The sequence below is a fragment of the Tenacibaculum soleae genome, from assembly GCF_030549005.1.
In the GTDB taxonomy this organism is placed as follows: Bacteria; Bacteroidota; Bacteroidia; order Flavobacteriales; family Flavobacteriaceae; genus Polaribacter; species Polaribacter soleae.
This window is the reverse complement of the sequence record NZ_JAUOSW010000003.1, coordinates 1-57,671: the sequence shown is the minus strand read 5'-3', so window position 1 is coordinate 57,671 and position 57,671 is coordinate 1. Positions and strand designations below refer to the sequence as shown.

Below are 57,671 nucleotides of genomic sequence, written 5' to 3'. Positions count from 1 at the left end.
GATAACCAGGAACTAAACCACCATGTTCATATTCGTAAATAGAAGTGTATATTTCTTGTTCTCCATCCTTAAATACCGAACCATCGTTTAATGCTCGTAAAAAAACACCTACATCTTCTGCGGTAGCAAACATACCGTCATATGCTGTTTTTTGGTCTTCATCATAACCAACATAATAACCACTCATTATATCATTTAAATTTACTTCACTATGAGAACTAAATGTATTTTTAAGATTAAGTGGCTCTAAAATTTCTTCTTTAATATATTGATTATGGCTATAACCTACCACTTTATCAATAAGAACTCTAAGTAGTAAATAATTGGTGTTTGAATATTCGTAATCTTCATCAGGTTTAAAGTTGGCAGGTAAATCTAAAACTAAGTCAAGTGCTTTCTCATATGTTTTTGTTGGGTTTTCCCAATAACCATATTCAGTATAATTAGGAATACCACTTCGATGCTGAACTAATAATCGTATCGTAATATTTTCTACATTTTCAATTCTCCCTACCAATTCTGGAAAATAATCAGCTACAGTTTTATCTAAAGATAATCGTTTGTTTTTTACTAATTTAGTGATAGCAACAGCAACATATAGCTTACTTATACTACCAATATTAAATAACGATTTATGATCCGCTGGTATTTTATTTGCTCTATTTTTCCAACCTCCAGTATAAAACGCGGGTGGTTTTCCTGCTTCATCTACATAAACAATCATTCCGTCTAACCCATAATTAATAGCTTCGTTTACTTGCTCTTGAACTGTATTTGGTAACGGTTTTATCCATGCCTTTACTAAAACCCAAGGCACAAAAGCCAAAGAACAAATACTTGCAATAATGAATACTATTTTAAAAAATTGTTTTATTTGTTTATTTACCATCATTTTTATTTTTTCAATATGCATTTAACGATTCAAAATTCTGATAATAAATTCGTTTATTATATTTTTAATTTCTGAACTGTTACTTTTTAATGATGGATTGTTTGCAATAATAGCTTCGCTACCAACATACTTTTTATAAAAAAAACACTTTTCTATATAATTTAAAATAAGAAGCCTCATATTAAAGAACTTCTTATTTAAGACTATTAAAATTACTTCACTACCTTAATCCATTCGCCTTTTGTTCTAGCTATATAATCATTATCATACATCGCCGCTACTTGAACTCCTGGCAAATAATAGGTTCCTAAATACGAGGCATTTAATAACACTCTAAACGTTTTGCTCTCATACTTTTTAAGTGTAAAATAATTACTAATACTAGCATCCCGAATATCCGTAAAATCTACTTGAGATGATGTTGTATTATTTCCAAAATCAGTAAAACGAGTATTTATAATTTCCCATCCTGAAGGAATAAACTGTGTTAACGCCACGTTTTCTACGTTATCATTTGTTGTATTTTTTACGGTAACTTCTGCCACAAAATTGGTTCCTTGCGATAAATTACTTGGTATTATACGATTGCCATCTTTTGTTTTGTAAATAATTGTTGTTTCTAAATTATTTTGAAATACCTTTTCTTCTCCGACAGGCAAAATTCCTTTGTTAAAAACACGTACATAAAGTACTCCGCTATTTTTATTCGCTATTTTAAAAGTGTTTTCTTTAGTGATATCTTCAATATCTTCGGCATACAATGCTTTTGATATTTCAATATTTTTAGAATTTTTATTTAAAGTATAACTCGCTTTAATTCCTGTACTACCACCGTTTTGCAACGCATATTTGCTCATCGCTAATAAACTATAAGCTGTTGTTTGTGTGCTCATCCATTTATTGCTAGATAAACTTTCAGCAATTTCTTTTGCTAATTTAATAGCTTTTGTTTCCTCTTTTAACAATGTATAAGTAGCTAATGCCATGGCTTTATTACGGGTTTCAGATCCGTAATTAGAATAACGTCGTTTATTGTAATCATTTGCCGTTAAACCATTTAAAATTCCTTTTGCAATTGACTGTTTACCAATCAACGCATAGGCACTTGCCAATCGCATTTTTGCTTCGTTAGAAATCCCTTTTGTTTCTCGTAAACGATTCATCGAAGCAATATCTGCACTGCTTGCCAAACTTAATGTATAGAGTCTGTATGCTTGTGATAAAGCGTTGTTGTAATATGACGAATTATTACGCCAATTACGTGCTTGCTGTTTTTGGTAACCAATCCATTTTGATTTAAATCCTATTGGTAAAGCATATCCTTTTTTAGCTGCTTCAATCATAAAATGACCTGCGTATGAAGTTCCCCAACTATTTGCTTTTCCGTTTCCTTGCCAATACGACAATCCGCCACTTGAAACTTGAAAATCAGATAAACGCTGAATCGTAGCTTTTATATTTCGCTCTATGTCTTGTTTTTTCTCTTCGGATAATTCAAAAATTTCAGCTAAATATAACTGCGGAAAAGCACTAGAGGTTGTTTGCTCTACACAACCGTGTGGATATTGAATTAAATATCCCATACGTTTGGTAAAGTTCATTGGTGGCAATGTAGATAATTCGATACTTGCTGTATTAGTACCTTTTGTACCAAAGGTGGTAAAATTAAGCTCCTTTGCCTCGTTTGATTTTAATACTAAATCTTTTACCTCTGTGGTTACAGGATTCGGATTTAAAACATCTATTTCTACTTCGTAGGATGCTTTTTCGCGACCAGAAAGGGCATCAATTTTTACTTTTCCTATTCCTTTAAAATCATTTACTTTTAAGGTGAAATAAGCCATCTTTTCATCTGGTTGGTTAAATGATAAAGTTTGAGTCTTATCGCCCACAATTGTAAATGATTCATTTGGTTGTACTGTAACTTTCACCTTTTTTACTGAAGGTAACATTGCAAAAACAGTTACTGGTAAAGTTACGGTTTCTTGTGGGGTAATTTTTCGTGGTAATGATGCTAAAATCATCACAGGTTTACGTACAAAAGCAGTTTTTTCGTCACTACCGTAGGCATCATTTTTAGCATCCGTTGCTACCACCATCGCTCGTACAGAACCTACATATTTAGGTATTCTTATTTGATGCTCTTTTGTAGCTCCTTTTGTTAAGTTAAACGGTCCTAAATAAGTTACCATTGGTTTAAAACGATTGGCTTTTTTATTTTTACTTCCTGCTTCGGCTTCATCACCACCAATACTTAATATCTGGTTTACTTTTCCGCCATAGGCGCCAATTACATCATCAAAAACATCCCAAGTTTTTACACCTAATGATTGACGCGCGTAAAAAGTGTTCCAAGGATTAGGAGTTTTAAAACGTGTTAAATCTAACAATCCATCATCAACCAAAGCAATTGTATAGGTCATTGCCTTTCCGTTTTTCTCTTTTACTTTAATTTTAGCTATTGACTCAGGCCTTAACTCCTCTGCTAAGTCGATTTTTGGTGCTAATTTTGTTGCGGGATCATTTACCAACATGGGTATAGAACCATACATACGAATTGGTAAATCGTTGGCTGTTTGACTGTGTTTTTGTAATAACGAGATGTTTACAAATACGTTGGGTGTATAATTTTCCAAAACTGGAAATTTAAATTCTGTTTGTTTTGCTGTGGTAGCTACCCAAAAATGATTTAATACTTCGGTTCCGTTTTCAATTGTAATTAATGCTCTTCCTCCTTGTGAAGATGGAAATTTTACCGTAGCGGTTTCATTTACTTCGTATGATTCTTTATCAGTAGTAAAAACCAACATCGTGGCATTGGTTTTGTCTTGACTTCCTTTTTTCTTTCCATACCAAGATGGCCAATCGAAATAAGCAATATTCGAAGTAACATGCTTACTTTTTTTATCAATAACTTTTATAAGGTAACGTCCCCAGTCGTTTTCACTAATTTTCAAATCAAACGAACCTTTACCATTGGTATTTGTTTTTACTTGTAATGTTTTATAACTTTGATGATAACGAGTACCATCATAACTAGAAAGTCCATTATCAGTAGTACTCCACCACCAACGCCATGATAATTTATAAACCTTTACTTCTAAATCATTCGTAACTCCTACTCCATTTTCAGTAACTGTTGCTACATTAAACGTATATTTTTCATCCGTAAATAAATAATTTTTAGATTGTTGTTCAGTTGCATTTAATAACCCAACATAAGTTTTATATGGAGATACTTTTTTAGAAAAAACATCGGTACTAAAATCGCCACCATTTTCATAAACTTTGGTAATAAAACTAGCTTTTAACATTCCCGGAGCTTTTTTATCTAACCTTGGTTTTGTCGAAAAATTTGTTTTTCCTTCGTTGTCTAAATTTCCTTTTAATACTTTAAATTCTTCTGTACCAAACCTACGCGTAACATCATCAAAATTATAATTTTTAAAATTTTCGAATACTGTTTTCGATTGTGTAAACTTACCGTTAATGTCTAATTTTAAATTTCTAGCAATTGCTCCGTGTAACCATTTTACATCAACATTTCCTTCAATTTGTGTATCAGCTTTTATAAAATCAGCTTTGGTTTTAAGTTTTATTTTTAAACGGTTTGGTTTTATTGTTTCTATTTTAAGTGTTTTATTAAAAACAGCGCCACCAACACTTACTCTTAATTTCCAATTTCCGGTAACGGCATCTTGTTTTGTTTTTGGCGCATACGCATACACATTATTTGTATTCTTAAAAAGTACCTTTCTTTCTATTATTTTTCCCTGCGGATTAAGTAGTTCAAATTTAATAGGATGATTATCTGGTATCGGATTCGCATTATCATTTAACACAAAAGTTAAAAATAAGTTATCACCTGGACGCCAAACACCACGTTCGCCATAAACATATCCTTTAATTCCTTTTTGTAATTTTGATCCTGAAACATCAAACTTACTCATAGAAAGTGCGTTTCCGTCATTTAATTTAATGTAAGTTGTGTTTTTATTTTTGGTAATTACAGCAAAAAAAGCATTTTTAATTCCATCAAAATTAGCAATTCCGTCTTTATTTGTTGTTGCATTTACAATAGGCTGTTGTTGGAAATTATATAGCGTTACCGTAGCACCTGCAACAGCTTCGGTTGTTAATAAATTAGTTACCGCTATAAAAATAGCGTTGTTATTACCTCTTTTTACGATTGCGCCTAAATTTGTAGCTAAAATATTAGTACTTTTATTTTTATTATAATAGTAAGAAGTTGAGCATGGATTATCTCTTTCATTCCATCGATAGCTATAATAGTAGTCATTATTATAATAATTAGGATTGTCGTACTGTTTGGTATCTATTTCTTTTTTACCATAAATAATTGTACTATTATTAATCTTTTCATCACAAGAATAATTAGAATATTGTTGATTGAAAGAAAAATCAACTCGGTACATTGCACCATCTTCAATTGTTAAAATTTCAGCCAAATCAATTGCAAAGGCATTTTCTTTGGTTAAATCAACCCCTTGATTGGTAAGATTTACTGTATATTTAGCTTCAGGGCGCCCAACATAACGCAAATTACCTTGATTACTTAGGTTATTACTCTGTAAAAACTGTAATACATTATCCTTATAAATTTTAAAAACCGTTACATCAACAGCTTTTAAATTAACTGCATTAAAATTAATCTTAAGGTTTTTTGAGTTTGGTAAAATAGTTCCACTTTTTATAAAGCTTACCGAAGGTTTTAATTGTTGAAAATGTAGAGTTTTACTAAATGATTCTTTTAATTTATAATTTTCGGTATTTTTTATTCCTTTAAATATTTCAATATTCACCTTGTTTTTAAAAGATGATTTCGGGTAAACTGTTACTATATTATTAGCAATATTGTAGGTGAAATTTCTTTTTTGTGTATTTTTAAACTGAATTAAGCCTTTTAAATCTTGTGATTTTTTTATTGGATCAGAAAAACTAATCTCTATCCGTTGTTTATCCGTATTAGCAACCTCTACATTTAAAACTTTAAAATTATTTTTTCCTGTAATGGTTAATTCTCGTGTACCTTTTGAGGCTGATTTTATTGCATCACCACTCCATGATACTTTTAAATTTTCATCATCAACAAATCGTTGTAAACTATCTATTTTAAAATATACTTTAGAAGCCAGGTTTTCAAAAGTTTGAAATTTAATGGCAGCTTTTTTTCCTTTATAAGCTAGCCTTACTATTTCTGCTAACTTTTCCTTCTCAATAACATCACTCGCTGTTAAAACACCTTCAACAAAATACCAATCTTTAGTATATACTTTTGGAGCTTGTAAAGCTATATTAAACAACAACTCTTTTGTTTTTACATTAATTGTAAAATCTTTTAAAGCAGGATCAATATTAGCATACAATTTAGCTAAATGAAGTGTAATTTTATATTCTTGATTACTCTCCAATTTTTCACTAGGCACAAAAGAAATAACATTATTATCTAATGTTACATTTCCTTTTACACTTGGTTTAATTGTTATCACATCATTAGTTACAGTCGCATTAATTTTTTTCTTTAAAAAAAAATCAAGTTTTGAAGTAACAGAAACCATTTTTTCTGGAAAAACAGCAATATATTCGTTATATGCATTTATATCTTTCTCTAATTCTGTATTTTTTTTACAAGCATTAGCAACAAATACCAGTATCAATAAAACAATTAATTTTATATTTTTTTTCATAGCAAAATATTTTTTGAAGTACTTCAAAGTTACCATTTTTATATTTTTTTCTTACTATTTTAAGAATCAATTCTATAAAAAATAAAATAGCAGCTATTTAAACTAAAAAATAAGGTTACTATTAGTTTCTTAAATGTAATAATCCTTAGTTTTGCAAACGATAAATGAATTTAGAATATGTTAGGATTACAATTTGAAACTAAAACCTCTTGGGCAGATATAGCCAAAGATAATTTGCAACAGATATTAACCGATCATGCTTTTTTAGAGCAAAAAGCGGCTTCAAATGCAGTATCTATAATTATAAATTACTCCGAAGAAACCGAGCTTGTACAAAGTATGAGCGAAATTGCCATTGAAGAAATGGAACATTTTAAAATGGTACATGACTTTATGGTAAAACGCGGAATGGTTTTAGGAAGAGAGCAAAAAAATGACTATGCTATTCAATTACAAAAATTTTTCACAAAAACTAAAGATAGAACCAATGCTTTGGTGCAACGTTTATTAATTGCTGCTTTAATTGAAGCGAGAAGTTGTGAACGTTTTAAAGTTTTTTCTGAAAATATGGAAGATGAAGAATTGTCAAAATTCTATAAAGATTTAATGATATCAGAAGCTAATCATTATACCGTTTTTTTGGGTTTTGCTCGTAAATATCAAGATAGAGAAATTGTAGATAAAAAATGGGATGATTTGGTTGCTTTTGAAGCAGAAATGATGAGAAATAGAGGAACGGCTGCTAAAGTACACGGATAATGTTTAGTAAACAAGAATCAGCACAATTACGTAAAGAGTTTTGGACTAGTTTTGGTAAATCATTTCCACGAAAATGGTTGTTATACAATACTAAAATAAAAGGATTTGCTTTTAAATTTCAGGCAGATCGTAAAAAAGCATCTGTTTGCTTAGATTTTGAGCATATTGATGAAGATGCTAACATATTATTATACGACCAGTTACTTTCTTTAAAAAAAATATTAGAAACCGAATATTTACCTGAAGTTATTTACCATGATAACTTTGAGCTTGATAATCGTAAAATTATCCGTCGTATATATGTTCCTTTTGATAAAAAATTTAGCATCCATAATAAAAATACATGGCGTGATTGCTACGAATTTTATGTAGCAACGATGACCCAATTTGAATTGTTTTTTTTCGAATACGAAGACTTTATAAAACAAGCTATCTAACTCAAAACAAAAGCGTTAAAATTAAAAACACTATCAATTATTTAAGCTATTTTAAAAAAAATTAGCACGTCTATCTTTACAAATCACAACACTATTAATCTAGATAAAAACTGATTTACAACAACAGTTGTTAACACTTAATTAAAAGTAAAGAAAAAAAATATTGAAGGAGATTTACGCATTTTAAAATCGCTGCTGAAAAAGACACTAATAACAAATAGTATTTCACCTGTAAATAAAAAAATCAGTAACTAGGTAGCTACTGATTTTTAATAGTTTCGTTTCAAATCTCCTAGTATTGAATTTAATATATAGGAGGTTTAATATTTATTAAATAATTGTTTTATTCTTCTTCTGGCGGTGGATGCCCATGAATTTGCTCATAAACTTCATCAAAATTAGCGCGTAAATATGAATTCAATTTTTTACGATAATCATCTTGTAACCAATCAATAAAATTATGAGTGCTTTTACAAATACATTTAGAATATCTATGTATTCTGTCATCTATTTCACCACCTAATTTTTTAGCTAAAATAAGCGCATCAAAAACATCTTCACTATTTTCAATACAAATTTTTGCATGGTGCACTATTGACTTTTCTAATACTTTTTTTGACGATTGTCCTGCTTGAATTGTATCAATATATACTTTTTTAACATCAAAATATAAATCTTCTGATTTTGAAAACTCTTCTTTTACATCTGCTGGCAATTCATATCTAAAGTCGTTTTCTATTTCTTCATCAGACAATAAATTATCTAAATAAAAATTAGGTGCTCTAAACATTTTATGCCAATCTAAATCAGCTCCCCAAGGGCCAAAACGATGAAAATTATTTCCTAAATCAATTACATTAAATTCAGATTTCCCTGGTAAAACACGCGACCCTCTACCAATCATTTGATAGTATAAGGTTAATGATTTTGTTGCTCTATTTAATATGATTGATTTCACTGAAGGTTCATCAAAACCAGTTGTTAAAATACTAACCGAAGTAATAATAGCATTGGGAGTTTTATGAAACCACTTTAAGATAAAATCACGTTCTTTTTTAGTGTTTGTATTATCTAAATGTGCTATTGGATAACCTGCTCTTTTAAAGGTATCATATACATGCAATGACGTATTAATTCCGTTATTAAAAATTAAAGTTTTAGTTCCTTTTGCTCGTTCTTCATAAGCTTGTAAAAGCTTAGATAACATATCGGTATTTGTATATAAGTCTTCAGAAGATTTTACGGTATAATCTCCATTTGCTCCAATTTCTAAAGACGTTAAACCAACATTATATGAAAAAACATTTGCTCTTGCTAAATATTCATTCTGAATTAAAGTTCCAATACTTTCACCTGCAATTAAATCGTCATAATTGTCTTTCATTGGTAATTTAATATTCGAACTCAACGGAGTTGCTGTAACCCCAAGTACAAACGATTTATCAAAAAACTTAAATAATTTTGTAAATGAATTGTAATGTGCCTCATCTATGATAACTAAACCAACATCAGAAATATCTAACATATCGTCATTTAAACGATTGTTAAGTGTTTCAACCATGGCTACAAAACAGTCGTATTGCCCTTGATCATCTAAACTAGCTTTGCTATCAATAATTTTATTTTCTACACCAAACTCGCCTAACATTTTAGCAGTTTGTTTACATAACTCAATTCGGTGTGTCATTATTAACACCTTTTTTTGGTAATGTTTGATGTATTGACGGGTAATTTCAGAAAAAATTACTGTTTTACCTCCTCCCGTTGGTAATTGATATAATAAATGATAATTCTCAGGAGCATTTTCAAAACTTTTAAAAATTTTAAAAAGTGCTTCTTTCTGATAATCGTATAAATTTTTCCCTTTCGTTTCTTGTGTTGTTGTGATTTCGTCGCTCAATTTTATACTTTTTTGTAGTAAGCAAAAATACGACGTATTTAAGTAAAATTGGCTAAAATCCGTGACTTTTTTAGAATTCTCTTAAATCGATTCGAGCAATCTCATAATGAGAAGCATGTGCCACAACAGTACTATTTTTAATTACTAATAATTGTGGTGATTGATGCAAAACCTGAAACTCATACCCTATTTCATCAGAGATATCTCGATAAGAAAGTAAATCAAGATAGTATACTTTAAAGTCTTTTAAACTTTCATCAAAACTACTTACAAAACGTTTAATTACCATGCTACTAATTCCACATCGGGTAGAATGTTTAAAAATTGCTACAGCCTCATTTTTAGATTGCTCTTTTATCTTTTTTAATTGTTCTAAAGAAGTTAATGGAATCCAATTAATAAAAGATTCTTCTTTTTTTTCTTCCTGTTCTTTATTTCCAAATATTGAATTAAATATACCCATTAAATCTATTTTTAATATATGTCGATGTATGATAGCGAAACCTTACATCGAGTCAAAAAGTCAGTAAAAACATTAACTTTAAAGACACTTTGTCATTAATAAGTTGAATTTATTTAATGGTATTACTTTTGACTTTGATTGTTTGGAAAAGATAAACACTAAAAACAATGAATTTTAACAATTATACAATAAAATCACAAGAAACCATTCAACAAGCGCAACAATTAGCGCAAAGCAATGGAAATCAACAAATAGAAAATGAGCATATTTTTAAAGCTTTATTTATTGTTGATGAAAATGTACTTCCTTTTATTTTAAAGAAACTTAACCTTAATGTTGAAGTGATTCAACAAATTTTAGAAAAACAACTAGAAAGTTTTTCTAAAGTTACGGGGGGCGAATTAATGCTTTCTAGAGAAACCAACAAAACATTAAACGAAGCAAGTATTATTGCTAAAAAAATGGATGATGAGTACGTTTCTATTGAACATTTAATTTTAGCAATTTTCAAATCAAAAAGTCAAATAGCACAAGTTTTAAAAGATCAAGGTGTTAGCGAAAAAAATTTAAAATTAGCTATTGATGAGTTACGAAAAGGCGAAAGAGTTACCTCTCAAAGTGCCGAAGAAACCTATAACTCTTTAAATAAATATGCTAATAATTTAAATAAATTAGCACAAGACGGAAAATTAGACCCCGTAATTGGTCGTGATGAAGAAATTCGTCGATTACTCCAAATTTTATCTCGTAGAACAAAAAACAACCCCATTTTAGTTGGTGAACCCGGAACAGGTAAAACCGCCATTGCTGAAGGTTTAGCGCATAGAATTATTCGTGGTGATGTTCCTGAAAATTTAAAAGATAAAATTATTTACTCGTTAGATATGGGAGCCTTAATTGCTGGGGCTAAATTTAAGGGTGAATTTGAAGAACGCTTAAAAGCAGTTGTTAAAGAAGTAACTACATCTGAAGGAGATATTGTGTTATTTATTGATGAAATTCACACTTTAGTTGGTGCTGGTGGCGGACAAGGAGCTATGGATGCTGCCAATATATTAAAACCCGCTTTGGCGCGAGGTGAATTACGTGCTATTGGTGCTACAACCTTAGATGAGTATCAAAAATATTTTGAAAAAGATAAGGCTTTAGAACGTCGTTTTCAAAAAGTTATCGTTGATGAACCTGATACTGAAAGTGCTATTTCTATTCTTCGAGGAATTAAAGACAAATATGAAACACACCATAAAGTACGTATTAAAGATGAAGCTATTATTGGTGCGGTAGAATTATCACAACGTTATATTACCAATCGGTTTTTACCAGATAAAGCTATCGATTTAATGGATGAAGCTGCTGCAAAATTACGAATGGAAATTAATTCGAAACCAGAAGAATTAGATGTTTTAGATCGTAAAATAATGCAATTAGAGATTGAAATTGAAGCTATAAAACGTGAAAATGACGAAACTAAATTAAAATCATTAAATGCCGATTTAGCTAATTTTAAAGAAGAACGTAATGATATTAACGCAAAATGGCAGTCAGAAAAAGCAGTTGTAGATACCATTCAGCAATTAAAAACGGATATTGAAAACTACAAACTAGAAGCTGATAAAGCAGAACGAAATGGTGATTATGGTAAAGTTGCTGAGTTACGCTATGGAAAAATAAAGGAAGCGCAAGAATTACTTGAAAAACAACAAGAAATTTTAGCAAACCAAAGCGAAAATGCCTTGATTAAAGAAGAGGTTACTTATGATAATATAGCTGAAGTTGTTGCTAAATGGACTGGTGTACCAGTAACAAAAATGTTACAATCAGAACGTGAAAAATTATTAAAATTAGAAGACGAATTACACAAAAGGGTCGTAGGACAAGAAGAGGCAATTGAAGCTGTTGCTGATGCTGTACGCCGTTCTAGGTCAGGATTGCAAAACCCTAATAAACCAATCGGAAGTTTCTTGTTTTTAGGAACTACAGGTGTTGGTAAAACAGAATTGGCAAAGGCACTAGCCGATTATTTATTTGATGATGAAAACGCCATGACTCGTATTGATATGAGTGAATATCAAGAGCGTCATTCAGTAAGCAGATTAGTTGGAGCGCCTCCTGGTTATGTTGGTTATGATGAAGGAGGGCAATTAACAGAAGCTGTTCGTAGAAAACCTTATTCTGTTATTTTATTAGATGAAATAGAAAAAGCGCATCCCGATACTTTTAACATCTTATTACAAGTATTAGATGAAGGTAGATTAACTGATAATAAAGGTCGTGTTGCTGATTTTAAAAACGCCATAATTATTATGACATCTAACATGGGGAGCCATATAATTCAAGAAAAATTCGATAATTTAAAAGGTGATATTGACACCACTATGGAACTTGCTAAAACTGAAGTTTTAGGTTTACTAAAACAAACCGTACGTCCTGAATTTATTAACCGAATTGATGACATCACCTTGTTTACCCCATTGTCAGAAAAGAACATTAAACAAATTGTAAAAATTCAATTAAATAATGTTAAAAGAATGATTGCTGAGCAAAACATCACTTTTGATGCTACGGACGAAGCTGTTGCTTATTTAGCCGTAAAAGGCTATCAACCAGAATTTGGTGCACGACCAGTAAAGCGTGTTATTCAAAAGGAAGTGTTAAACCAATTATCTAAAGAAATTTTAGCAGGAACTATATCAACAGATAGTATTATTTTATTAGATGCTTTTGATAATAAACTAGTTTTCAGAAATCAATCTGATTTAATAGAAAATTAGAAGTTAGTTTTATAGTTGATTCAAAGCGATGTTTAAAAGCATCGCTTTTTGTTTTTTAAGTATATTCGCTCTTATAAACATTTATTATGAAAAAATATATTTTCCTTTTGTTTTTAGCACTTTCAGTGTTTGGTTCTTGTAATTTTAAAGAAACAACTACAACTTACTACTTAATTCGTCATGCAGAAAAAGACAGAAGCGATGCAACAAACAGAAATCCAAATTTGAATAAAATAGGATTAAAACGCGCTGAGAACTGGAAGAATTATTTTAAAGATATTGATTTAGACGCTGTGTATTCAACCAATTATAACCGAACTCAGCAAACTGCTACTCCGACAGCAAAAAGTAAAAATTTAAAGATTTTAAGTTACGATCCTAGTAGTATGTTTAATGATGATTTTCAAAAAAACACCTTAGGTAAAACTGTTTTAATTGTTGGACATAGTAACACCACACCAGCTTTTGCTAATAAAATATTAAAATCAGAAATATACAAACAAATGGATGACAACGATAATGCTAGTTTATTTATGATTTCTTTTAAAACTTCACTTGATAAAAATAACACCCAAGTAAAAAGGCTAAAAATTGATTAACTTTTAGCCTGATTTTTGTTTTTTTTTTAAAATTTAATCTTGATGTTTTCTAACACAATTTCTGATAACTTTTTTAACTTACCTTCTTCATATAATTTATCTATAGTATTAAAATCTATATTTTTATCCATAGGCTTATAGTTATTATAATCTACAAAACGAATTCCGTTCACTAAGTTTTCTTTTTTAACATCTCTAAAACGAACACCGCCGCCGTTAGTATGATATTTATAGGCTAAATACTCTAAATAAAAAGTTTCTTTATTAAACCAATAAATAAAAACATCATCAAAATCATCCCCTCCACCATCTTCAGAAAAAGTTACTTGTATTTTATAATATTCTTTTCCTTTTATAATTACCGATTCTAATAGTTTTTTATGAACAGCATTATCGTTTAAACCTAAAGGTAAAATTGAAAAATAGTGTACTGAGTTTACAGAATTACGATAAATATTTTCTTTTTTTTCAGATAACGAGACCAAACTATCATTTACAAATCGTTGAAAATTACTGTTTGATAAAAGATCTTTTGTAACCACCGAGTCTTTTACCGTAGTTTTTGTAAATTCAAATTCCCCTTTTTTTCTTTTTGCTGTATAATTATTATTTCGAAAATTAAAAGAGAGTGTTGCATCTTTAATTTTATCTAAATTAGAATATTGAATAGATTTGTCAACAATTTGTTGAACAGTAAGTTTTTCTTTTTCAGGTTTACAGGAAACTACAAAAAGTAACATTAATATTAGATATCGCATATTATTTTATTTCAAATTTGAAATTCAAAATTACAAGAATATTAACATCAATCCTCATAATATTATGTTAATAAAAATAAAGTGTTTTTAGTTTAATTATTACCAATGTTACATTATTTTATACCAAAAAATAATTTTTTAAAACATAGTATACTATTTCTTTTTAGCTGAAAAATTATATGAGTATATTTGTTTATTACATATGCAAAAAAACATAAACATACAAAATAAGAAAGCTCGTTACGAATACGAGATTTTAGATAAATATACGGCTGGTATACAACTTACTGGTACAGAAATAAAATCAATAAGACTTAGCAAAGCTCGAATAACCGAAAGTTTTTGTGAATTTAATGATCAAGGAGAACTTTTTATCATCAATATGTATATTGAAGAGTATGCCTTTGGAAACCATTTTAACCATAAAACTACAAGTGAACGTCGTTTATTATTAAATAAGCGTGAGTTAAAAAAACTAGAAAGAGAAGTTGAAGCTAAAGGGAGTACTATTGTGCCACTTAAACTTTTTATTAATAAAGATGGTTGGGCTAAATTAGATATTGCTTTAGCTAAAGGAAAGAAAACGCATGACAAGCGTGAAACTATGAAAGATAGAGATAACAAAAGGGATTTAGCTAGAATTAAAAAAGATTTCAATTAGTAATGAAAATTTTAGAAATCTTTTTTAACGTTATTGAATGGAAAAGGCTTTTATATTTTTCTTTTATTATTTTTTTAGTAAAATATTGTTTTTTATATGGTTTTGGTTTTGAAACAACATTGTCTTTTGTTGACATAACAATATTTACATTTTCATGTATGCTTTTTTACATAAGCATCTATATTCTAAAACATTATTATCATAATAAAATTAGCATAAATTCACAAAACTTAAAAATAATTTCTTCTTTATGTCTTGTTTTAGGTTTTTTATCTGGTGTATGTTTATCTTTTAAAATTCAAAAACCATACTTTTCTTTTCTTTTTCTTTTTTGTGCTATTACAGCTATAGTTTTTTCAAAATATACTGAAAAAAACTCTTTTTTAAGTCATCTAATTAAATCTTTCCTTCTTCCTTTTACAATACTATGTGTTTGGGCTATTGATACTCCTATTAATTTGACAACAAATCAATGGAATATTTTTTTTAAACTTCAGTTTATTACAATGGTTTATCTATTATTATCATTTATAAGCACCTTAATTGAAGAAACTATTAAAGGTATTACAACTATAAATGAAGATAACTTAAACAAACGAAAGACAATGTCTATTCTTTTGGGTAGAAAAAGAGCTAAATCAGTTATATTAAGTATGATGTTTTTTTCAGCTATTTTAATTTTATTTCTAGCTTTTAGTCTTAAAAAATCAAAATACCTTTTTATTACAATAATACTTTCAAATTTGTTACCTCAAGTATATACAATGTATTTATTAACAAAAGCAACCACTAATAAAAGTTATAGATCGTTACTTAAAAGAATGAAAGCACTTCATGCTTTCGGTATCATGGGTGTTATTGCTATAGCTTACTACTTTAAATATGTTATCTGAAAAATTGATTAATTACAACGTAATTCTAGCCTCAAATTCACCAAGGAGACAAGAACTTATAAAAGACTTAAACATTCCTTTTATTATAAAAACAAAGGAAGTTGAAGAAATTTACCCAAACAATTTAAAAAAATCAGAAATAACCGATTTTCTTGCTATTTTAAAATCCAAACCATTCAAAGATGAGTTAACTGTTAAAGACTTATTAATTACATCAGACACGATTGTTTGGTCTAATAATAAAGCACTTGGTAAACCTAAAAATTATGATGAGGCTTTTAAAATGTTAGATGAATTATCTGAAAACACACATAAAGTAATTACATCTGTTTGCATATCAAGTAAAAATTTTCAAAAAGTTTTTAATGATACTACAACAGTTACCTTTAAAAAACTAACCAATTCTGAAATTGATTATTACGTAAACAACTACAAACCTTTTGACAAGGCAGGAGCTTATGGAATTCAAGAATGGATTGGAAAGATAGGAATAACCGAAATAGAAGGTAGTTATTTTAACGTTATGGGCTTCCCTGTTCATAAACTTTATAAAGAATTACTAAAATTGTAACGTTGTTTTTTTATAAAAGATTATTTTTGACACTTACAACACACAACAAATACTAATGAAAAAATACACGTATACCGAAAAAAAAGACACTAGATCTGGATTTGGTGATGGTTTAACTGAATTAGGAAAAACCAACCCTAATGTAGTAGCATTATGTGCAGATTTAACAGGTTCTTTAAAAATGGGAGATTTTAAAAACAATCATCCCGAACGTTTCTTTCAAATAGGAATTGCTGAAGCAAATATGATTGGTATTGCTGCAGGTTTAACTATTGGAGGTAAAATTCCATTTACAGGAACTTTTGCAAACTTCTCTACAGGTCGTGTATACGATCAAATTCGTCAATCAGTAGCCTATTCAGATAAAAATGTTAAAATTTGTGCATCTCATGCAGGGTTAACTCTTGGTGAAGACGGGGCTACTCATCAAATTTTAGAAGATATTGGATTGATGAAAATGTTGCCGGGCATGACAGTAATAAACACTTGTGACTACAGCCAAACCAAAGCAGCAACATTAGCTATCGCTGATTATGATGGACCTGTATATTTACGTTTTGGTAGACCTAAAGTACCAGTTTTCATGACTGATGAACCTTTTGAGATAGGTAAAGGAATAAAACTTACAGAAGGAAATGATGTGACAATTGTGGCAACAGGGCATTTAGTTTGGGAAGCTTTACAGGCTGCTGAACAATTAGAAACTAAAGGAATAACTGCTGAAGTAATAAACATTCATACCATTAAACCTTTAGATGAAGATATCATCTTAAAATCTATAGCAAAAACAGGCTGTATAGTAACTGCTGAAGAGCATAATAAATTTGGAGGTTTAGGTGAAAGCGTTGCTCGTTGTTTAGCAACAAACACTCCTACTCCTCAAGAATTTGTAGCTGTTAATGACAGTTTTGGAGAGTCTGCAACACCAGCTCAACTTATGGAAAAATATGAATTAAATGATAAGGCGATTATTAAAGCCGTAGAAAAAGTTATTTCAAGAAAATAATTTTACTTAAAAATAAAAAAAAGCATCATTTTGACTTAAAAATGATGCTTTTTTTTTGCTAAACACTCAATAAATTAACAAAAAGTAAGTTTTTAATAGTAGTCTAAAATAAGATATAATGAAAAAAATAATTTTATTAACACTTCTTTTTATAGGAGGAGTTCAATTGAGTCAAAGTCAAATACAATTTGGTATTAAAGGAGGGGTAAATTATAATTCGAAATCTATTACAAACGTAAGTAGTGACATTTTTAGTGGAGCAAAAAGTAAAACAGGTTTTCACGCTGGTATATGGACTAGAATAAAAATACCTGTTATTGGTTTGTACATTCAACCTGAACTCGTGTACACTCAATTAAATAATGATGTTACATATAAAACACAAACTTCTGGAATTGGTGGAATTGTTGTAAAAAATGTAGTTACAAGCTATGAATTTAGAAAAATAGACGTGCCTGTACTATTAGGTAAAAAGGTATTCGGTATGGGGCGCATTTTTGCTGGACCAACTTTTCAGTATGTCATAGATGGAGACTTTAGCATTAGTGATCTTAAAGATGTAAAATCGGATGGCTTTACCCTAGGAATGCAATTAGGTTTTGGTATTGATATAGGTAAAATAGGAATAGATGCTCGTTGGGAAAGAGCCTTTTCTGATACAGAATCTAACTTTACAAGAGATGTTCTTGGCGTATCAAACAAAACAACTTTTGATACGAGAGTAAATCAAATTATTATTGGTTTATCATATAGATTTTAATCCTACTAAAAATTAAGCATAAAAAAATCCGAAGCCAAAACTTCGGATTTTTTTATGCTTAAAATATTTTATTTTCTAATATCTCTATTCAAATAATCAGGAATAGTAGGTTTATTTGGGTCGCTAAAATCATTTCTAGGATCACCATCACCGTTTGCATCTTCATCTTTAGTTAAAACTCCATCTCCATCATCATCTGTATCTAAATAGTTAGGTATTCTATTTCCATTGGTATCATCATTTCTCGGATCTCCGTCACCATCAATATCTTCAGAGTAAGAAGGTACATTATCTTGATCATCATCAGTGTCTTTAACAAAATCCCATAACTCAAACGTAAACATTAAGTTTGAATTACCAGCAATACTTAACGTACCGCTATTTTTATATGCTAAACCCGATGGTATAAATAAGATTCCTTTACCTCCTTTGTCATATGTTATCGGCCCATTAGATGTTATATTATTACCTCCTTTAAAATGAGGAAAACCATATGTCCATCCCTTAATCACTTGAATTAAAGAAAACCATGCGGTATTTTTTTCAAAATCAACACTTAAACTATCCTTTTTTATTATAATTTGCCCTTTATATTTTACATATACAGAATCCATCATTTTTGGATAGCCTTTATCAACATCAGGAATACCTTGTTTTTTTAAATAATAATATAATTTATAATCTACATCATTATCTTTAACATCTTTTATATAAAGTTTAACATCAACACCTCCTTCATTTCCTTCTCTTTCTTCCCATAGTGATGGTGTTTGACCAGCATCAATTACTTTAACAGAATCTTTATCGGTATCATAGTAATTGTTTTTCAAAAAATTCACTATTGAATCATTATCAATAGGAGCTTGAGCAGCATGATCAAAGTTATCTACAGTATTGTTGTTATTATCGCTTCCGCAAGAATATAAAATAGTAGCTATTGCTATAGTATAAAATAAATGTTTAAATTTTATCATTTAATATCGAAATTTTAACGCGCAATTTACCATTTTTATACCTTTGTAAAAAACTAAAAGATAAATTTTAACTTTTTATATGAGAATCGATAAATATTTATGGTGTATTCGTTTATTTAAAACACGTAGCATAGCTACTGAAGCTTGTAAAAAAGGGCATGTTAAAATTGATGGCTCAAACTTAAAACCCTCAAAGGATATTTTTGGGAATGAAGAAATAACGATTAGAAAGAATCAAATTAACTATAAAATAAAAGTTTTAGACATACCACCTAACCGGGTAGGTGCAAAATTAGTTGATTTATATAGAAAAGATCTAACTCCAAAAGAAGAATTTGAAAGGACTGAACTATTGAAATACTCAAAAGATTATTACCGAAAAAAAGGAGCAGGAAGACCTACCAAAAAAGATCGTCGAGATATTGATGATTATAGTGGTGATTTTGAAGAAAATAATCTTAATTTGTAATACCTTTATCAAAAAAAAATAAAAATAATGACTGTTTCAGATACTATTATATTAAATAATTTACAAGTTGAACAAAAAATTCGTCGTATTGCTTTTCAAATTTACGAAAGTAATAGTGATGAAAAAGAAATTATAATTGCGGGAATTGCTGATAATGGATACATTTTTGCTGAAAAAGTAATTGAAATTTTATCAGAAATTTCTTCCTTAAAAATCAAAATATGTAAAATTTTAATTGACAAAAAAAATCCTATAAAATCAATCACAACATCTTTAAATGTTAATGAATATGAAAATAAATCGTTAGTTTTGGTTGATGATGTTTTAAATTCGGGAACTACATTAATTTATGCTATCAAACATTTTTTAGACGTTCCTTTAAAACGATTTAAAACTGCTGTATTGGTTAATAGAAATCATAAAAAATATCCTGTAAAAGCAGATTTTAAAGGAATTTCACTTTCTACATCTATTAAAGAACATGTAACTGTAGAATTTAAAAATAACGAAACAGTTGTTTATTTAACCTAATATTTTTATTAATTCATTAACGATTTCATTAATATTTTTATTATCAACGGTTAATTTATGTGTTGATTTGTTATAAAAGTAACTTCTTTCAAATAAGTGTTTGGCAACAAATTCAACTAATTCATCTTCTTTTAATCGAGCTACTAAAGGTCTTTGGTTTTTTTCATTTTTCAATCTTTCAACTATCGTAGCAATACTTGTTTTTAAATATATAGCATTCGTGTTATTCGATTCTGTAATTATATCCATATTACCAGCATAGCAAGGAGTTCCTCCTCCTAATGATAAAATAATATCCATATCTAACACCATTAGTTCTTTTAAATATAAATGTTCTTTTTTTCTAAAATAAATTTCACCTTTCTTTTCAAAGATTTCAGATACCGTCATTTTTTCCTTTTTTTCAATGTAATCATCTAAATCAATAAAAGAAAAGTTCACTTTTTGTGATAATAATCTACCAATTGTAGATTTTCCACTAGCCATATACCCTACCAATACTATTTTCATAAACTAATAATTAAACGATTACAAATATCAATAAAAAATATTACAAAAAAGTTTTTTAGATTTAAAGAACTGTTGTATATTTGCAACCGCTTTCAGAAAGAAGCAATGACCTGGTAGCTCAGTTGGTAGAGCATCTCCCTTTTAAGGAGAGGGTCCTGGGTTCGAGCCCCAGCCCGGTCACGAAAAGCTAAGCAATCTGCTTAGCTTTTTTTTATTTATGCACGTATGGCGGAATTGGTAGACGCGCAGGCTTGAGGGGCTTGTGTTCGTAAGAACGTGCAGGTTCAACTCCTGTTACGTGCACTATTTAAAAAATAATCTTGTTAAAAACTAGATTTCTTTATTGTTCATTATTGCTATTCTAAACATCTTTTTACATTTTTATTAACTAATAGCAGTTTAATAATTACTACTTTTACATTATGAAAAAAAAACATTTATCTCTCATTATATTTCTATTCATAACTGTTTTAGGGTATGCTCAAAATCAAAAACTAAAAGGACAAGTTATTAGAGCTGACAACAAAAAACCTTTAAGTGCTGCACATATTTTAAACTTAAACTCTGTTACAGGTACAATTACCAATGAAGATGGAGTTTTTGAATTAACATCAAAAGTCAACGATACTGTTCTAGTTTCATTTATAGGGTTTTCATCTATAAAATTAAAAGTAACTAACGATCTTTTAAAAGGAAATGAGGTTATTATATCTTTAGAAGAAAAACCTGAAGATGTTAAAGAAATTGTTATTAAGTCAACAAAATTAATAGGTGTTTTAGAGGTTGATGTTAAACAGGTGCCTAAAGATCGTTTTACAAGAATTCATATTAACGGATTACCACAAACTTATGAAGTTGGTAAACCCCAAAAAAGAACCTCAATTGTTGATAAAATTTTTAATCCTGTAGATGTAGTTTATAACTTATTTGGCAAAAAACCTAAGCAACTTAAAAAGCTTAAAAAGTTAAAAAAGGAAGATGATTTACGTAAAATGCTAGCGGGTAAATTTGACAGAGAAGTAATGATGGAATACTTAGAAATGGATAGACAAGAATTAACTAAGTTACTATCTGACTGTAATTATTCTGAATATTTTATAAAAAAGGCAAGTGACCTCCAAATTATTGAAGCCGTTTTAAACTGTTATGAAAATTACAAAGCCCAGAAAAAAGGAAAAATAGAAATAAATAAAATTCCTGAAGATAATAATTAAAAAAAAGCAGCAAAATTGCTGCTTTTTTTATGCCGATATTTCATTCAAAATAAGTAAATTTACCCCCTATAAAACAACACTAACACAACAACATAATGATTCATTTCTTTGGAAACGTAAACAGTAAAGTATTTGCTGTTCAGACAACAAAAGAATTATCTACCGAAACTATTTCAAAACTTACCTGGTTATTTGGCAACCAACCTAAAATAAATGCGACGTCTTTAGACGTCTTTTTTATTGGCCCAAGAGCAGCAATGATTACTCCTTGGAGTACAAATGCTGTAGAAATAACACAAAACATGGGTATTTCTGATATTATCAGAATAGAAGAGTTTGAAACTGTTTCTGAAGATTTTTCTTCTTTCGACCCAATGATTTCTCAAAAATACAACAGTCTAAATCAAGAGATTTTTACTATTGATATTCAGCCTGAACCTATTTTAAATATTGAAGATATCGCAGCATATAATAAACAAGAAGGTTTGGCTTTAAGCGATGAAGAAGTTGAATATTTAGAAAGTGTTGCTACTAAAATAGGTAGAAAACTAACCGATTCTGAAGTATTTGGATTTAGCCAAGTAAATTCTGAACACTGCCGCCATAAAATATTTAATGGAACTTTTGTTATCGATGGTGAAGAAATGCCTACTTCCCTATTTAAGCTGATTAAAGAAACATCAAAACAACATCCAAACGATATTGTTTCTGCCTATAAAGATAATGTAGCTTTTGTTAAAGGTCCAAAAGTAGAACAATTTGCCCCTAAAAGTGCTGATAAACCTGATTTTTACCAAACAAAAGAATACGAATCTGTAATATCATTAAAGGCTGAAACTCATAACTTCCCTACAACTGTTGAGCCTTTTAATGGTGCGGCAACAGGATCCGGAGGAGAAATTCGTGATAGGTTAGCTGGTGGTAAAGGATCTTTACCCTTAGCAGGAACAGCCGTATATATGACTTCTTATTCTAGATTAGAAAAAGATAGACTTTGGGAACAAAAATTTGAAGCTAGAGATTGGTTATACCAGACTCCGATGGATATTTTAATAAAAGCATCAAACGGAGCTTCTGACTTTGGTAATAAATTCGGGCAACCTTTAATTACAGGTTCTGTTTTAACTTTTGAACACGAAGAAAATGCAGCTTCTAGTGATGCAAAACCTAGAAAATTAGGTTTTGACAAAGTAATCATGCAAGCTGGTGGTATTGGTTATGGTAAAGCAGACCAAGCATTAAAAGACACGCCACAAGAAGGCGATAAAATCGTTATTCTTGGTGGTGAAAATTATAGAATAGGTATGGGTGGGGCTGCAGTTTCATCAGCAGACACTGGTGAATTTGCTTCAGGTATCGAATTAAACGCAGTACAGCGTTCTAATCCAGAAATGCAAAAACGTGCAGCAAACGCTGTTCGTGGAATGGTTGAAAGTGATGAAAACTTTATTGTTTCTATTCATGACCATGGTGCTGGTGGGCATTTAAATTGTTTGTCAGAATTAGTTGAAGATACTGGTGGTAAAATCAATCTAGATAAATTACCTGTTGGTGATCCTACTTTATCTGCTAAAGAGGTTATCGGAAATGAATCTCAAGAAAGAATGGGATTAGTAATTGCTGATAAACACATTGATACTTTACAAAAAATTGCTGAGCGTGAGCGTTCTCCAATGTATACGGTTGGTGATGTTACAGGAAACGACCGCTTTACTTTTGAATCTGAAAATAAAGGTGATAAACCAATGGATTTAGCTTTAGAAGACATGTTTGGTTCTTCTCCTAAAACTGTTTTAACCGATAAAACTGTTGTAAGAAATTACAAAAATTCAAGATATAAAACCAAAAACTTACAAATCTATTTAGAACAAGTTTTACAGTTAGAAGCTGTTGCTTGTAAAGATTGGTTAACCAACAAAGTAGACCGTTGTGTTGGTGGTAAAGTTGCTAAACAACAATGTGTTGGACCATTACAAATTCCGTTAAATAATGTTGGAGTTATGGCATTAGATTATAACGGAAAAGAAGGTATTGCTACTTCAATTGGGCACTCGCCTATTTCGGGTTTAATTCACCCAGAAGCAGGAAGTAGAAATTCAATTACCGAATCGTTAACAAATATTATTTGGGCACCTTTAAAAGATAATTTAGCATCAGTTTCTTTATCAGCAAACTGGATGTGGCCTTGTAAAAATGAAGGTGAAGATGCTCGTTTATATAAAGCAGTTAAAGCAATTTCTGAGTTTTCTATTGATTTAGGAATCAATGTTCCTACCGGGAAAGATTCGCTTTCAATGAAACAAAAATATAAAGATGACGAAGTAATTTCACCAGGAACTGTTATCATTTCTGCTGCAGCTAACTGTAATGAAATTACTAAAGTTGTTGAGCCTGTTTTACAACAAAAAGGAGAAAACATCTATTATATTAATATTTCTCAAGACGAATTTAAATTAGGAGGAAGTTCTTTTAATCAAGTTTTAAATACTATTGGTAGCGATGCTCCTGATGTAAAAAATTCTAAATTTGTAAAAGATACCTTTAACACAATTCAAAATTTAATTAAAGCTGATAAAATTTCTGCTGGGCATGATGTTGCTTCTGGTGGATTAATTACTACTTTATTAGAAATGTGTTTTGCTGATATTAATTTAGGAGCTGATTTTGATATTTCTACCTTGAACGAAGAAGATTCTTTAAAAGTTTTATTTGCTGAAAATTCAGGAATTGTTTTTCAAGCTGATGCTTCTGTTGAAACAATTTTATCAGAAAACAAGATTGAGTTCTTTACTATTGGTACTGCAAATAATTCAGGTAAAATAACCATTAAAAACAACGAAGATAACTTCTCTTTTGATGTTGCTCAAATAAGAGATGTTTGGTATAAAACGTCATATTTATTAGATCAAAAACAAACTGCAAATGGTTTAGCTAAAGATAGATTTGATAATTATAAAGCACAACCTTTACAATACACCTTCCCTACTCACTTTACAGGTAAATTAGCTAATACAGTTGGATCGGTTACTAAAAGACCAAAAGCAGCAATTATCCGTGAAAAAGGTTCAAATTCTGAGCGTGAAATGGCAAACGCCATGTATTTAGCTGGTTTTGATGTAAAAGATGTACACATGACCGATTTAATTTCGGGTCGTGAAACTTTAGAGGATATTCAGTTTATTGGTGCCGTTGGTGGTTTTTCAAACTCAGATGTTTTAGGTTCTGCGAAAGGATGGGCAGGTGCTTTTAAATACAACGAAAAAGCCAATACTGCTTTAAATAATTTCTTTAAACGTGAAGATACTTTATCTGTAGGTATCTGTAATGGGGCACAATTATGGATGGAATTAGATTTAATAAATCCTAATCATAAAGTACACGGTAAATTAGTACACAACGATTCTAAAAAACACGAAAGTTCATTTACTTCAGTTAAAATACAAGAAAACAACTCTATTATGTTATCTTCATTAGCTGGAAGTGAATTAGGTGTTTGGATTTCTCATGGTGAAGGAAAGTTTAATTTACCAGAAACTGAAGAAAACTATAACATTGTTGCTAAGTATGGTTATGAAGGATATCCAAATAATCCAAACGGATCTGATTTTAACACCGCAATGATGTGTGATAATTCCGGAAGACATTTAGTAACAATGCCTCATATTGAGCGTTCTACTTTTCAATGGAACTGGGCTAATTATCCATCAAATAGAAAAGATGAAATTTCACCTTGGTTAGAAGCCTTTGTAAATGCTAAAAAATGGATTATTGATTTTAAATAAGAAGAATAATCTTTAAATTAATAAAAAAGCAATCAATTACTAATTGATTGCTTTTTCTTTTTATAAGAAATTTACTTTTTACGATTTTTTACATTATTCATACAAACTATAAAGTATTTTTGTTTAATTACACATATTGGTAACAACCTTTTCAATAACCTTATTATTTTTACATAAAAATAATAGATGGAATATACTTTTTTTAACAAAAAAGACTCTAGAGGTCTTTTAAACAACCTCTTTAGTATTAATATTCAAACAATTCCTTTTCAATCAATAATTATACCAACAGGCTTTCCTGCAATTGCGTATATATATGGAGATAAACAGACCATTATTTATAATAATAAAACAACAAATATAAAAGGGCTTACCCTATTAGGTCAATATGATGCTACCTACAACTTTTCAGTAAATTTTAAAGGTCATAATATTGGCGCTAACTTACATCCCACAGCACTATACAAAATATTTGGCATTGATATAGCTTCATTAACAAATAAACATCCACAATTAGAACTCATAAATAAAAAAATATTTGATCAATTTAATCCTATATTTTTAGATTATGAAAACGACATACCTGTTTTAATTCAAAAAATAATCAATTTAATTGATTCATTAGATTTACATATTGATAAAGATGTTAATCGAATTGACATTGCTATTGATTATATTTTAGAGAAAGAAGGAATGTTACAAGTTACTGATTTATTAAAGATTGTTTCATTATCACAAAAATCTTTAGAGGTAAAATTTAAAAAAATTATTGGTTTAACTCCTGGAAAATATATTAGATTAATACGATTTATAAAACTAATGCGTAAATACGAAAATAAAAAAATTGCCATCAACGATCTTATTTATATGTACAACTATTATGATCATTCTCATTTTATAAAAGATTTTAAACTATTTATGTCTGAATCTCCTAAAGAATATTTTAAAAAAGAATACCCTCTAATAAAAGCATATTCAAAAAATTTGTAATTACGCTTTTTTACAATTAATAACAAAAGCTATCTTTCAACGCCTTATACACTATATTTTAGTGAAATATATTAAAAAATAAAAACTAAATTAATTCTAAACTCTTTTTCACATACGGATACAATCTTTGTATGTATTAAGAAGAAATAAAATATTTCATGTTTTTTTGATTTACCGCAAATAAATATTTAAAAATAAGCTTATTACTTTTGTTGACCAAAAATTACTTTATCATAAATGAGATATTTTAATTGATATTAGGTAATTTTGTAGTATGATTCAAAACGATACAATTATTGCTATGGCAACTCCATCAGGTGTTGGAGCTATTGCTGTTATTAGACTTTCTGGAAAAAATGCTATCACCATTGTTAATAGTTTTTTTAAATCGGTAACCAATGCAAAATCTTTATTGAATCAAAAATCACATACAATTCATTTAGGTCATCTTGTAAATAACAATCTTATTTTAGATGAAGTATTAGTATCTGTTTTTAAAAACCCACGTTCTTATACCGGTGAAAATGTGGTTGAAATTTCGTGTCATGGATCTGTTTTTATTCAGCAAGAAATTATTCAATTGTTTTTAAAAAATGGCTGTAGAATGGCTGATAATGGTGAATTTACCATGCGCGCATTCTTAAATGGAAAAATGGATTTATCGCAAGCGGAAGCTGTAGCCGATGTCATAGCCTCAAACTCTGCGGCTAGTCATCAAATGGCTATTCAACAAATGCGTGGTGGAATTACGAATGAACTAAAAGAACTTCGAGTACAATTATTAGATTTTGCTGCTTTAATAGAACTAGAATTAGATTTTTCGGGAGAGGATGTAGAATTTGCTGACAGAACAAAGTTTAAAGAATTAGTTACTAAAATCACCTTTGTTTTAAAACGATTAATTGATTCTTTTGCCTTTGGAAATGCCATGAAAAATGGAATTCCAGTTGCTATTATTGGTGAACCTAATGTTGGTAAATCTACTTTATTAAATACGCTTTTAAACGAAGAAAAAGCCATTGTTTCAGACATTGCTGGTACTACAAGAGATGCGATTGAAGATGAATTAATAATTGATGGTGTTGCTTTTCGATTTATTGATACTGCTGGTATTCGTGAAACAGAAGATGTTGTAGAGAATATAGGTATAAAAAAAGCGTATGAAAAAGCAGAAAATGCACAGTTGATTATCTTTTTAATTGATGCTAATAAATTTTCTTACGCTAGCGAAGAATTTTTAAATGAAATTGAAACTATTAAAGAACGTTTTCCTAATAAACGTTTGTTAGTTATCGCAAATAAAATTGATACGTTATCGTGCCATGATACTACTGTTTTACAATCAGAAATTGAAAATCTAATCTTACTTTCTGCAAAACAAAAAACGGGTATCGACGAACTTAAAACCGAATTAACTTCTTTAGTAAACACAGGAGCTTTAAGTAATAATGAAACTATTGTTACCAATTCTCGTCATTTTGAAGCCTTAAACAATGCTTTACAAGCCATTACTTCTGTACAACAAGGAATTGATTTAGAAATTTCTACCGATTTATTTTCTATCGATATCCGTGAATGTTTACGCCATTTAGGAAACATTACTGGTGAATATGATGTTGACAAAGACATACTTGGTCACATTTTCGGTAATTTTTGTATCGGAAAGTAATAAAAGAAAACAAAGGAAACCAAAAGAAACAAAACCAACAAAATCAACACTTTAAGTTAATTTTATTGGCTTTATATTTTCTTATACTTTCCTTTTTTAGTACATTTATGGAATCTATATTCCACCTCGTTATCTAAATAATACAAAGAGGTGTATTTAATTCCACCTTTATGAAAATATCACTAAAAAAGAAAAAGTTAAAAACAGAAAAATATAGTCTTTTTATAGAATACTACAAAGGTACTATCATTGATAAAAATGGTAAAACAAAACATGATAGAAAATTTGAATACCTAAAACAGTATTTATTCATAGACCCTAAAAATAAAACTGAAAAGTTAGAAAATAAAGAAACTCAAGAATTAGCCGAAAAAATCTTATCAATAAGACAAGCTGAATACTATCAAGGAAAATACAAAATTCAACATAATTCAAAAGAAAGATATAATTTTCTAGAATACTATAAAGAAAAAAAAGAAGAGCGTTATCAGTCTGAAACCAATTACGATAATTGGGAAGCTGCCCAAAAACATATAGAGAATTTTTGCTCCTCTTCTATCACATTTAGTGATATTGATATCGATTTCATTAAAGACTTCCAAAAACACCTGCATACTGAAGCAAAAACAAAAGCTGGTCAACCATTAGCTCAAAATACAAAACACACTTACTATAATAAATTTAAGGCTTGTTTACGTAGTGCATTTGACGAAGGCTATTTAAAAGAAAATTATGTCGAAAAAGTTCGAGCTATTCCTATGGGTGAAACACATAGGGAATATTTAACTATAGATGAAGTACAATCGCTCTCAAAAACACCTATCAAGCAAATAGTATTAAAAAAAGCATTTCTATTTTCATGCCTTACTGGTATTCGTTGGTCAGATATTAATAAAATGAAATGGAGTGAAGTTAGAGACGAAGGAATAGATGATAATGGTCAAGCTATACATCGAATAGTGTTTTCACAAAAGAAAACCAAAGGAGTAGAATATCTATATATATCTCCACAAGCTAGAGAGTTCTTAGGAGAAAGAAGAAAACCTGAAGATAGAGTTTTTACTAATCTTCACTATAGCGCTCAGATGAACGTTAACTTAATTAAATGGTGCATGAGTGCTGGTATCACAAAACACATTACCTTTCATTCCAGCAGACACACGAATGCAGTTCTTTTACTAGAAAATGGAGCTGATATTTATACAGTATCTAAAAGATTAGGTCATAAAGAAATTCGTACAACAGAAATTTACGCTAAAATTATTGATAAAAAAATGAAAGAGGCTGCTACACTAATTCCTAAATTAAATATTGAGTTATGATAAAACTTCTAAAAGATAAATTTAAGTTAAAAGCAGAAAAAGAAATAAGTTATAATCATATCAATATAGATAAAGAAGAGGAAAGTAGAATTCTATACTACGATTTTAAAGAAAGTATAGTAAGAATGGAACACACTGATATTCATTATTTAGATCATACATTTAGTAATGTAAAAAACTCATCTTATTCCTTTAAAAATAAATCATTTATAAATAAATCAATAAATAATTTAATTTATAAATTCTCTGACTCAATTTTTGAAGAACAATTATTCTACAATTTACTAGAGAGAAATATGTTTCAAAGTAACCCGCAAGAAATATATTTAAAAATATATAATAACTTAATCAAACAAATTCAGGAACATATTGATATAATTGTTCAATCAAGATTAAGATACTTTACAGGAGGAGTCTCATTTTATAAAGAGTATAACAAGTTTAAGACTAATGACAATTTAAACTATTTTTTAATAGAAAATCTTTTTAAAGAGCTAAGATTGAACGAATATTACCTTACTTTTCAACTAAAAAATAGCTATGATGCTATTTTGTTAGAGTACTTTAAACAGAGTGTAATATACATAAGAGAAAATGAAGATGTTTACAATTGTTCTAAAATAAAAAGTGAAATTAATCGCTTAAAAAGTGAAATTTTAAAAAATGATTTTCTCTTTTTACAATCTCATGTTAATAATTTAATAGACATAACTGAAGACTTACATTATAAAACTAGCAACAAAAAAACTAACGAAAAATTAAATACTTGTAATCTAAAAAAAATGTCTAAAAAACAGAAACAATTACTTTATGATTTTCTAAAACCATGGTTTAAAACAACTACAAATGAAAATATACAAAACCTTATCGACTTAAATCTATCTTCTATAAAAGGTAATTTAAAATTAATAAAAAATACTAAATCTCTTTCCTTATTACTTTTTAAACTCATTGAAAAGAATCACTATACAGAAGATGATATAGCTTCAATATATGAATGTAAAAAAATCATCCATACAAATAATAAAAAAATAGATAAACAAACACTTTCAAAACATTTTGGAGAATTTAACAAAGGTTATTCTATTGATTCTAATAAACAAAATCAAAAAATAAAAACATTAATGGAATCATTACAAACACACAAAACATTCATTTTCAAAACATTAAAAAATGATTAATACATCATTATTTCATTTTTTATTACACTTTCTTTTTATCCTTCTTTCTTTGTCATAAGTTAACAAAGAGAATACAAAAACAACTGCGCAGTTGTTCATTATAAATCTTTAAACAAATTAAGACAATGGACAATTTACATTTAGATGAACGACTTGATAGAATTGAAAAACTTCTATTAAATAATAAGACTGTATTAACTTTTGAGGAAGCTTGTGATTATACAAGTATATCGAGAAGTTATATGTACAAACTTACCTCTGGAGGAGCTATTCCCCACAGTAAGCCCAATGGGAAAATTATCTTTTTCGATAAAGATAAACTCGATAATTGGTTATTACAAAATGAAACTCAATCCAAATCGCTCATAGAAAAAAGAGCTCTCTCCTACACACTTAAAAACAAAAGAAAAGCGTAGGACTCCTACCCTACGCTTATATTTTTTTTCAAAAAAACAGTACTAACTACCTATTGTAAAGATATGGTTTAAAACTTACACATAAAAATGAGTAACTCAAAAGTTGTTCATATTGATAAAATCGACCTTGAAAACGATTTTACTCAATTGACACACAATAATAAAAATCCTTTTCCTGTTGATGTTTTCCCAAAAATTACTCAAGAAATCATTTATGAAGGAAATGATAAATATCAATTTGCTCTAGATTATTTAGGAGCTGGAATTTTAACAGCAGTCTCTTCTGCAATTGGAAACTCTTTAAAAGTTAATGTAAAGAATGGTTGGAACGAAAAAGCGAACCTTTTTACTGTAATTGTTGGTAGGCCTGGAGACTCAAAATCACATGCTTTAAATTTTTGTCTAAAACCTATTCAGATAAAAGAAAATCTATTATTTGATGAATATTCTAAGTTACTCAAAGAATATGAAGAAGAATTGAAATCTGCCCCTAAAACCACATTAATAAAACCTTATTTACAAAAATATCTTATTAATGATTACACGCCAGAAGCCTTAATTCTTCATCATTCTAATAACAAAAAAGGACTTTACATATTCGTAGATGAATTAAGTGGATGGATTAAAAACTTTAATCGATACAATTCATCTGGTGAAGCAGAAACTTATTTAAGTCTTTGGAGTGGTACAACAATCTCAACCGATAGAGCATCAGGTAAAAGTTTTAGAATTAATGATCCTTTTATAGGTGTAATAGGAAGCACACAAATATCAGTTTTAAAATCTTTTGCCAAAGATGGTAGAAACTCCAATGGCTTTATGGATCGTCTATTATTTGTATATCCAGAAATTCAAAAAACTTTAAAATGGAATATCAATAAAGTAGATGATCGAATATTAGAAAATTACTATTCAATTATCTCAAATCTTATTGAGACATCAATAGATCAAAATGAACCTCTTTTGATTCCAATTGAAGAGACAGCTAAAAAACATCTATTTGACTGGCAAAATAATAGACCTGAAAACTATCTTTTTGAATATGAAAGAAGTATTGAAGTTAAACTTCAACAATACGTTATTCGTTTTGCCTTGATTTTACAATCAATACATCATGCAGCGAATAAAAATACATTGGATAAAATTGAATTATTTGCAATTCAAGGAGCTATAAAACTTTTTCACTATTTCTACAACAATGCTATAAAGGTTAGACAAGAAATTATTAAAAAGGCATATGTTGAAACCTTAACAGAGTTGCAAAAAACAATTCTTAATGAATTAGATGATGAATTTACTACTGGTGAAGGTTTAAAGATTGCTTGCAGGAAAATTAATAATAAACCTAGAATTAGTAAAAGGCAATTCTACACGTATTTGAAAGACTCTAAATTATTTAAAAAAGTATCACATGGGAAATATCAAAAGATAAACCTATAGAAAATACTGCACTTTCTTCACTTTAAATCAAATCTAACTAAAAACCAATAGATTAACACATTTTTAAAATGCAAAATTAGTGCGTAAAATGCAAATCTATACATTTTTAAAATGCAGAAAATGCAATCAAAGTGAAGCCAAAGTGCAATCTAAAATGAGCTGTAGCCTAAGTATATATTAAAAGTGCAGAAAATGAAGTAAAATCACCTACATGTATAAATATTCATTACATAAAAAATCAATAAAGCATAAATGTCCTCAGTGTAAAAAGAACAAATTAGTCCTTTACATTGATACTGAAAATGACAATTATTTATCATCTAAAGTTGGTAGATGTGACAGAGAAATTAATTGTGGTTATCATTTAACACCTAAAACATATTTCAAAAACCACAATATATCTTATAAACCACTTGTAAATAAAAATCATCCTTTAGAAATTAAGGAGACCGATTTTCATCCTTTAAACGAACTAAACGATTCACTTGCTTATTATGATAAAAATAATTTCATCCAATTCATTAAATCAAAATTTAATTTAGAGCAAGTTTCAACTCTTTTAAATGATTACAAAATTGGAACAGCTGCATCTTGGAATAACGGAACTATATTTTGGCAGATTGATTCTAAAAATAAAATTAGAGGTGGAAAAATTATTCTGTACTCTAATCGAGGTAAAAGAACCAAATACATTAACTGGAGGCATTCTTTAAAAATAAAAAAAGGAGAAATCAACTCATTTAATCTTTCTCAATGTTTTTTCGGAGAACATCTTCTTTCAAAATATGATAAGCCAATTGCAATTGTAGAATCCGAAAAAACAGCCTGTATTATGAGTCTTTTATTTGAAAAATATTTGTGGTTAGCATCAGGATCTCTTGGGGGATTAAATGAAAAGAAAATAGAAGTGTTAAAAAATAGAAAAATAATACTCTATCCTGATTTAGGTATTGAAAGTGTAAATGGCTCTCCTTATACAAAATGGAAATCAACTTGTGATGAGTTAAAATTAAAAGGATATGATATTCAAGTATCAAATTTATTAGAAGAAAAAGGAAGTAGAATTGAGCGTGAAAAAGGATTTGATATTGCTGATTATTTTCTAAAAAGCATACAAGAAAAACCCAAAATAATAACATCAAAAACAAACAATATGCTTTTAAAAATGTATATGAAAAATAAAAATCTTAAATCCCTAATAGAGGTATTTGAGTTAACAGACATAAATGGAGTAAAAATTAAGATTAATTAGCATATCAAGATGTGTACAAAACATGTTTTTTCAAAACATTTTTTTGCACAATCTTGCTTTTTTCTCCCTTTGGTCGCAAAAAGATAATTCAAATATGAATAGAATTAAAATAGAGTTCTTATGTACTTCTTTTGAAAAGAAACTTATAAAGCTTAAAGCTAAAAATGCTGGTTTAACCACAGCCAAGTATTGCAGAAAAGTATGTCTTGAAAAAGAAACAAAATCAATACTAACTGAAGAGGAAATAGACGTATATAAAATGCTTGTAAAATATCATAACAATTTTAAGTCTATTGGGAATTTAATTAAAACTAAGCATCCCGATTTATATATAAAAGTATTTCAAACTGCTGATGAAATAAAAAAGCATCTCCAAAATTTCAAAAAATGATTGGTAAAGGAAAATCAATATCACACACAAAAGCATCTATTGAGTACGGTTGGAACCAAGAAAAAGATGCCGAAATAGTTTTTACACAAAATTTAGCTGGAGAAACTCCAAAAGAAATTACAGACGAATTTGAAACAATACAATCAATGAATGATAATTGTGAGCGCAATACATTCAGTTTTGTGATTAGTCCAACTATTGAAGATGGTGAGAAATTAACTTCAAAAGATTTAAATAAAATAACTGATGAATTTCTTAAAGACTTAAAACTAGAAAACCATCAGGCTATTGCTTTTGTTCATAATGACAAAAATCATAAACACATTCATTTGTATGTAAACAGAATTGATTTTGAAGGAAAAGCTTACAACGATAGTTTTATTGGTAAGCGTTCTCAAAAATCAGCGGAAAGAGTTGCTGAAAAAATGCAACTACAAACCGTAAAACAAGTTAAAGAACAAAAATTGGAAAAGGTAAAGGATATTAGAAAGTTTATTAAAAATAAACATGAACTTTCTTTTAAATCATTCCATCCTAAGAAGTATCAAAACTATATTAAAGAAATGGGAAAATTTAATATTAAAGTAAATCCTGTTATCAATAAAAAATCAGACAAACTTCAAGGATTTAGATATCAATTTAAAAATGTAAACCTTAAAGGGAGTGATGTACATAGAAGTATGTCTATAAACAAACTAAATATTAATTATTACAAAATTGCTAAAACAATTATAAAGCAAGTTAGTAAAGGAATTTCAATATAAAATATTATGGCAAAAATAGAAGAAGTAACAGCATTGCTAATAGATGAAATAGCAACATTTGAAAAAGCAGTAGCGAAATTGAAAGAAGAATCAGAAAAAATTAAAACAACAAATTTTAGTATCGACTCTTCTCAAATTAAAACTACATTATCTGAATTTTCTAAACAACTAAATGACAATTATGAATTACAATATATTGAACTTTTAAACCTTCAAAACAAACTGAATAAAACAGTCATTATTCCAAATTGGATGACCATTTTATTCAGCTCGTTTTTCATAATCTTCATTTTAAGTTTTGGATTTAACTTTTATCAATATCAACAAAAAAAAGAAATAAAAACAACAAGTTACAATAAAGGAGTTGATGCTATGAAAAACCACATGCAATTGTATTTCAATAAGAACCCAAAAACATTTAAACATTATCAGAAATGGTCTAAATCAAAAAACAAATAATATGGGGAAGATAATTTTAATTACACATCAAAAAGGTGGTGTAGGAAAATCTACACTTACTTATAACATAGCACAGAACATTGCTAAAAATGCTGCTATTGTTGTTTTAGATTTTGACTTACAAGGAAGTTTATCTCAAATTAAAGACTTGGTAACTGATTTTACCATTATGCCTTATAACCGAGAAATAAAAAAAATAAAAAATCTTCCTTATGATTTCATTTTTATCGACACACCTCCTTACCTATCCAATCAACTACCTGATTTGATAGATTTAGCTGATTTAATTATCATTCCAACAAAAGCTGGTATCTTAGATTTATTAGCTATTAAAAACACCTTAGAACTTATTGAAAGCAAGAATAAAACTTCTAATTCTCTAGTCGTTTTTAATATGATTAAGGCTAATACAACACTAACCTTAGATATTTTAATTGGCTTAGAAGAATATAATATTCCTATTGCCAAAACTCATATTTCTGATCTCGTTGCATTTACCAGATCTGTTTTAGTTGGTGGTGTAAAAACTAATAAAAATGCTCAAAAACAATTAGATAATCTAACCAAAGAAATATTAACAAAGCTCATATAATTCTATAAATATATACTTATATAAAAATACAATTCTAGCATTATGGAAAAACAAAATCTCAATGATTTAATTAATAAAGCGAAGGCTAGCAATCAAATAAAAACCATCCAAAAAGTAATTCCTGTTTCTGTAAAAGAAACTGAAGAGGTTCAGTTTTCTTTTTACTTAGATAAGAACTTACTAAAACGACTTAAACAAGAAGCATTAAACCAAGATGAAAGCATCAAAAACATCATTAATAAAGCATTAGAAAACTATTTAGAAAAAAATTAAAATTAATAATTATCTGTTTATCTTGCCATAGATTTACAGATATAAAAATTTTAACATATAAAGCGTTTAGCTTTTGAACTGGAACAAAAACCAGAAGCTTAATTTAATTTAGAAACAAACTAAAAAAATTACCTTTAACAACTAAAAACATAACCTTGATAATCAGAAATATACTAGAAACATGATTTTTAAAGAACAAAATATATAAAATCAAGATGTTCATAAGTTTTTAAATAGTATCGATAGTAACCTTCTTTTTTAGTAATATATAATTATATTTTGAATTTAAAAAATAGGAGAAAAATAAATAACTAAACATATCATATAAATATGATATTAATCCCGAAATTAGTTAATAGTTATTGAAAATGACACACCTATTAATTAGAGAGTATTATTTTACTGCTGATAGAAAACAAAATATCTTATTTCTATTTAGAAGTCATTTTTGAACAAATTTTCATTAAGAAAACGTTGTAATTTTAATAATTTATTCTTTTCGTATGACTAATCATAAAAAGCTAAGATAATTCAAGAAATTTAATCCTTAATTAATTCTTTTAAATTTTGATCTTGATCTATTTGCCAAACATTTAAAATACCATCACCATCAAAGTCTGTTATAGCTATAGCTTTAGCTTTAAAAGTACTATTTGTAGCTTCAATTATTTCATAAGAATAATTAGAGCGCCCTCCTTCAATAACTTTTTTAGGAACTACAAAATCAATAGAGTTTATATCATTAGAATATTTAGAGTGCATAAAGAAATAGCTCCTTTGCATGTTGTATAATTGAGTAAGGTTGCCTTGTGCTTCTATGCTTTTTGCTTTAGAAATAAGAGGCATTAAATTAGGCAATGCAATTAAGATTAAGATGCCAATAATCATTAAGACAACTAATAACTCCTGTAAATTAAAAGCATTTACTTTTTTAAATAAAATATTTTCTTTTTTCATCTTTGTTTTCAGAACTTTAAAAGCCAAAAATAAAAATAATTGTTACTTTTACCACTAATTATTTTACTCAATAAAAAATATTGCTATTTAGAATGAGAAAATTACTAACTATTACCACATTTACTATATGTATATTGATTACTTCTTGTGGTGTTTTACCTCCAAAAAATAATTTCCATAGCACTAACTCTTCAGTAGAACTTGGAGTTGTTGGAGAGATACAAAATTCAATTAGAAAAACTACTTTTCAAACTTTCGGAAACCCGAAATATAATAGCCTAATTAGGGTTAGTGTTTCAAAAAGTTCTTTTACTTCAAAGGTGTTTAAGCTGTATGAAAAATCATTAGGAGGAAAAGATAGGTTAAATAAAATTATTTTTAATGACACACTTGCTGTGAAACCAACATTTGTGACTGTTAAAATTGAAAATAAAGTAGCTGTAGTTAAAGCATTAAATGAATCAAACACAGAAGTGTTTAATTATTTAAAAAAATCTCCTAGAGCTTTACTAGTAAATTCATTACGATTAATTCCAACTCAAGATTTCTTAGATCTTTTAGAGAAATCTGATGCAATTTATTTAAAGACAGATAAACAAACTAAGCAACGGTTGTTAGTGTATAAAAATGAAAAAGAAATTGGTAGTACTGATGTATCTAAACAGGTAATATTTGGATATGAATTGGCTTCATTCTGTTGGAAAACAACATCAAGAAGAAAAATTGAAATTGCAACGATTTTAAATGAAGATCAAAATTGTAGTAATACTACTAAAAGGAATGTTGAAGAATTAGAAAAAGAATTAACTAAAAGCAGTTTTAAATTTTAAAAATGAAAAAGGTACTAATATACATCGCTAGTTTTTTTTTGGTGTTCACTTCTTGTGAAGCAGTTTTTATAGAGAATATATCTAATAAATCTGTGGTTTTAATTTCACCATCTGATAAAGCAGAAATATCTACTGGAGAAATAAATTTTAATTGGAATCCAATTGAAGATGCTGAGGTTTATCAATTACAAATTGCTATTCCTGACTTCAATAATCCTTTACAAATTTTAACTGATACAATAGTAAGTAAAACAATTTTTAAGGAAGATTTGTTAGTAAATGAATATGAATGGAGAGTAAAAGCGAAAAATAGCGAATATGAAACAGCGTATTCAATAAGTGCTTTTGTTGTAAAATAAAAAAGAATGCTAAAAATATATAAAGTAACACTAATAGTTTTTTTGCTGTTAGTTACTCAATTGAGTTTTTCTCAAGAAACACTACTTAAAGAAAAAGAACGAGTTCAAAAGTTAGAGCAAACTTTAGATAGTTTGAGAACAGCTATAGTAGGGCTTGCTAAAACAGTAGATCTTAATGTTAGTGAAATGGAGTTGCCAGTTTTTATAAGAGCTATTGGTAAAGCTAATAAGGTTAATTTAAGCATTGATTCTACTCTTGATAACATCATGCTGTCTCATAATTTTTCAAATGCAAGTGTTAAAGACATTCTATTGTATCTGTGTAAAGAGTATAAGCTTACTTTTGATACTACTGGAAATATTATATCGTTAAAAAAGTATATCCTAAGATTAAATAAAAAGAAATATCAAAGAGAAATATTTGTTAACTACGATTTAAATGAAAATCTACTTTCTATTGATTTACAAAATGATACTTTATCTATCGCTTTCAAAAAAATAACAAATATAACTGGTAAGAACTTAGTATTCTCTCCTGGGTTAGGAAACAAAAAAATATCAGGGTTTATAAAAGGAAAATCTTTTGAGAGTGCTATGGATAAGTTAGCTTTTTCAAATAATTTATTAGTTACTAAAACAAATGACGACTATTACTTGTTTGAGAGTAATAATAGTCAGTCAACAGTTTCTAATAACAAAAGGTCTACCCCAAGACCTAATCGATATAGAAATAAAAATTTTTTCTTTAAAATTTTAGATATTGATACTCAAGAATTAGAAGTAGATTTCGAAAACACTAAAATATCATCTATTGTTAGAGAGATTGGGTATGATTTAAAGATTAATATGTTTACGAATGTTCCATTAAATGATATTGGAACAGCCTCTGTAAAAGCAAAATCTATTTCATATGATGATTTACTGACTAAAATTCTTCAAGATTCTCCATTTACTTTTAAAAAGAAAGACGGTGTTTATTATTTTGGGAAAGAAAAACAAGCGTCTTTGAGAGGCTCAGTAGTTATTCCTTTAATGTACAGATCTATTGAAGTTATGAATCAGCCAATGAGCGGGAGAAACCAAAGAAATTTCAATTCAAGAAATAATTACAATAACAATAATTCAAATACTGGATTTAACAATCTGCAAAATAACTTTAATAATAATCAGCAACAACGATTAGATACAAGAAATAATCAATCATTTGGTAATTATAGTTCTAAATCAGAGGCATTGATAAATATCATGCCAAAAGAAGTTGTAAAAGATTTAGAAATTAAAACAGATGTTGAACAAAATAGTTTTATAGTAAGTGGTGAAGCTCAAAAAATAGAGCGATTTAAAAAGTTTATTAGTAAAATAGACAAGAAAGTACCCGTTGTTTTAATTGAAGTAATGATTTTAGAAGTAAGTAAAAATGCTACTGTTAATACAGGGATTAATTTAGGTTTAGCTAAAGAACCTGTAAAAGATGTAGGTGCTTTATTTCCTTCTACAGATGTTACTTTGGGAGCTAAAACTATTAATAAAATTATTGGAGGATTTAATGATTTTGGGCATTTAAACGTAGGAAAAGTAGTTCCTAATTTTTTTGCGCAAGTACAATCAATGGAAACCAATGGAGATGTTAAAATTAGATCTACTCCCAAATTAGCTACGCTAAATGGGCATCAGGCGACATTGTCAAATGGAGAACGCTCATATTATAAGATTGAAAGAACAGATGTTATCGGGTCACAGAATCCACAAACTGTTGTTACTAACGATTATATACCAATTGACGCAGATTTATCGATAAACATCCGCCCAATGGTTTCAGGAAATGAACAGATAACATTAAGTATTAATGTTAACCAATCAAGCTTTAATGGTAAAAAAATTGATGCTAATGCTCCAATCGGTATGAATTCAAGAGAATTTACTTCTATAATTAGAGTACAAGATCAAGATGTTATTATTTTAGGTGGTTTGGAAGAAACTATTAAAAATGATTCAGGTTCTGGAGTTCCATTATTAGCAAGAGTTCCTGTTATTAAATGGCTATTTAGTAAAAAGACAAGAACAAACTCTAAAACAAAATTATCTGTATTAATTAAACCTACGATTATACGTTAATGATAAAAAAAAGACTAATATATGGCTTAACGTATTCAGCAATTGAACACAATACGGATATAGATAATAAAGAGGCATTTACTCTTTTAAGTTTATTTAAAAAAGATAAAGAGCTAATTATAAAAAACAGAAATAGATATTCTGATTTAGAGAAGCTTTTTTCTTTTTTAAAACAGCAACATGTATTTTTAATTGTAAATAATCATCAAGTTCTTTCAAAAGAAACTGATGTTATAAATAACTCGCCTGAGTTAATTGTCAAAAACGCATTTCCAAGTATTGCTTTAAGTGATTTTTACTACGAAGTATATACTACAGAAACCTCTTCGTTTGTGAGTATTAGTAGAAAAGAGTTTATTGATAACTTAATTAGTAAATATGAAAAGAATCAAGTTTCTATTATTGGATTTTCTTTAGGGACTTTAGTAATCCAAAATGTACTTTCTTTTATTAATTATGACGAGGTGTGCACATCAAGTTCAATTCTAAAGATAAAAAACCACCAATTAGAAAGAATAGAGAAAACGGTTGAATATAAAGATGTAAACTATTCTGTAAATGATCTAGAAGTTACAAATAAAGAATTGCTGCCATTAGGAGGAATTCTTAGTTATTATCTAGAAAAAAATAATCAATTAGGACTACACAAAAAAAATAAAGAGTTAAAAGATGATTATTTTCAAAAACAACTATTTTTTATAGGATTAAAAACAGGATTAGCTTTTTTATTTTTAGTCCTGCTTTTAAATTTCTTAGTTTTTAACCACTATTATTCAGAGAACAATAAACTAATAACAGAAGTTCAATTAAACGAAAATTATAAGAGCCAGTTATTAAAATTACAAAATCAAATTGATCAAAAGGAAAAAGTAATTGATAATTTAAGTTCTGTATCTCAATCAAAAGTGTCATTATATTTAGATGAAATAGCTTTACTAATACCAAAATCAATTACATTAACAGGTTTAGAATATCAACCATTAACTACCCGTATAAAAAAGGATAAGCAAATAACTATTTCTAAAAACAGATTACAAGTAAAAGGGGGGATAAGTAATAATGAAGACTTTACAAGTTTTATAAATTCTTTGGAACAGAAAGAGTGGATAGATGAGGTAATTATTGAACTAGGGAAAGAAAAAAAGAAAACCTCCTTTAAAGTTTTAATCTATATAATACATGAGTAATCAACAGAAAAATATTGGGTTATTAATTGGTTTTTTAGCGAGTATTCTTATAGCATACAACTTCTCTATTAAGAAAACATTAGAGTTCAAGAAGCACCATTCAAATCTTTTAAAAGAAAAATATTTAGTAGATAATGCTGCCGCTAAAATTCAATATTTACAGCAAAAGAATAAAAGTTTAGATGCTTTTTTAACTTCAAAAAATGTTTCTATTGAAACTTCATTTCAGCAAATGCTATTGAAGAAAATTACTAAATTTTCAAAAGGAAAAAATCTTGATATAATTGCTTTTAATCAACCTCATAAAATAAAGAGTAATCAAACAGCAATAGAAACTTATTTTTTTGAGTTAAAAGGAGATTATGTTAGTCTTTTAAAATTAATCAATCACCTAGAACATGAACAATTAGGGCAGTTGATTTCAGTAAATTTTGAAAAGAAAAAAAACTATAAAACAAACCGTTATTATTTAACAACTACTATTCTTTTACAAAAAATGATTAACCAATAACAATACTTAACTGAAACATTGGTAAATACATGGCTATTAAAACAATTGCTACAACACCCCCTAAAAGCAGTATAATAATTGGTTCTATGGTTGCACTGATCATTTTAGATTTGTGTTCTATTTCTTGATTATATTGATATGTTAAGCGGTTAAAGATAGTCTTTGTTTGATTCGTTTCTTCAGCTACTTTAATTAATGAGCCCATTTTTCTATCAAAAAAAGATTGATTCAAAATACTTTTATGGAGGCTTTTCCCTAACAAAATATCATTTTCTATTTGCCCTAAAGAGATTTGTAAAGGATAGAAGTCTATCATCTTTTTGGTAAGTTGAATCCCATTTAATAAAGGAACTTTTGCACTTACTAATAATGAAATGGCTTGTGTAAATTGAGCAATTCGCACTTTTCTAACGAAATCTCCGACGAAAGGAGTTTTTAAAAGTATTGTAGAAAATAGCTTTCTATACCACATTTTCTTTTTAAAGGATTTTATAAAAGCAATAACTAATAGAATCATAATTCCACCAAGCCAATAATACTTACCAAAACCTTCAGAAAGATAAATGATTTGTTGTGTAAGCCAAGGTAGCTCCACTTTATTCTGTTTAAAAATATCGGCAAACATTGGTACTACAAATTGCAACATAAATAGAATTGCTAAAAAAGCGGTACAGAGTACAACTATTGGATATGAGAGTGCATTTAAAATGGTTCTGCGTTGTTCATTTTTTCTTCTAAAAAACAACCCTAATTCTTCAGTTACTTTTTGAAGCGTTCCAGTTTTTTCACCTATTTGCATTGAATAATATTCATATTCAGAAAATTGTTTCTGAGCGTGTATGGCTTCTGATAAGTTTCTTCCAGAAATAAGCGCATCAATAACATTTTGAAATAGTTGTTTATCTATTTCTTTCTTTTGTTCAATTCCTATTAACTCTAATGCATCTTTTAATTCTAATCCAGCATGTAATAAAACGGCTAATTCTGTATAGAATGCTTCTTTCTTTTTATTAGAAAAAGAAGTACCAAATAAATTAATTTCTTTTTTTAAAAGTGAATTAATATCAAAAGAATCATCTGTGTTCTTTTTCTTTTCTTGAATGTTTTCTAACTGAAAAGCCATTATTTATTTAAATAAAATGTTGCATCCTTAGATGTGTAAACAAATATCTTTTTACTTCCAAGAGAAGGAGTTATTTCTATTTTAATTGCATCGATATTTCCTGATGTAACTTTTACACCGTCCAAAAATAATTCTTTTTGTACGGTTTGAATAGGTAAAGTGTCAGTCTCTCTAATGACGTAGTCTTTATAAAAAGAATATGTAATTGAATCTATACGGTTCGTTAAAATTAAACGATCAATATCTTTTAGATATTTAACAGAATATTTATTAAAATCCTGCCAAAGGATTCGCTCAAAGAAACCTATTTCATGTTTGTGATTTATATTTGTTTGTATAACACGAAATTGCTGTTGTACCATAGATAATATCAGAAACGCAGTAGCTATAACAATACTCGAAATAACTAATACGACCAACATTTCGCTTAAAGTAAACGCATTTATTTTTTTAGTTAATTTCAATCGCTTTACTTTTTTTTATGATTTTCTTTTTTGATAATTTATGAATTGCTTCAAATAGCACTAAAGATTTTTTTTGATCGATTTTTTGTTCAATAGAAATTTGCCAATCATTAATTTCATCTCTATAAGGAAGTGCTATTTTTTGATACTTATATAAATATTGTAACTCATATAATTTTGTTTCAATTTGCTGCGTATTTTTATTAACTGAACTTTGTAATGTTGTGTCAAGTGTAATAACAGCAATTCCAAATACTACTAAAATAAGTACGGAAGCTACAAGCACTTCTGTTAACGAAGATGCTTTTATTTTTTTAAAAAGTAGTTTTTTTAATATAACCATTTCGCTACTTTTTGGGAAGAGTTGTTAATAGGTAGTCCACAATATTGTTTGGGAAGTTCTGAAGAGTTTATAACTCCATTGTAAATATGATTTATGTATACAGATCCAAATTGTTTTGTTATGAAGTTATTTGTGTAAACAGAACCATAAACGCTCCCTAACAACTCTAAATTTTGATTACAATATATCTCACCTACAATGGTTGATCTTTCAGAAATGAATATTTGAGAATCAAAATTAGGTTTGTTTTTTTCATTAAGGTAAACTATACTCCCTTTTATAGTGGTTTTTTTGCCAATATTTATATGATTTTCTTTTTCTACTTTTTGATTCTGAATTAATAATAAGGCTGAAGGGTAGTTTAATTTACATTTTTCTTCTACTAAAATTTTATCTTTAGCAAAAGCTTGAAAATTACCTGATGTATTTTTTAATATTTTTATAGTTGGAGCGATTAGAATAATGTCTTTTAGTATTGCTGAACGGTCAATTGTTATTGATTTTTTTGAATGTATGATGATATTTCCTTGTAATGCTATGTTTGATAAATAAACATTGTCTTGGGTGTAATGAACAGTAGTTGGCTTATTAAATGACTGTGTGAGTTTTAAACCTTCTTCTAATTCAAAATACTGAATACTATCATTCATATAACTTCTTTCAAATAAACTCTTTATAGATGCTGAGTTATTTATACGAGGTAATACGGAATTACTAATTTTTTGTTTTCCATAAATTAATTGACTTCCGTAAAAAGAATTTCCTCCAATATTACCAAACTTCACTCCCTGATTTGGTAAAGAAACATTTCCTTTTATATTTGTATTACCAACAAGTACTAATGGTTTATTGTTTTCTTGAAGATATAAAGCATCTCTTTTACTATTATGATTTCCAATTAATCCAATCTTTTGAAAATATTCATTTTTAATTGAAGAAGAAATATGAACAATATCAAAAACACCCCAATGCTTTTTTAGAAAAATTGTTTTTTCAAGTTCATTTTCTGAAAGCTTTTTTTCTATTGGTTTGTCATATGGAAAGTTACTAATAGTATTAAATCCAATTTGTACATTTTGAATCGCCTCTTTATAAAATGTATTTTTTGTCTGTAGCTTTTGTTGTAAATATATTATAGAAATAAATGCAAAAAGAAGCAATGCAATAATTACAGAAATAACTAATACATATTGTAACGCTCCAGCTTTTACTTTTTTAAAAAAAATCATTATTCTATAGAAACCTTTTTAATTACACTATTAAATTTAATGGTAGCTTCTTTACTATTTGCCCGTAAAAGAGTGATATTGTCAAAAGTTTGATTAATTTTTAATATTTCTTGTTTCCCGTTCACAGTAATTATATAGGATTTTGCCAATTTACCTTCTACAATACCTGTGTAAACAACAGATGGAAAAGGAATAATTTCTTTCTTTTTTGCTGTATTGTTTCCAGGCTTGACTCTCTTATTTGAGTGCGTTTTTCCTAAAAAGGGGTCTCTATAATTTGCTTTCACAATATATTTTTCTTGTTCAATTCTTTTTACTGGTACAAATTCAGTTTCTTTATTATTTATAAATGAAGTTTTTTCTATAGGATTTAATTGACTAAATATTTGATAACCAATTACACCCCAGACAATTAATACTCCAGCTAATAATAAATATGTTTTTTGTTGTTTTTTCATATTAAGAAATCAATAAAGAGTATATTTCATCTATTGATGTAGTTCCATTTTTCACTAACTCTAATACATTTCTTTGTAAGGTAGCAATCTTATTTTCTATTAGATATTCTGAAATATCTAATTCTTTTTCTTGAATATTTTGTACTAACTCTTTCGTAATAGGAATAATTTCATAAATAGCTTTTCGCCCTCTGTATCCTGTTTGATAGCACTCAGAACAACCAGTTGCTACATAATGTTTTTCTATCCTAAGTTGTTTTATGTATTCTGAAGGTAACTGATTATTTAATAATTTTTCTTCTTTTTTACAAGCTTTACATAATTTACGAACTAATCGTTGTGCAACACTTACATTTAAAGTGCTTGCTATTAAAAAAGGTGGGACTCCCATATCTATAAGTCTAGAAATCGTAGCCCAAGCAGAATTCGTATGTATGGTTGATAATACCATATGACCAGTTAAAGCAGCTCTAATAGCCATATTTGCAGTAGCTACATCTCTAATTTCACCCACCATAATAATATCGGGATCTTGCCTTAAAAAAGTTCGTAAAGTACTTGCAAAATCTAAACCGATACTTTCTTTTAACTGCACTTGATTAACGCCTTCTAAAGTATACTCTATAGGATCTTCAATGGTTAAAATATTAGTATCGTTAGTATTTAGCAACTTTAAAGTAGCATATAAAGTAGTTGTTTTTCCTGATCCAGTAGGTCCAGAAATTAATACAATTCCATTCGGTTTTTTTACGGCATTTTTATACGTTTCTAATTCTTTATCTGTAAAACCTAGATTATCTAAGTTAACTGTTAAATTACCTTTAGATAAAATACGAAGCACTAATTTTTCTCCATGTAAAGTAGGTAAGGAAGATACACGAATATCAAAATCTTCATTTTCTGACGTAAGGTTAATACGACCATCTTGTGGCAGTCTTTTCTCAGAAATATCTAATCCTCCCATAATCTTAATTCTATTGATTATTTTCGGGTATTCATCTGCAGAAATAATATAACGCTCTATTAATTTACCATCTATTCGAAAACGAACTCTATTTTGTTTTTCAAAAGCTTCAAAATGAATATCACTACTTCCTAATTCTTTTGCCTCGTGAATCGTGTTCAATAAAAAATCTTCTGAATATTGCAAGGTTGTTGAACCAGTTACTTCTCTTTTTCTATAATTTCGTTGAAGAAGAATATTAATTGTTTCAGATTCTTCTTTTTCTAAAAAAACTTTTTTTCCTAATATAATTTGTAATTCTTGTTGCAAAGAGTTTTGCTTAGAATTATCAGTTAAAAAAGTGTTACCATCATTAATAGGAATCACTCTATAACTATGTGCTATCTCAGCGTTAATAGATTGTATAATTTCGGTAGATATTTCTTGTAGTTCTTTCTCTTTCATTTATAAAGCATAAATATTTACAAAGTTAAAAAACCAATTTATAATTAACACTAAACTTATAAAAAATGCTTGTAAGCCCGCTAATGGAACAGTTTTAATTTTTAAAGTTGGTTTTAAAACCAAAAATAATAGGAGCGAAAAAATAAGAGAGGTTGATAAAAGTACTAAAAATGAGAATGTAGGAAAACTAAAGGCCAACATTATAAAAAATAAGAAATCACCTAAGCCAATTGCTTCAAATAAATTTTTATTCAAAAAAAAAATGTATAAAGAAAAAGAATTAAAGAAATTATAATTATAATCAAAATATTGATTCCAATACTGATTAAAAACACTTCAGTTAAACTATTTATATAATTTATAAGCCCTCCAAAAAAACTACCAATAACAAAGAGAAATAATGTTACTTTTCTTTCTTTTATATCTTGATAGAGGATCAATAATAAAACAATAATAGAAAATAATTTAAATAGAGGTTCCATTAGGTACAAAAGTATAATTATTATTCCTATTTTGTTGCCGAAAATAAAAAATTGTTAAATTGATTATCACTACATTTTATGAAAAAATTATTATTAAGTGTTTTTGTCATGCTTGTTACTTATGCTTCTGCTCAGGATGTATATTATGAAGATTTTCTTAACTCAAGTATATACATTGCTTCTCAAGTGATTGGAAACTCTGCTCCTCAACCCCCAGATGCTTCTGCATTTCAAAAAGTTAATTTTGTCCCTGTGAGTAATTATACTGGAAGAGCTAATGTTGAAGTTCCAATTTACACTATTACATCAGGTTCCATGAATATACCTATTTCGTTATCTTATAACACTTCTGGTGTAAAAGTAAATGACATGGCTTCATCTGTGGGAATGAATTGGAGTTTAAATGCTGGAGGAATGATTTCTAAAGTGACTAAGGGAATTGATGATTTTAGACCACTTCGCTTAGGTTCGAATGCGTTAGGGGGTTATTTAAACAGAGTTTATTATAGCAGTACTTCTCCTATGCAATATGAGCAAGATGTTGAGCCTGATGTATTTACAGCAAGTGCGCCAGGATTATCTACAAGATATATTTGTTCTAGCAAACTTAGCTACATAAATGGTGAATGGATCGTTGGAAACCTATCTGTAAAAGAACTAGAAAATAAAGGGAATATAATAGATATTAGTACAGAAAATTTTTCAGGATCTGGAGGGGTTAATGGAGTAAAAAAATTTACTAATACAGATATTACTTCAATAGATGGAGTTAAATATAGTTTTGGTTCAGAAGAAAACTCAATTAGTTATCCTGCATATAGGAGTAAATATTCTAACTCATGGGGAGCAACAGAAAAAACTGTTTCAAACTACAAGTTAGATAGAATGTTTGATCCAAGCACAAATCAAGTTATAGATTTTGAGTATGAAGAATATGCCGTTACTTTCTTTGATAATATTAAACAAGCAGGTAATGCAGGAGGTGGTGATATCGTTTTTGTAAATGGTGGTTACTCTAAAACGATATACCCAGTATTAAAAAGATTAAAAAAAATTATATTCGATAAAGGTTATGTTGAATTTATTTATGGACCCAATAGAGAAGATAATACGGATGAAAAAGCACTAACCGAAATTAAAGTAAATGACACTAACGGAAATGTAATTAAGCACATAAAGTTATCTTATAGTTATTTTCACTCCAATATTTCAAGTAATACTCCTCAAAGTAAAAGATTGCGACTTGATAGAGTTTATGAAGTAGATGCTAATTTAGAAGAATTACCGGGGTATACTTTTGCTTACAATACAGCATGTCAAATGCCTCCAAGAGGTTCTTATGCACATGATTTTTTAGGATATAATAATGGATCTTACAATTCGTCACTTGCAGATCCAACTCCAAAATTTTATTTAAATTATAATAATTCTGTTCACTCAAAACATATCAGGCTTTCTCCATTTTACGAAGCAGACGACATTTATGTGCCAGGGAATTTTTCGTTAGAAGCCAATGCAAACTACTCTAAAACATATTCATTGAAAAAAATAGTGTTCCCTACAGGAGGATATAATGAATATGAATATGAGTTGAATACTTTTTATTATTCAGGTAAAATACGACAAGGAGGTGGTTTGCGTATAAAAAGTCAAAAACTCCATGACGGTAAAGGGAATATTCAAATAAAAGATTATGAATACTTCGATGGTAGTATTGCTAATTTTCCAATTTTCGGCATTTTTAAAGGTGTTTTACCAGCAAATGGAGCAACTTCATTTTCTCAAATGGGTGGAATTGGACTCTGTACATTTCTTTCTCCTCAATCTCAAGTAGAATTTACCCAAGGAGCTTTTGTTGGATATAGAATTGTATCTGTTAAAAATAGATTTAACAATGGTTCTGTAAAATATTTTTATAGTTCTCCTTCAGGAGCGGGTGGTGTTTATAAAAATACTAAACCCATAATAACTTATGATAATTCTAATTCTTCTCGTTTTGTAAGTGAAAATTGGTCTATTATCCGTGCTCCTTCTTTATTTGTTGATAAAGATTTTCTTAGAGGTAAAATATTAAGAGAAGAAACCTACAGTAAGGATGGGAACATTCGATTAGAAAAAAAATATACATATACTCAAAAAGAATTTGGTGCAATTAAAATTAAATACCAAAATAAAGCATCTTCTGATCCTTCAGATGGTTGCTATAATGGTTCTTGGTCTGCTTATCTTGTAGACAAGTCTGGTGGTAAATGCGGAGCATATTACGAAGAAATACAGCTCCCTATAACTAGAGATGTATTAACTACTATAGAAACAAAAGACTACCCTGTTGGTAATATAGTGTATACCCAAGGAGGGACAGAAAATGTTTCACGTACTTTTAAGACAAAAAGAAGTTATTTATTTGATAAACAATACCCTTTACTTTTAAGAGAAACTAAAGAGGTAACAGTTTGTGAACCAACATCACAAGGAGGAGAACAAGATTGTGATGCTATTTCTGATGATTACGAGAATGCTATTTCAAAAACATATGAATACCCAATTTTAGGAGGAAATAGAAAGCAAGAGAATGAAATTAGCACACTACCGTTTTCAAATGAACTAATTACTAAGAATAGACTTTCTACGCCGTTAAAAATTTCTTTTAATGGAGTCTCAGAAAACCATATTTATAAAAATTTTACAAATAACGTACTGGCTTTAGAAAAGATAAATTTTATTGCACGAGATGGAAGTCTTACAGAATCAAACAAAGTAACTAAAAGAGATTTTAAAGGAAGAATTATTGAGTATTTAAGAAAAGATGGTGTGTATGTTGCAAAAATATATGGATATAAGTCTGATAATTACTTGGTTGCAGAAGTTGTAAACGCTAAATATGATGATGTCTTAGATGCTTTATCAAATGATCTTGATATCCCATTTAATCAAGTTGCTTTTTCAAATGATAGTTCTATTAGACAAATTATGGAAGAATTAAGAACTGTATTGTCAAACACACAAATAACCTCTTATACATATAAGCATTTGATAGGTGTTAGTAGTGTTACAGACCCTAGAGGGCAAGTTATCTATTATGAGTATGATGATTTTAATCGATTGGAGTTTGTAAAAGATAAGGATGGATATATATTAAAAGAAAATAAATACAACTATAAAAACTAAACAGCTATGAAAAAACTGATTTTATTAATCACTTTATTATTAACAATATCACTTTCATCACAAAACACATTTCCAAACTCTGGAAATGTTGGTATTGGAACAACTTCTCCAGATGCTAAATTAGCTATAAAAGGAAATTTAAAAGTAGGTGGTTTCACGCTTAATAATGGAGGTTATGATGATAATTATGGTCATGTTACAAAAATAATAGATCATACAAGTTATAATAATTATATTTTAGGGTGGGATTGGGAAACTAAATTAGGTGATCATACCCTTATAGGATGGGGAGGTTATGGTGAAGGAGATGAATTAATTATTTCAGAATATAAAGGTTTGCTTTGGCCAAATAATGTGGGGATTGGAACGGTAAATCCTTTAGAGAAGGTTCATATTGAAAAAGGAGCATTACAATTTATAAATTATGGAAATGTAGAGATAGCTGATATTATTAAAATAGGTAAAGACTTAAATACTCCAAATCAATTTTCAATACAAGGGCTTTTTGCAGGTCAAGGAGCGATAGGTAATTTTTTTAAACTTAGAACTATTTGGAATGATAATAGTTTAGTGCTAAGAGGTGATGGTAATATTGGTATTGGAATAAGTAATCCAGATGCTAAATTAGCAGTTAATGGAAGAATTCATACGAAAGAAGTTAAGGTAGACATGTCAGGTTGGCCAGATTATGTTTTTGAAAAAGAATATAAATTGCTAGCTTTAAAAGAAGTTGAAAATCATATTGTAAATAAAGGTTACTTACCAGAAATGCCTTCAGCTGAAGAAGTAGAAAATAAGGGGTTAGAGCTAGGGTTAATAAGTAAAAAATTACTACAGAAAATAGAAGAACTTACTTTGTATGCAATATCTCAAGAGAAGAGGATAAAAAACCAAGAAACTGAGCTATCTAAAGAAAAAGAAAAATATAAGTTTTTAGAAGAGAGGTTAGAGAAAATAGAAAAATTGCTAATTGAAAAGAAAGAATAAAGGATGAAAAAAATATTATATATACTTATTTATATTTTTCCTTTAGTTTTATTAGGACAAGTAAAAGAAAATGTAACCAAAGAAGGAAGTTATACAGTAACAGGAAAGGAAACTTTAACAGCTACTAACAGTATTATATTAAAGCCTAATACGTGGATAAAATCAGGGGCAAACTTTACAGCAAGAATAGTATCAGATCCATACACATCATTGAATATAAGTAATGAGAATTATGTGCTATCAAGGGTTTTTCAAACAGCAACTCAAACGGGAGTTGTATCTAATAAGAAAGACGTTGTAGAGCAAATTACTTATTATGATGGCTTAGGAAGAGCTAAACAAAGTATCGGTATAGGTCAATCACCAACATGTAAAGACATTGTAACCCATATCGAGTATGATAATTTAGGTAGACAGACTAAAAACTATTTACCCTATACTTCCAGTGATGCAGGCGGAGCTGGAGCCTATAGAGAGGATGCGTTAATGAGAACAAATTTATTCTATAATAAAAATGACTATGAATATACTACAAATCCATATAGTGAATTTTTTTTTGATGGTTCACCCTTAAATATAATAAACGAAATCGCTGCTCCTGGTAATGATTGGAAAGAAGGAATTGTAAATGAACACACTATTAAAAGCGAAGTAAAACTTATCCAAGAATCTGACGAAGTATATAATTTTAGTGTAAATTTAAACTCAAGCAATATCCCTTCACTTATTAATAAGGGGCATTTAGTTATTGGAGAAAAAATACAAGGGGCTTTTACTGCTCCTACTTTGTATAAGTTCATTACAAAGAATGAAAATTGGAAAATTTCAGATCAAAACAATAATACTATTCATACTTTTAAAGATTATAGAGGACGTGTTATTTTAAAGAGAACTTTTGAAAGTAACATACCACACAATACTTATTATGTATATGATATTTATGGAAATTTAACCTTTGTTTTACCACCTAAAGTAATTATAAATGATGGTATTTCTTCTACTGAGCTAAATGAACTTTGTTATCAATACAAATACGACCATAGAAACCGTTTGGTAGAAAAGAAAATACCAGGGAAGGGTTGGGAATATATAGTATATGATAAATTAGATAGACCTGTATTAACCCAAGATGCCAATTTAAGAAGTGTAAATAATAATAGTACAGTAGATGATAAGAAATGGTTGTTCACGAAGTATGATGCCTTAGGGAGAGTTGTTTATACAGGTTTATATACTCACACTACTGTTCTTACTGGATCACAAATGCAAGCTCATTTTGATTCAGAAAATAATACTCCTGCTGAATATTTTGAAGAGAAGAAAGATATACCAGAGAGTTTAGGAATCTATTATACAAATAGTGATTTTCCAAAATTAAACTTAGAGGTATTTACAGTAAATTATTATGATAATTATACTTTTGATAGAGCAGGTACAACAACTTCAATAAATAATATCTATGGCGTAAATTCAACAATGCGTTTAAAAGGATTAGCAACAGGTTCTAAAGTAAAAGTTTTAGGAGAATCTCCTGTGAAATGGATTACGACAGTATCTTATTACGATGAAAAAGCGCGTCCAATACAAGTTTATAGCCATAATGAGTATTTAGAATCAACAGATATTGTAAAAAGTAAGTTAGATTTTGTTGGTAAAGTAGAAGAAACAACCTCTATTCATACGAAAACAGATGATAACTTACCAACGCTTACGCTTGTGCTTACTGATAAATTTGAATATGATCATGTTGGACGTTTAACAAGACAAACCCAAGAAGGAACAAATATTACAGGAATAGAAGTTATTACAGAAAACACTTACGATGAGTTAGGACAACTTAAAAGGAAAAATGTTGGAGGTAAAACAACACATGGCAGATTACAAAATGTAGACTACACATATAATGTAAGAGGATGGTTAAAAAACATCAACCAAGATAGTAATACAACTGACAATGATTTGTTTAACTTTACGATAAACTATAATAACCCTACAAGTACTGGTACGGCTTTGTTTAACGGAAATATTTCTCAAACAAGTTGGAATACATTAAGCGCAGATAAAAGTGCTAAGATGTATAATTATCGTTATGATGCACTAAACAGAATCACAAGCGCAACAGGAGTTTTAGGTAATAAATACGATGTTAGTGGAATTATCTACGACAAAAACGGAAATATTAGAAACCTTCAAAGAAATGGACATATAGTAGAAAACCCTATAGCTTCTAATAGTTCTGGCTTTGGGTTAATGGATAATCTGAAATATACCTACGCTAATAATAATACCAGTAATCAATTAATAAAAGTAGAAGAGCTTACAGGAGGGAATGCAACCTATGGTTTTAAAGATGGCGCAAATGCTACTACAGAGTATATTTACGATGTAAATGGTAATATGACCAAAGATTTAAATAAAGGTATTACTAATATTACCTACAATCATTTAAATTTACCAACACGAGTAACTATAGGAGGCAAAAATATTGATTACACCTACGATGCTGCGGGTATAAAATTAAGTAAAACCGTAAACGGAGTTACTACGCAATATGCAGGGAATTATGTATATGGAAATAATGTATTGCAATTCTTTAACCACCCAGAGGGCTACGTAACACCTAAAAATGCTAATGATATTACACAAGGATTTAAATATGTATACCAATACAAAGACCACCTTGGTAATGTGAGGTTATCTTATGCTGATAATGATAACAATGGTATTATTGATGCTAGTACTGAGATTATTGAGGAATCTAATTACTATCCTTTTGGTTTAAAACATAAAGGATATAATACGGTTACGCAACCTATTGGAAATAGTGTTGCTCAGAAAAAAGGATATGCAAATAAAGAACTAGAAGAAGATTTAGGTTTAAACACTATTGCCTATGGTTGGAGAGATTATGACCCAGCATTAGCAAGATTTAATAAAATTGACAGGTTTGCTGAGAAATATAAAAATAATAGCCCTTATAACTTTACTTTAAATAACCCTATTAATTACCCAGAAATAGCTGGGGATAGTATTAATTTGAAATTGATTATTAGACATGATAGAAATGAAGGGACAAATTATGCTCAACAAATAGTTGATGATTTAACTAAGGTAACAGGTTTAATGCTTAATTTAGACCAAAAGTCTGGAATGTTAACTTATGCTAAAAATGAAGATGGAGAAGCAATTGATAATGGACATGTGTCTGAAGACGGTGAGTTTACCGCTGGAAGTGAAACAGCTAAAAAAGATTTAATTTCTGCAATTGATAATAAGAAAAAAGGATATGGTAGAATCCAAACTAGGTCGAAAGCAGGTCGTGGAGGCTCATTAATTAATATAGGGCCTAAGCAAGTTGAGGATTTTATTAATGGAACTAAAAATATGAATAAAACTTCTTTAGGATTTGGTATGACTTTTTTACATGAGATGCAACATTCAGCATTTGGTTTAGGTGTTGGTGATGATAAATCAGCGTTTGGAAGAACTGGTAAAGTAGTTGATAGAATGAATACTATTAGAAAAGAATTAGGTTCCAGTTATGGTCAAAGAACATCGTATATGGGCATGAATCTTGGAGGCTCTAAAACATATATTCCTTTTGATAAAGGAGCTAAGAGAAGATTAAGCTCTGGTTCAACACCGTCAAGCAAAAGTCAAAAATTTATAGAATATTAATTATGAAGAAAGTATTTAAGATTATTACAGTTTTCTCGATATCATTTTATTCGTGTAGCTCAATACCAAAAGACAGTAAACTTTATGAGAGAGCTTACGATTATGTAAAGTTAAGGCATCAAAAGCTTATTGTTTCTGATTCAATTAACAATCTCGATTTAACTATTTTTTCAGATAAAATAGCAGAGAAAAAATCAAAAGACCTAATAAAAGTATTAGATTCTTTATCATCTATTCAAGACAGTAATTTTTTTAATCCTTATAATTATTCTTTGTCAAAAAAATTAGATTTAGAGAAAGGCGAAATTTTTGATTATAAAGCCTTTTTTTCAAAACCTATTAATAATAGTTTATTAGTTGAAGTTTATAAAACAAATAAAAATTTAAACTACAAAGAGATAATGTTTGGTAGCTCAGATGCATACTTGTTTAAATTTAAGAATTCAAAAATAATATCTGTAGATAGTGTAAAAATTGATTATAACTAAATATATATAACTATGTCAAAATTTGAAATCACAACAGATAAATCTGGACAATTTAGGTTTAACTTAAAAGCTGGAAATGGACAAACTATTCTAGCTAGTGAAGCTTATACTACTAAAGCAGCTTGTAATAACGGAATAGAATCTGTTAAAACTAATTCACAAGATGATGCTAGATATAATAGATTAACAGCTAAAGATGGAAGTCCATACTTCAATCTAAAAGCATCCAACGGACAAATCATTGGAACCAGTGAAATGTATTCAAGTAAAGATGCGATGGAAAATGGTATAACTTCTGTTAAAAACAATGCACCAAATGCTACTGTAGAAGATAATTCTTAGTAGTAAATTAAATAATTAGAATATGCAAGAAGATGGATTTAGGTTCATCTTTTTGTTGTTTATGGTATAGTGTTACTTTCTTAATAATTACTACATTATTTTAAAGTTAAAGTACTACAACCAGTTATTATATTTTATGCTACTTATAAGATTATAAATTAAGGTTTGACCAATTAGTCAAAGGTTAAATACGCTACTAAAAACAATATCATTTACATTATATACTATAATAAATATAAAAACCACACGATCGTGTGGTTTTTATATTATAATTAAATTTTAATAGAATAAAACATTATTGATTATCATAATAATCTTGTTCAGCTTTATCATATCTAGCCGTTTCATAATCAGTTTTAAATTCTTGATTTCTAACTTTAATATGTTTCCATTTGTGCTTACATTCTGCATCAGTTGGAATATTATTTTTCACATAGATTTCTTCTTTCAACCACTCTTTATATTTCTTATCAGCTTTTTTAGAAATACTAGGGCTACGTTTATTGGTATGCGATATTAAACTTTTAAATAGCTCCTTTTTAATAAGTTTAATTTCTTTTTCAGCTTTATTTCTAAATGCATAAAAATCTAATAAACCACTTGAATCCGTATGAGAACTAACCAAATCAAACATGAAATTTTGAATATAGTCGTTTTCTAAATATGCATTGATTTTGATTAAATACTCTTGAAGCAAATCTTTTTGCTTTTGAATCTTTTCTTCCAACTTAACATCAACTTCTTTTATTGCTGGAGTTTCTACAACTTTGGTTGGATTAAGATTCCCAAACTCTGAAATCGTATAATGAAAACCTCTAGGTAATTTGGTGCGCATTACATACCCACATTCTTCTAAATTCTTGAATACAGCTTTTACGGTTTTATTACTAATGTTGAATCGATTCTCAAATAGTTTATAGGAAGCGTTGAAGTTTTCAGCATCTGCCAATAGGCTTATTAAAATTCTAAGTGCGTTGGCACTTAATCTCTGGTCGTACAAAATACTGTGATGTACGGTGGTAAACTTGGATTTAGTTAAATCCTTTTTGATTACCTTCTTGTTCTTTTTCGGCATGTTTCATAATATATTTTACCTTTTATTATTTATAAAAGCTTGGTTGGAGTGGTAAAACCA

50 protein-coding genes and 2 tRNA genes (1 of these 52 running past the window's edge) are annotated in these 57,671 nt (G+C 28.6%); 37 read left to right on the top strand and 15 right to left on the bottom strand.

Features of this window, described 5'->3' with window-relative positions; genetic code table 11:
- Nucleotides 1-889: the 5' portion of a serine hydrolase domain-containing protein gene (locus Q4586_RS04810; protein ID WP_303527462.1), read on the bottom strand. It extends 140 nt beyond the left edge of the window; only the first 889 of its 1,029 coding nucleotides appear in the window; it begins with the start codon at nucleotides 887-889; its stop codon lies off the left edge, out of view.
- A gap of 215 nt (nucleotides 890-1,104) precedes the next feature.
- Nucleotides 1,105-6,600: an alpha-2-macroglobulin family protein gene (locus Q4586_RS04805; protein WP_303526834.1), complete on the bottom strand. Its 5,496-nt coding sequence runs from the start codon at nucleotides 6,598-6,600 to the stop codon at nucleotides 1,105-1,107.
- A gap of 177 nt (nucleotides 6,601-6,777) precedes the next feature.
- Here Q4586_RS04805 and Q4586_RS04800 point away from each other — a divergent pair, with 177 nt between their 5' ends.
- Nucleotides 6,778-7,359 carry a MiaE family protein gene (locus Q4586_RS04800; protein WP_271404923.1) on the top strand — a complete coding sequence of 194 codons (582 nt, stop codon included), beginning with the start codon at nucleotides 6,778-6,780 and terminating at the stop codon, nucleotides 7,357-7,359.
- The gene (locus Q4586_RS04795) at nucleotides 7,359-7,796 is read left to right on the top strand and encodes a DUF4268 domain-containing protein (RefSeq protein WP_303526826.1); all 438 of its coding nucleotides are present in this window, start codon (nucleotides 7,359-7,361) and stop codon (nucleotides 7,794-7,796) included. The genes Q4586_RS04800 and Q4586_RS04795 overlap by 1 nt, the downstream gene beginning before the upstream one ends.
- Before the next feature lie 343 nt (nucleotides 7,797-8,139).
- Here the strand turns inward: Q4586_RS04795 and Q4586_RS04790 are convergent, their stop codons facing one another.
- Nucleotides 8,140-9,696: a DEAD/DEAH box helicase gene (locus Q4586_RS04790; RefSeq protein WP_068705298.1), complete on the bottom strand. Its 1,557-nt coding sequence runs from the start codon at nucleotides 9,694-9,696 to the stop codon at nucleotides 8,140-8,142.
- Nucleotides 9,697-9,766: 70 nt separating this feature from the next.
- The gene (gene ytxJ, locus Q4586_RS04785) at nucleotides 9,767-10,159 is read right to left on the bottom strand and encodes a bacillithiol system redox-active protein YtxJ (protein WP_068705296.1); all 393 of its coding nucleotides are present in this window, start codon (nucleotides 10,157-10,159) and stop codon (nucleotides 9,767-9,769) included.
- A gap of 167 nt (nucleotides 10,160-10,326) precedes the next feature.
- On the opposite strand from ytxJ, the gene clpB reads away from it, so the two are divergent.
- Nucleotides 10,327-12,930 carry an ATP-dependent chaperone ClpB gene (gene clpB, locus Q4586_RS04780; RefSeq protein ID WP_068705294.1) on the top strand — a complete coding sequence of 868 codons (2,604 nt, stop codon included), beginning with the start codon at nucleotides 10,327-10,329 and terminating at the stop codon, nucleotides 12,928-12,930.
- 86 nt (nucleotides 12,931-13,016) lie between these two features.
- Complete coding sequence (locus Q4586_RS04775) at nucleotides 13,017-13,529, top strand: SixA phosphatase family protein (RefSeq protein WP_068705292.1); 513 nt, start codon at nucleotides 13,017-13,019, stop codon at nucleotides 13,527-13,529.
- Between the two features lie 26 nt (nucleotides 13,530-13,555).
- Here the strand turns inward: Q4586_RS04775 and Q4586_RS04770 are convergent, their stop codons facing one another.
- Nucleotides 13,556-14,287: a DUF6503 family protein gene (locus Q4586_RS04770; RefSeq protein WP_068705290.1), complete on the bottom strand. Its 732-nt coding sequence runs from the start codon at nucleotides 14,285-14,287 to the stop codon at nucleotides 13,556-13,558.
- Nucleotides 14,288-14,489: 202 nt separating this feature from the next.
- On the opposite strand from Q4586_RS04770, the gene smpB reads away from it, so the two are divergent.
- The 5 genes from smpB to Q4586_RS04745 all read left to right on the top strand — a co-directional run bounded on the left by smpB (nucleotide 14,490) and on the right by Q4586_RS04745 (nucleotide 18,178).
- Nucleotides 14,490-14,948 (top strand): SsrA-binding protein SmpB, encoded by a 459-nt coding sequence (gene smpB, locus Q4586_RS04765; protein ID WP_068705288.1) that lies wholly within the window; start codon nucleotides 14,490-14,492, stop codon nucleotides 14,946-14,948.
- 2 nt (nucleotides 14,949-14,950) lie between these two features.
- On the top strand, nucleotides 14,951-15,841 hold the full coding sequence (locus Q4586_RS04760; RefSeq protein WP_303526816.1) for a UbiA family prenyltransferase: 891 nt from the start codon (nucleotides 14,951-14,953) through the stop codon (nucleotides 15,839-15,841).
- A complete protein-coding gene (locus tag Q4586_RS04755) occupies nucleotides 15,831-16,412 on the top strand; it encodes a Maf family nucleotide pyrophosphatase (protein ID WP_303526814.1) in 582 nt (193 codons plus the stop codon). Before Q4586_RS04760 ends, Q4586_RS04755 begins: the two co-directional genes overlap by 11 nt.
- 55 nt (nucleotides 16,413-16,467) lie before the next feature.
- Nucleotides 16,468-17,418, top strand: a complete 951-nt coding sequence (locus tag Q4586_RS04750) for a transketolase family protein (protein WP_303526812.1) — start codon at nucleotides 16,468-16,470, stop codon at nucleotides 17,416-17,418.
- 118 nt (nucleotides 17,419-17,536) lie between these two features.
- Nucleotides 17,537-18,178 carry an outer membrane beta-barrel protein gene (locus tag Q4586_RS04745; protein WP_303526810.1) on the top strand — a complete coding sequence of 214 codons (642 nt, stop codon included), beginning with the start codon at nucleotides 17,537-17,539 and terminating at the stop codon, nucleotides 18,176-18,178.
- Between the two features lie 68 nt (nucleotides 18,179-18,246).
- Here the strand turns inward: Q4586_RS04745 and Q4586_RS04740 are convergent, their stop codons facing one another.
- Nucleotides 18,247-19,152 carry an FKBP-type peptidyl-prolyl cis-trans isomerase gene (locus Q4586_RS04740; RefSeq protein WP_068705272.1) on the bottom strand — a complete coding sequence of 302 codons (906 nt, stop codon included), beginning with the start codon at nucleotides 19,150-19,152 and terminating at the stop codon, nucleotides 18,247-18,249.
- A gap of 79 nt (nucleotides 19,153-19,231) precedes the next feature.
- Between Q4586_RS04740 and Q4586_RS04735 the strand changes: the two genes are divergently transcribed.
- The gene (locus Q4586_RS04735) at nucleotides 19,232-19,621 is read left to right on the top strand and encodes an RNA-binding S4 domain-containing protein (RefSeq protein WP_068705270.1); all 390 of its coding nucleotides are present in this window, start codon (nucleotides 19,232-19,234) and stop codon (nucleotides 19,619-19,621) included.
- A gap of 27 nt (nucleotides 19,622-19,648) precedes the next feature.
- The gene (locus Q4586_RS04730; protein ID WP_068705269.1) at nucleotides 19,649-20,152 is read left to right on the top strand and encodes a phosphoribosyltransferase domain-containing protein; all 504 of its coding nucleotides are present in this window, start codon (nucleotides 19,649-19,651) and stop codon (nucleotides 20,150-20,152) included.
- Here Q4586_RS04730 and Q4586_RS04725 read toward each other — a convergent pair.
- Nucleotides 20,144-20,662, bottom strand: a complete 519-nt coding sequence (locus Q4586_RS04725; RefSeq protein WP_068705268.1) for a shikimate kinase — start codon at nucleotides 20,660-20,662, stop codon at nucleotides 20,144-20,146. The genes Q4586_RS04730 and Q4586_RS04725 overlap by 9 nt on opposite strands.
- Nucleotides 20,663-20,769: 107 nt before the next feature.
- On the opposite strand from Q4586_RS04725, the gene Q4586_RS04720 reads away from it, so the two are divergent.
- The 16 genes from Q4586_RS04720 to Q4586_RS04645 all read left to right on the top strand — a co-directional run bounded on the left by Q4586_RS04720 (nucleotide 20,770) and on the right by Q4586_RS04645 (nucleotide 36,407).
- A tRNA-Lys gene (locus tag Q4586_RS04720) sits at nucleotides 20,770-20,842 on the top strand.
- A 39-nt stretch (nucleotides 20,843-20,881) separates the two neighbouring features.
- Nucleotides 20,882-20,965 (top strand) — tRNA-Leu (locus Q4586_RS04715).
- Between the two features lie 119 nt (nucleotides 20,966-21,084).
- Nucleotides 21,085-21,876, top strand: a complete 792-nt coding sequence (locus tag Q4586_RS04710) for a carboxypeptidase-like regulatory domain-containing protein (protein ID WP_068705266.1) — start codon at nucleotides 21,085-21,087, stop codon at nucleotides 21,874-21,876.
- A gap of 95 nt (nucleotides 21,877-21,971) precedes the next feature.
- A complete protein-coding gene (purL, locus tag Q4586_RS04705; protein ID WP_303526805.1) occupies nucleotides 21,972-25,658 on the top strand; it encodes a phosphoribosylformylglycinamidine synthase in 3,687 nt (1,228 codons plus the stop codon).
- A gap of 186 nt (nucleotides 25,659-25,844) precedes the next feature.
- Entirely contained in the window at nucleotides 25,845-26,648 is an 804-nt protein-coding gene (locus Q4586_RS04700) for a helix-turn-helix domain-containing protein (protein WP_068705263.1), read from the top strand.
- Nucleotides 26,649-26,922: 274 nt separating this feature from the next.
- Entirely contained in the window at nucleotides 26,923-28,317 is a 1,395-nt protein-coding gene (gene mnmE, locus Q4586_RS04695; protein ID WP_303526799.1) for a tRNA uridine-5-carboxymethylaminomethyl(34) synthesis GTPase MnmE, read from the top strand.
- 170 nt (nucleotides 28,318-28,487) lie between these two features.
- A complete protein-coding gene (locus Q4586_RS04690) occupies nucleotides 28,488-29,639 on the top strand; it encodes a tyrosine-type recombinase/integrase (protein ID WP_303526797.1) in 1,152 nt (383 codons plus the stop codon).
- On the top strand, nucleotides 29,636-30,820 hold the full coding sequence (locus tag Q4586_RS04685; protein WP_303526795.1) for a hypothetical protein: 1,185 nt from the start codon (nucleotides 29,636-29,638) through the stop codon (nucleotides 30,818-30,820). The genes Q4586_RS04690 and Q4586_RS04685 overlap by 4 nt, the downstream gene beginning before the upstream one ends.
- A gap of 125 nt (nucleotides 30,821-30,945) precedes the next feature.
- Nucleotides 30,946-31,236 carry a helix-turn-helix transcriptional regulator gene (locus tag Q4586_RS04680; protein ID WP_303526794.1) on the top strand — a complete coding sequence of 97 codons (291 nt, stop codon included), beginning with the start codon at nucleotides 30,946-30,948 and terminating at the stop codon, nucleotides 31,234-31,236.
- 87 nt (nucleotides 31,237-31,323) lie between these two features.
- Entirely contained in the window at nucleotides 31,324-32,676 is a 1,353-nt protein-coding gene (locus Q4586_RS04675) for a DUF3987 domain-containing protein (RefSeq protein WP_303526792.1), read from the top strand.
- A gap of 211 nt (nucleotides 32,677-32,887) precedes the next feature.
- The gene (locus tag Q4586_RS04670; RefSeq protein WP_303526790.1) at nucleotides 32,888-33,928 is read left to right on the top strand and encodes a DUF6371 domain-containing protein; all 1,041 of its coding nucleotides are present in this window, start codon (nucleotides 32,888-32,890) and stop codon (nucleotides 33,926-33,928) included.
- 94 nt (nucleotides 33,929-34,022) lie between these two features.
- The gene (locus Q4586_RS04665) at nucleotides 34,023-34,319 is read left to right on the top strand and encodes a plasmid mobilization protein (RefSeq protein WP_303526788.1); all 297 of its coding nucleotides are present in this window, start codon (nucleotides 34,023-34,025) and stop codon (nucleotides 34,317-34,319) included.
- Complete coding sequence (locus tag Q4586_RS04660) at nucleotides 34,316-35,083, top strand: relaxase/mobilization nuclease domain-containing protein (protein WP_303526787.1); 768 nt, start codon at nucleotides 34,316-34,318, stop codon at nucleotides 35,081-35,083. The genes Q4586_RS04665 and Q4586_RS04660 overlap by 4 nt, the downstream gene beginning before the upstream one ends.
- A gap of 6 nt (nucleotides 35,084-35,089) precedes the next feature.
- The gene (locus tag Q4586_RS04655; RefSeq protein WP_303526786.1) at nucleotides 35,090-35,542 is read left to right on the top strand and encodes a DUF6730 family protein; all 453 of its coding nucleotides are present in this window, start codon (nucleotides 35,090-35,092) and stop codon (nucleotides 35,540-35,542) included.
- A 1-nt stretch (nucleotide 35,543) separates the two neighbouring features.
- Nucleotides 35,544-36,134 (top strand): AAA family ATPase, encoded by a 591-nt coding sequence (locus Q4586_RS04650; RefSeq protein ID WP_303526785.1) that lies wholly within the window; start codon nucleotides 35,544-35,546, stop codon nucleotides 36,132-36,134.
- 42 nt (nucleotides 36,135-36,176) lie between these two features.
- Nucleotides 36,177-36,407 carry a hypothetical protein gene (locus Q4586_RS04645; RefSeq protein WP_303526784.1) on the top strand — a complete coding sequence of 77 codons (231 nt, stop codon included), beginning with the start codon at nucleotides 36,177-36,179 and terminating at the stop codon, nucleotides 36,405-36,407.
- A gap of 540 nt (nucleotides 36,408-36,947) precedes the next feature.
- On the opposite strand, the gene Q4586_RS04640 is transcribed toward Q4586_RS04645, so the two are convergent.
- Complete coding sequence (locus Q4586_RS04640; RefSeq protein ID WP_303526783.1) at nucleotides 36,948-37,364, bottom strand: prepilin-type N-terminal cleavage/methylation domain-containing protein; 417 nt, start codon at nucleotides 37,362-37,364, stop codon at nucleotides 36,948-36,950.
- Between the two features lie 92 nt (nucleotides 37,365-37,456).
- Here Q4586_RS04640 and Q4586_RS04635 point away from each other — a divergent pair, with 92 nt between their 5' ends.
- Genes Q4586_RS04635 through Q4586_RS04615 form a run of 5 tightly spaced genes read left to right on the top strand, consistent with a single transcriptional unit; the run spans nucleotide 37,457 to nucleotide 42,366 of the window.
- Nucleotides 37,457-38,194, top strand: a complete 738-nt coding sequence (locus tag Q4586_RS04635) for a hypothetical protein (protein ID WP_303526782.1) — start codon at nucleotides 37,457-37,459, stop codon at nucleotides 38,192-38,194.
- A 2-nt stretch (nucleotides 38,195-38,196) separates the two neighbouring features.
- Nucleotides 38,197-38,553: a hypothetical protein gene (locus tag Q4586_RS04630; protein WP_303526780.1), complete on the top strand. Its 357-nt coding sequence runs from the start codon at nucleotides 38,197-38,199 to the stop codon at nucleotides 38,551-38,553.
- A gap of 6 nt (nucleotides 38,554-38,559) precedes the next feature.
- A complete protein-coding gene (locus Q4586_RS04625; protein ID WP_303526779.1) occupies nucleotides 38,560-40,668 on the top strand; it encodes a type II secretion system protein GspD in 2,109 nt (702 codons plus the stop codon).
- The gene (locus Q4586_RS04620) at nucleotides 40,668-41,855 is read left to right on the top strand and encodes a hypothetical protein (protein ID WP_303526777.1); all 1,188 of its coding nucleotides are present in this window, start codon (nucleotides 40,668-40,670) and stop codon (nucleotides 41,853-41,855) included. Before Q4586_RS04625 ends, Q4586_RS04620 begins: the two co-directional genes overlap by 1 nt.
- Nucleotides 41,848-42,366, top strand: coding sequence for a hypothetical protein (locus Q4586_RS04615; protein WP_303526776.1), 519 nt, complete (start codon nucleotides 41,848-41,850; stop codon nucleotides 42,364-42,366). Before Q4586_RS04620 ends, Q4586_RS04615 begins: the two co-directional genes overlap by 8 nt.
- Here Q4586_RS04615 and Q4586_RS04610 read toward each other — a convergent pair.
- Genes Q4586_RS04610 through Q4586_RS04585 form a run of 6 tightly spaced genes read right to left on the bottom strand, consistent with a single transcriptional unit; the run spans nucleotide 42,356 to nucleotide 47,391 of the window.
- Nucleotides 42,356-43,489, bottom strand: coding sequence for a type II secretion system F family protein (locus Q4586_RS04610; RefSeq protein WP_303526774.1), 1,134 nt, complete (start codon nucleotides 43,487-43,489; stop codon nucleotides 42,356-42,358). The two genes, Q4586_RS04615 and Q4586_RS04610, sit on opposite strands and share 11 nt — an antisense overlap.
- Complete coding sequence (locus Q4586_RS04605; protein WP_303526772.1) at nucleotides 43,489-43,953, bottom strand: PulJ/GspJ family protein; 465 nt, start codon at nucleotides 43,951-43,953, stop codon at nucleotides 43,489-43,491. The genes Q4586_RS04610 and Q4586_RS04605 overlap by 1 nt, the downstream gene beginning before the upstream one ends.
- A complete protein-coding gene (locus Q4586_RS04600; RefSeq protein WP_303526769.1) occupies nucleotides 43,940-44,296 on the bottom strand; it encodes a hypothetical protein in 357 nt (118 codons plus the stop codon). The genes Q4586_RS04605 and Q4586_RS04600 overlap by 14 nt, the downstream gene beginning before the upstream one ends.
- Nucleotides 44,284-45,525 carry a hypothetical protein gene (locus tag Q4586_RS04595; RefSeq protein ID WP_303526766.1) on the bottom strand — a complete coding sequence of 414 codons (1,242 nt, stop codon included), beginning with the start codon at nucleotides 45,523-45,525 and terminating at the stop codon, nucleotides 44,284-44,286. The genes Q4586_RS04600 and Q4586_RS04595 overlap by 13 nt, the downstream gene beginning before the upstream one ends.
- Nucleotides 45,525-45,983 (bottom strand): hypothetical protein, encoded by a 459-nt coding sequence (locus tag Q4586_RS04590; protein ID WP_303526764.1) that lies wholly within the window; start codon nucleotides 45,981-45,983, stop codon nucleotides 45,525-45,527. The genes Q4586_RS04595 and Q4586_RS04590 overlap by 1 nt, the downstream gene beginning before the upstream one ends.
- Before the next feature lies 1 nt (nucleotide 45,984).
- On the bottom strand, nucleotides 45,985-47,391 hold the full coding sequence (locus tag Q4586_RS04585) for a GspE/PulE family protein (RefSeq protein ID WP_303526762.1): 1,407 nt from the start codon (nucleotides 47,389-47,391) through the stop codon (nucleotides 45,985-45,987).
- Nucleotides 47,392-47,951: 560 nt separating this feature from the next.
- On the opposite strand from Q4586_RS04585, the gene Q4586_RS04580 reads away from it, so the two are divergent.
- Genes Q4586_RS04580 through Q4586_RS04560 form a run of 5 tightly spaced genes read left to right on the top strand, consistent with a single transcriptional unit; the run spans nucleotide 47,952 to nucleotide 56,536 of the window.
- Nucleotides 47,952-51,041, top strand: a complete 3,090-nt coding sequence (locus Q4586_RS04580) for a hypothetical protein (protein ID WP_303526759.1) — start codon at nucleotides 47,952-47,954, stop codon at nucleotides 51,039-51,041.
- Between the two features lie 6 nt (nucleotides 51,042-51,047).
- Nucleotides 51,048-52,028: a hypothetical protein gene (locus Q4586_RS04575; protein WP_303526757.1), complete on the top strand. Its 981-nt coding sequence runs from the start codon at nucleotides 51,048-51,050 to the stop codon at nucleotides 52,026-52,028.
- A gap of 3 nt (nucleotides 52,029-52,031) precedes the next feature.
- Nucleotides 52,032-55,706: a DUF6443 domain-containing protein gene (locus Q4586_RS04570; RefSeq protein WP_303526755.1), complete on the top strand. Its 3,675-nt coding sequence runs from the start codon at nucleotides 52,032-52,034 to the stop codon at nucleotides 55,704-55,706.
- Nucleotides 55,707-55,708: 2 nt separating this feature from the next.
- Entirely contained in the window at nucleotides 55,709-56,194 is a 486-nt protein-coding gene (locus tag Q4586_RS04565; RefSeq protein WP_303526752.1) for a hypothetical protein, read from the top strand.
- A 12-nt stretch (nucleotides 56,195-56,206) separates the two neighbouring features.
- Nucleotides 56,207-56,536 (top strand): YegP family protein, encoded by a 330-nt coding sequence (locus Q4586_RS04560; protein WP_303526750.1) that lies wholly within the window; start codon nucleotides 56,207-56,209, stop codon nucleotides 56,534-56,536.
- A gap of 295 nt (nucleotides 56,537-56,831) precedes the next feature.
- Here Q4586_RS04560 and Q4586_RS04555 read toward each other — a convergent pair whose 3' ends face one another.
- A complete protein-coding gene (locus Q4586_RS04555) occupies nucleotides 56,832-57,611 on the bottom strand; it encodes a helix-turn-helix domain-containing protein (RefSeq protein ID WP_303526749.1) in 780 nt (259 codons plus the stop codon).
- Nucleotides 57,612-57,671: the final 60 nt, after the last annotated feature.

Bases quoted from the DNA above. Each gene is read 5' to 3' on its own strand.
- Q4586_RS04635 (WP_303526782.1), top strand. From the start codon at position 37,457: ATGAGAAAATTACTAACTATTACCACATTTACTATATGTATATTGATT.
- Q4586_RS04560 (WP_303526750.1), top strand. From the start codon at position 56,207: ATGTCAAAATTTGAAATCACAACAGATAAATCTGGACAATTTAGGTTT.
- clpB (WP_068705294.1), top strand. From the start codon at position 10,327: ATGAATTTTAACAATTATACAATAAAATCACAAGAAACCATTCAACAA.
- Q4586_RS04755 (WP_303526814.1), top strand. From the start codon at position 15,831: ATGTTATCTGAAAAATTGATTAATTACAACGTAATTCTAGCCTCAAAT.
- Q4586_RS04700 (WP_068705263.1), top strand. From the start codon at position 25,845: ATGGAATATACTTTTTTTAACAAAAAAGACTCTAGAGGTCTTTTAAAC.
- Q4586_RS04750 (WP_303526812.1), top strand. From the start codon at position 16,468: ATGAAAAAATACACGTATACCGAAAAAAAAGACACTAGATCTGGATTT.
- Q4586_RS04710 (WP_068705266.1), top strand. From the start codon at position 21,085: ATGAAAAAAAAACATTTATCTCTCATTATATTTCTATTCATAACTGTT.
- Q4586_RS04795 (WP_303526826.1), top strand. From the start codon at position 7,359: ATGTTTAGTAAACAAGAATCAGCACAATTACGTAAAGAGTTTTGGACT.
- Q4586_RS04565 (WP_303526752.1), top strand. From the start codon at position 55,709: ATGAAGAAAGTATTTAAGATTATTACAGTTTTCTCGATATCATTTTAT.
- Q4586_RS04595 (WP_303526766.1), bottom strand. From the start codon at position 45,525: ATGATTTTTTTTAAAAAAGTAAAAGCTGGAGCGTTACAATATGTATTA.
- Q4586_RS04655 (WP_303526786.1), top strand. From the start codon at position 35,090: ATGGCAAAAATAGAAGAAGTAACAGCATTGCTAATAGATGAAATAGCA.
- Q4586_RS04660 (WP_303526787.1), top strand. From the start codon at position 34,316: ATGATTGGTAAAGGAAAATCAATATCACACACAAAAGCATCTATTGAG.
- Q4586_RS04615 (WP_303526776.1), top strand. From the start codon at position 41,848: ATGAGTAATCAACAGAAAAATATTGGGTTATTAATTGGTTTTTTAGCG.
- Q4586_RS04730 (WP_068705269.1), top strand. From the start codon at position 19,649: ATGACTGTTTCAGATACTATTATATTAAATAATTTACAAGTTGAACAA.
- Q4586_RS04555 (WP_303526749.1), bottom strand. From the start codon at position 57,611: ATGCCGAAAAAGAACAAGAAGGTAATCAAAAAGGATTTAACTAAATCC.
- Q4586_RS04690 (WP_303526797.1), top strand. From the start codon at position 28,488: ATGAAAATATCACTAAAAAAGAAAAAGTTAAAAACAGAAAAATATAGT.
- Q4586_RS04640 (WP_303526783.1), bottom strand. From the start codon at position 37,364: ATGAAAAAAGAAAATATTTTATTTAAAAAAGTAAATGCTTTTAATTTA.
- purL (WP_303526805.1), top strand. From the start codon at position 21,972: ATGATTCATTTCTTTGGAAACGTAAACAGTAAAGTATTTGCTGTTCAG.
- Q4586_RS04725 (WP_068705268.1), bottom strand. From the start codon at position 20,662: ATGAAAATAGTATTGGTAGGGTATATGGCTAGTGGAAAATCTACAATT.
- Q4586_RS04680 (WP_303526794.1), top strand. From the start codon at position 30,946: ATGGACAATTTACATTTAGATGAACGACTTGATAGAATTGAAAAACTT.
- Q4586_RS04775 (WP_068705292.1), top strand. From the start codon at position 13,017: ATGAAAAAATATATTTTCCTTTTGTTTTTAGCACTTTCAGTGTTTGGT.
- Q4586_RS04625 (WP_303526779.1), top strand. From the start codon at position 38,560: ATGCTAAAAATATATAAAGTAACACTAATAGTTTTTTTGCTGTTAGTT.
- Q4586_RS04805 (WP_303526834.1), bottom strand. From the start codon at position 6,600: ATGAAAAAAAATATAAAATTAATTGTTTTATTGATACTGGTATTTGTT.
- Q4586_RS04650 (WP_303526785.1), top strand. From the start codon at position 35,544: ATGGGGAAGATAATTTTAATTACACATCAAAAAGGTGGTGTAGGAAAA.
- Q4586_RS04580 (WP_303526759.1), top strand. From the start codon at position 47,952: ATGAAAAAATTATTATTAAGTGTTTTTGTCATGCTTGTTACTTATGCT.
- Q4586_RS04590 (WP_303526764.1), bottom strand. From the start codon at position 45,983: ATGAAAAAACAACAAAAAACATATTTATTATTAGCTGGAGTATTAATT.
- Q4586_RS04600 (WP_303526769.1), bottom strand. From the start codon at position 44,296: ATGGTTATATTAAAAAAACTACTTTTTAAAAAAATAAAAGCATCTTCG.
- ytxJ (WP_068705296.1), bottom strand. From the start codon at position 10,159: ATGGGTATATTTAATTCAATATTTGGAAATAAAGAACAGGAAGAAAAA.
- Q4586_RS04665 (WP_303526788.1), top strand. From the start codon at position 34,023: ATGAATAGAATTAAAATAGAGTTCTTATGTACTTCTTTTGAAAAGAAA.
- Q4586_RS04575 (WP_303526757.1), top strand. From the start codon at position 51,048: ATGAAAAAACTGATTTTATTAATCACTTTATTATTAACAATATCACTT.
- Q4586_RS04745 (WP_303526810.1), top strand. From the start codon at position 17,537: ATGAAAAAAATAATTTTATTAACACTTCTTTTTATAGGAGGAGTTCAA.
- mnmE (WP_303526799.1), top strand. From the start codon at position 26,923: ATGATTCAAAACGATACAATTATTGCTATGGCAACTCCATCAGGTGTT.
- Q4586_RS04610 (WP_303526774.1), bottom strand. From the start codon at position 43,489: ATGGCTTTTCAGTTAGAAAACATTCAAGAAAAGAAAAAGAACACAGAT.
- Q4586_RS04670 (WP_303526790.1), top strand. From the start codon at position 32,888: ATGTATAAATATTCATTACATAAAAAATCAATAAAGCATAAATGTCCT.
- Q4586_RS04645 (WP_303526784.1), top strand. From the start codon at position 36,177: ATGGAAAAACAAAATCTCAATGATTTAATTAATAAAGCGAAGGCTAGC.
- Q4586_RS04675 (WP_303526792.1), top strand. From the start codon at position 31,324: ATGAGTAACTCAAAAGTTGTTCATATTGATAAAATCGACCTTGAAAAC.
- Q4586_RS04685 (WP_303526795.1), top strand. From the start codon at position 29,636: ATGATAAAACTTCTAAAAGATAAATTTAAGTTAAAAGCAGAAAAAGAA.
- Q4586_RS04800 (WP_271404923.1), top strand. From the start codon at position 6,778: ATGTTAGGATTACAATTTGAAACTAAAACCTCTTGGGCAGATATAGCC.
- Q4586_RS04585 (WP_303526762.1), bottom strand. From the start codon at position 47,391: ATGAAAGAGAAAGAACTACAAGAAATATCTACCGAAATTATACAATCT.
- Q4586_RS04735 (WP_068705270.1), top strand. From the start codon at position 19,232: ATGAGAATCGATAAATATTTATGGTGTATTCGTTTATTTAAAACACGT.
- Q4586_RS04570 (WP_303526755.1), top strand. From the start codon at position 52,032: ATGAAAAAAATATTATATATACTTATTTATATTTTTCCTTTAGTTTTA.
- Q4586_RS04760 (WP_303526816.1), top strand. From the start codon at position 14,951: ATGAAAATTTTAGAAATCTTTTTTAACGTTATTGAATGGAAAAGGCTT.
- Q4586_RS04770 (WP_068705290.1), bottom strand. From the start codon at position 14,287: ATGCGATATCTAATATTAATGTTACTTTTTGTAGTTTCCTGTAAACCT.
- Q4586_RS04620 (WP_303526777.1), top strand. From the start codon at position 40,668: ATGATAAAAAAAAGACTAATATATGGCTTAACGTATTCAGCAATTGAA.
- Q4586_RS04740 (WP_068705272.1), bottom strand. From the start codon at position 19,152: ATGATAAAATTTAAACATTTATTTTATACTATAGCAATAGCTACTATT.
- Q4586_RS04630 (WP_303526780.1), top strand. From the start codon at position 38,197: ATGAAAAAGGTACTAATATACATCGCTAGTTTTTTTTTGGTGTTCACT.
- smpB (WP_068705288.1), top strand. From the start codon at position 14,490: ATGCAAAAAAACATAAACATACAAAATAAGAAAGCTCGTTACGAATAC.